Source organism: Klebsiella sp. R445 (assembly GCF_051131755.1).
GTDB lineage: Bacteria > Pseudomonadota > Gammaproteobacteria > Enterobacterales > Enterobacteriaceae > Klebsiella > Klebsiella lignicola.
Genome location: NZ_CP180446.1, coordinates 2,641,077 through 2,698,747 on the forward strand (window position 1 = coordinate 2,641,077; position 57,671 = coordinate 2,698,747).

Genomic DNA, 57,671 nt, shown 5'->3' on the forward strand with positions numbered 1-57,671 from the left:
GCCAGCATGATCGCCAGCGTAAAAACGAGAATAAAGGCATCCATCTGTGTTCCTCTATGCAGTCGGATCGACGATCAACTGGTTGAGCCCAGCATGACGATGGGACGTTGATACTGGTCGCCACGGCAGATCTTTTCGATGATGAACAGCAGCGTGATCGCCGAGCCAATCGGGAGCGGCAGGTAGTTTTCTCCGGCGGTGAGCAGCGGGAACTCCGCGACCGGTTGTTCCCACAGTTCGATACACAGTGAGGAGCCGTACCAGAGGATGAAAATACAGATGGCCATCAGGATAAGATCGGCCACGACGGAGCAGAAACGACGGGCGCTATCGCCCAGACGGTCGGTCACCATGCTGACGGCGATATGTGAACCGGCGCGGTAGCTCACCGCCGCCCCGATAAAGGTGAACGTCACCATGCACAATATGGCTATCGGTTCAGGCCATGACAGCGCGCTGTTCATCACGTAGCGCGCAAATATGCCAACCGGGATCACCGCTACCATCACCAGCAGCGCCAGCCCGGCAATCCACATAGAAATTCGATAAAGTATGTCCATTACCGATGAATAATATTCACCCATCACCATTACCTCGACTGAATAATCAATTCAGGGCGGATGGCATAATCCATCCGCCTGATGAATTACTTCACATCCTGAATTTGCTTGATCAAATCCTGATGGTCTTTACCGTACTTATCCCGCACTGATTGTGTTGCTTTATAGAAATAGTCGGTGTCAATGTCATAAAACTTAACGCCCTGCTGTTTCATGGTTTCCAGCGATTTGGTGTTATAGGCTTCCCACAGCTTGCGTTGCTCGACCTGGGCTTCTTTCGCCAGTTTGATAATTAATTCCTGATCCTCTTTCTTCAGCTTGTCCCACTTTGGTTTAGAGAACAGAAAAAGCTCAGGAATAATGAAATGCTTACTCCAGGTATAATTCTTGGCCACCGGCAGATAGTTATGCGCCACGAAGGTTGGTGGGTTATTTTCCGTGCCGTCAATCACCCCGGTTTGCATGCCGCTGAAGACCTCGCTGGTCCCCATCGCCACCGCGTTGGCCCCCATCGCTTTTAAGGTATCCAGCGCCACCGGGCTAGTCTGTACGCGGATTTTCATCCCCTTTAAATCTTCCGGTTTGGCAACCGGATCTTTGGTAATCAGGTTGCGCGTCCCGGCGTCCATCCAGCCAAGGAACACCAGCCGTGACTTGCTGTTCGCAGTCAGCCGGTCGCCAATTTCCTGGCCGATCATGCCGTCCAGTACGTGGTGCATATGGTCCTCATCGCGGAAGACATACGGCAAGGTGAAGACGTTAATCTCCGGTAAAATCGCCGCTACCGGCGCCATCGACACACGAATAATATCGATCGCGCCGAGCTGCGCCTGCTCAATCATCTGCTTTTCATCGCCCAGCACGCCGCCGGGGAACGTTTTAATATCCAGCCGTCCGTCCGTCGCGGCACTGAGTTTTTCCCCCATGTGTTTTACCGCCACGACGTTAGGATAATCAGCAGGATGAACGTCGGCCGCACGCAGCGTTTGTGCCGCGGTTATCTGCGAGGTCAGCAGGAGTCCACACCCCACGCCCAGACTTAAAAGAGTTTTTCTCAGTTTCATTTACCTTCTCCAGAGATATATAAACGCTAATAGCAAACGGTTTACAGGAACAATGACGGTCTGAATGAAAAGCAGCAGGAAGAAGCTTGTTATTGGTGATGCCAGGGCAGGTTAGCCCCTGTAACAAATTATTACGATGATTATGTTCACAAAAGAAAGAATAACAGAGAGATTTTCAGCACGCTGTTTCATTTTTGCAACGGAGGTCATTTTACGAAAAAAATAATGTCTAAAAGGGAACAATAGTTGTGATCTCTCACACCTTTATCATTTCAAAAAAAATAAAACACAACGTGTTGCGGAGATTATTTTGGCGGGAGCGAAAAGAGAAATGGCTGCCGCAGCAGCCATTATTTGAGATTATTGCCAGCCGTAGCGTCGGCTATAGAAACCTTTCACCATCTGGGTCAGCGTCATATAGCCAACCAGAATAGCAATCAGCCACGGGAAGTAGCTCAGCGGCAGCGCCTGCAGCTGTAAATAGCCCGCCAGCGGTGAGAACGGCAGCGCGATGCCCACCACCATCACCACCAGGGTCATGGCAAACAGCGGCCACGCGGCGCGGCTCTGGATAAACGGAATCCGCCGCGTACGGATCATATGCACAATCAGCGTTTGCGACAGCAGCCCCTCAATAAACCAGCCGGACTGGAACAGCGTCTGCGCTTCCGGCACGTTGGCGTGGAACACCCACCACATCAGGCAGAAGGTCAGAATATCGAAAATCGAGCTGATCGGGCCGAAGAAGACCATGAAGCGCCCCAGTTCCGCAGGGTTCCAGCGCTGCGGCTTGCGGATCTGCTCATCATCGACGTTATCAAACGGGATCGCGACTTGGGATACATCGTACAGCAGGTTCTGGATCAGTAAGTGCAGCGGCAGCATCGGCAGGAACGGCAGAAAGGCGCTCGCCACCAGCACGCTGAAGACGTTACCGAAGTTCGAACTGGCGGTCATTTTGATGTATTTCAGCATGTTAGCGAAAGTACGGCGGCCTTCGATCACCCCCTCTTCCAATACCATCAGGCTTTTTTCCAGCAGAATAATATCTGCCGCTTCCCGGGCAATATCCACCGCGCCATCCACGGAGATGCCGATATCCGCCGCGCGCAGCGCCGGAGCATCGTTGATGCCATCGCCCATAAAGCCGACCACATGCCCTTCGCGCTTCAGCAGCGTCACGATGCGCTCTTTATGCAATGGCGCAAGGCGGGCGAACAGCGTGGTGCGCTTTGCCAGCTGGGCCAGCTCGTCATCGCTCAGCGCTTCAATCTGGCTGCCGATGACCACGTCGCCGGGGTCCAGCCCCACTTCATGGCACACTTTCGCCGCGACCAGTTCGCTATCCCCGGTGAGGATTTTGACGGTAATCCCGCTGGCCTTCAGCGCTTTCAGGGCCGGCGCGGTGGTTTCTTTCGGCGGATCGAGGAAGGCGATGTAGCCTTCGAGAATCAGGTCAGACTCATCGGCCCGCTGGTAGTCGCCTTCGCGGGCCGGCAGATAGCGGGTCGCTACCGCCACCACCCGTAGCCCCTGACGGTTGAGCGTATCGGTCACGCGTTTAATGCGGCGCAGCATGCTGTCGTCCAGCGGCACGATATCGCCGTTGTAGCGCACCTGAGTCGACACATTAAGGATCTCCTGCAGCGCACCTTTGCAGATCAGCTGATGTACCCCTTCCTGCTCACTCACGACCACCGACATGCGGCGACGCTCAAAGTCGAACGGGATCTCATCCACTTTCTGCCAGCGCTCGGAAAGCTGACGCGCCGCGTCGAGTTCAACCCCTTCCAGCACCGCCGTATCGAGCAGGTTTTTCAACCCGGTCTGATAGTGGCTATTCAGCCAGGCGCTGTGCAGTACCCGCTCGCTGACCTTGCCGGAGACGTCAGTGTGGTTTTCCAGCACGATTTTGTCCTGCGTCAGGGTACCGGTTTTATCGGTACACAGGATGTCCATCGCGCCGAAATTCTGGATAGCATCGAGGTGCTTGACGATGACTTTCTGTTTCGAGAGCTTCACCGCCCCGCGCGCCAGGGTCGAGGTGACAATCATCGGCAGCATTTCCGGCGTCAGGCCGACCGCCACCGACAGCGCAAACAGCGCCGCTTCCCACCAGTCGCCCTTGGTAAAGCCGTTAATCAGCAACACCACCGGCGCCATCACCAGCATAAAGCGGATCAGCAGCATGCTGACGCGGCTGATGCCTTTCTGGAAGGCATTCGGCTCGCTCTCCTGCTCGCTAACCCGTCCGGCCAGCTGACCAAACCAGGTGTTGCCGCCGGTCGCAAAGACGATCGCCTGCGCCGTGCCGCTTACCACATTGGTGCCCATAAAGCACAGGGTGTCGCACTCCAGCGGGTTGCTTTGCTGTGGGTCGCGGCTGTGCACCACTTTTTCGACCGGCAGCGATTCACCGGTCAGCGAGGCCTGGGCGACGAACAGATCCCGCGCCTGGAGAATACGCAGGTCCGCGGGGATCATATCTCCCGCCGACAGCTTGACGATATCGCCCGGCACCAGCTGGTCGATAGGCAGCTCGCACCAGCGGCTTTCCCCCTGCTCGTTGACCACTCGCAGCACCGTCGCGGTATTGCTGACCATCGCCTTCAGGGCATCCGCCGCTTTAGTCGAGCGGGCTTCCTGAACAAAGTTGAGTAACGTGGAGATCCCCACCATCAGCGCAATCACGCCGGCGGCAAACAGATCTTCCGTTGCATAAGAGACGATCCCCAACACGGTGAGCAGCAGGTTGAAGGGGTTGCGATAGCAGGTCCACAGATGCACCCACCATGGCGACGGCTTCTGCGCCGGGATCTGGTTGTCACCGAAGCGGGCTATTTTCTCTGTAACTTCGCTAGCGTTCAGCCCTTCCGGGTGGCTGTCGAAGGCGCGCCAGAGTTCATTGTCGTCCATCGCCGCCACGTTCAGGCAGTGCTTGCCTAGCGAGTCAGGAATCGGCGTACTGGCCAGATGGCGGGCGTCCGGTAACGGGTCACGCTGAACCAGTCGGCGTGGCAAATGGCGGCTGAGCTGAGCAAACAGCTGCCGGGTCATATTTTTCAACATAAACAGTCCCTCCGCGCTCGCACAAGCGAACGCAGCACAACTGACAGGCGCAACAAAACGCTACCTGTCAGGTATTATTTTTTTATGGCAGGGACATCAAGGACGTCACTGCTTTACGCTTCCGGTAAAGCAGTGCTAAGCAGGCTTACCGGAAAAGAGAGTTACTCCATCGAGGATGAGGAGTGGGATCGGGGTCCATAAAATCTCCGGTAAGTGAGGAAAAACGGCGCAGACTATAGCGCAACCAGCGGGCAAGTTGAACCCGCTGTCACCAATAATAACCCCGCGTAACTAAACCAGACGTAAACCAGACTTTGCTCATTGCGGTTTGGTTGAGTAGCATTAGGCTCACTAAATTGGATGACCACGAGAACCCTGCATGCAAAACCGGCTGACCATTAAAGATATCGCGCGCTTAAGCGGCGTCGGGAAATCGACGGTATCCCGCGTGCTCAACAATGAAAGCGGCGTAAACGAACGCACCCGTGAACGGGTCGAAGCGGTGATGCTGCAGCATGGTTTCTCGCCTTCCCGTTCCGCCCGGGCGATGCGTGGTCAAAGCGACAAAGTGGTGGCCATTATCGTCACCCGTCTTGATTCGCTGTCGGAAAACCTGGCCGTACAGACCATGCTACCGGCCTTCTACGAGCAGGGTTTCGATCCGATTATGATGGAAAGCCAGTTCTCTCCGGCGCTGGTCGGGGAGCATCTGGGGATCCTTGCCCGCCGCAATATCGATGGCGTGGTGCTGTTTGGTTTTACCGGCATCACCGAAGAGATGCTGACGCCCTGGCGCGAATCGATGGTGCTGCTGGCGCGCGACGCGCCGGGCTTCGCCTCGGTCTGCTACGACGACAACGGCGCGGTCAACCTGCTGATGCAGCGCCTGTACGACAGCGGGCATCGCCACATCAGTTTTCTCGGGGTGCCCCATAGCGACGTCACGACCGGGCAGCGCCGCCATCAGGCCTATCTCGATTTCTGCGCGCAGCACCAGCTCACCCCGTCCGCCGCCCTGCCGGGCCTGGCGATGAAACAGGGCTACGACAATGTCGCCAGCGTGCTGACGCCGGAGACCAGCGCGCTGTTGTGCGCCACCGATACCCTCGCCCTTGGCGCCAGTAAGTATTTGCAGGAACAGCAGATTGCCCACCTGCAGGTTGCCAGCGTCGGCAGCACGCCGCTGATGAAGTTTCTTCACCCGGAGATTGTCACCGTCAACCCAGGCTACGCCGAGGCCGGGCGCCAGGCTGCCCAGCAGCTGATCGCGCAGATCGCCGGCCAGACAGAACCCCGCCAGATCGTGATTCCCGCCGCGCTTATTTGAGCCCTGAGGATGGATTTATGTGATCCTCGCTGCGTTTCGGGAACGTTCCCATTTTGAAATTCCCACGGACCCGTTAGGATTCGTCTCAGGTCATTACGCAATCTCTTCCCTCTGTTTTGAGGCCTCATAATGAGTAAAGTAAATCAGCAGGACATCGATAAATTGATCGAACTGGTGGGCGGGCGCGATAACATTGCTACCGTCAGCCACTGCATTACCCGTCTGCGCTTTGTGCTGAACAATCCGGCCATTGCCAAACCCAAAGAGATCGAACAGCTGCGCATGGTGAAGGGCTGCTTCACCAACGCCGGGCAGTTCCAGGTGGTGATTGGCACGGAAGTGGACGATTACTACAAGGCGCTACTGGCGACCACCGGCCAGGCATCTGCTGATAAAGAGCAGGCTAAACAGGCTGCGCGACAAAATATGAAGTGGCACGAGCAGCTGATCTCGCATTTTGCCGAGATCTTCTTCCCGCTGCTGCCGGCGCTGATCAGCGGCGGCCTGATCCTCGGCTTCCGTAACGTGATCGGCGATCTGCCGATGAGCAACGGGCAGACGCTGGCGCAAATGCACCCGTCGCTGCAAACCATTTATGACTTCCTGTGGCTGATTGGCGAAGCCATCTTCTTCTACCTGCCGGTCGGTATCTGCTGGTCAGCGGTGAAGAAAATGGGCGGGACGCCGATCCTCGGCATCGTGCTCGGCGTGACCCTTGTTTCTCCGCAGTTGATGAACGCCTATATGCTGGGTCAGCAGGTGCCGGAAGTGTGGAACTTCGGTCTGTTTACTATTGCGAAAGTTGGCTACCAGGCGCAGGTTATCCCGGCGCTGCTGGCAGGCCTGGCGCTGGGCTTCATCGAAACCCGCCTCAAACGCATCGTTCCTGACTACCTCTATCTGGTGGTGGTGCCGGTATGTTCGCTGATTCTGGCGGTCTTCCTTGCTCACGCCTTTATCGGCCCGTTTGGCCGCATGATCGGCGACGGCGTGGCCTTCGCAGTGCGTCACCTGATGACCGGCAGCTTTGCGCCGATTGGCGCCGCCCTGTTCGGCTTCCTGTATGCCCCGCTGGTAATTACCGGGGTCCATCAGACGACGCTGGCTATTGATATGCAGATGATTCAGAGCATGGGCGGCACCCCGGTGTGGCCGTTAATTGCCCTGTCTAACATCGCCCAGGCATCAGCGGTCGTCGGCATTATCATCGCCAGCCGTAAACAGAACGAACGTGAAATTTCGGTCCCGGCCGCTATCTCGGCCTACCTTGGGGTCACGGAACCGGCCATGTACGGGATCAACCTGAAATACCGCTTCCCGATGCTCTGCGCGATGATCGGCTCCGGCCTTGCCGGGCTGCTGTGTGGCCTGAACGGCGTGATGGCGAACGGTATCGGCGTCGGCGGGCTGCCGGGGATCCTCTCCATCCAGCCAACTTACTGGCAGGTCTTCGGGTTAGCGATGGTCATCGCGGTAGTGGTGCCGATTACGCTCACCACGATCGTCTACCAGCGTAAATTCCGCCAGGGCACCTTACAGATTGTCTGATTTTATCTTTCGGGGCGCGATAGCGCCCCTTCGTTGTAGCAGGAAAGCGATATGAATACCCTTCCCCACTGGTGGCAAAACGGCGTTATTTACCAAATTTATCCGAAGAGTTTCCAGGACACGACCGGCAGCGGCACCGGCGATCTGCGCGGAGTCACCTCGCGCCTCGACTATCTGCAAACCCTCGGCGTGGACGCTATCTGGCTGACGCCGTTCTACGTCTCACCGCAGGTGGACAACGGCTACGATGTCGCGAATTACACCGCCATCGATCCCACTTACGGCACGCTGGATGATTTCGACGAACTGGTGGCTGAGGCCAAAGTGCGCGGGATCCGCATCGTGCTGGATATGGTCCTCAACCATACCTCGACCGCACACGCCTGGTTTCGCGAATCGTTAAACAAAGAGAGCCCCTACCGCCAGTTTTACATCTGGCGCGATGGCGAGCCCACCACCCCGCCGAACAACTGGCGCTCGAAATTTGGCGGCAACGCCTGGCAGTGGCACGCCGAGAGCGGGCAGTACTATCTGCATCTGTTCGCCACGGAGCAGGCCGATCTCAACTGGGAAAACCCGGCGGTACGGGAAGAGCTCAAAAAGGTGTGCGAATTCTGGGCCGACCGCGGCGTCGACGGCCTGCGCCTTGATGTGGTTAACCTGATTTCAAAAGATCAGACCTTCCCGACGGATGACCAGGGCGACGGACGCCGTTTTTATACCGACGGCCCGCGGGTTCATGAGTTCCTGCAGGAGATGAGCCGCGATGTCTTCATCCCGCGTCAGCTGATGACGGTGGGCGAGATGTCCTCCACTTCACTGGAACATTGCCAGCAGTATGCGGCGCAGGACGGCCGCGAGCTGTCGATGACCTTTAACTTCCACCATCTGAAGGTCGATTATCCCGGCGGTGAAAAGTGGTCCCTGGCGCGTCCTGACTACGTGGCGCTCAAAGCGCTGTTCAGCCACTGGCAACAGGGGATGCACAACCGGGCATGGAATGCGCTGTTCTGGTGTAACCACGATCAGCCGCGCATCGTGTCGCGCTTCGGGGATGAAGGTGAATACCGGGTTCCGGCGGCGAAAATGCTGGCGATGGTACTGCACGGCATGCAGGGCACCCCGTATATTTATCAGGGTGAAGAGATTGGCATGACCAACCCGCACTTCTCGGACATCAACGCGTATCGCGACGTGGAAAGCCACAACATGTTTATTGAACGCTCGGCGCAGGGACAGGCGCCGGATGAGCTGCTGGCGATCCTCGCCAGTAAGTCGCGCGATAACAGCCGCACACCGATGCAGTGGGACCGCCGCGCCCAGGGCGGCTTTACCACCGGCGAGCCGTGGATTTCCCTGTGTGATAACTATCAGACCATCAATGCCGAAGCGGCGCTGGCAGACCCGGACTCCGTGTTTTACACCTACCAGCAGCTGATTACATTACGCAAGACCACACCGGTGCTGATCTGGGGCGATTATCAGGATCTCCTGGCGGAACATCCTGCGCTGTGGTGCTATCGCCGCCAGTGGCAGGGCAAAACCCTGGTCGTCGCCGCCAACCTGAGTCGCGAGTTCCAGAGCTGGCATCACCGCGAGATGGAGGGCGACTGGCAGGTGCTGATGAGCAACTACCCGGAAGCAGCCAACCGCCCTGCGGCCATGACGCTGCGTCCGTTTGAAGCCATCTGGTGGTTGCAGGAGTAACCTTTCCCCTGATTGCACGGCGCTCAACCGGGCTACGGGTGCCGTTCCCGCGGCCCGGACAGGGGCGAATCACATGACGCTGGCCGGTGCCAGCGTTTTTGCCTTCTCCCCGCCAATTTCCGCTTATTTTTTAGTCTGATAAATTTACATTCCGCGCGGGTGCCCAGCCTGCGTACTCTCGTCTTTTTACTTTGTCCTGCATCAATAAAATAGCAAACATCTTTGATGCAAATCACTACATATAGAACTTAAAATGCGTGCCGGCCCTACATATGGTATCAATCGTCTATTATGTCACCATAGCCCATCGAACTCTGGCGGTGATGGGATGTGGATAAAAAGGGCCGGAACCGGAGCAACACGGCGGCAGGTATAGCCCCAGTGACTTCGGCATACCTTCCGCCTCTGTGGATAACCTGTTCTATAAAGTATGGAGTGATCATGACACCGCATGTGATGAAACGCGATGGCTGTAAAGTGCCGTTCAAGTCAGAGCGCATTAATGAAGCAATTCTGCGTGCAGCTAAAGCAGCGGGAGTCGATGACGCAGACTATTGCGCCACCGTCGCAGAAGTCGTTAGCCAGCAAATGCAAGGCCGCGCCCAGGTTGATATCAACGAGATCCAGACCGCCGTTGAGAACCAGCTGATGGCCGGCCCGTACAAGCAACTGGCGCGTGCCTACATTGAATATCGCCATGACCGCGATAGCCAACGTGAAAAGCGCGGCCGTCTGAACCAGGAGATTCGTGGACTGGTTGAGCAGACCAACTCGGCGTTACTCAACGAGAACGCCAACAAAGACAGCAAAGTCATCCCGACCCAGCGCGACCTGCTGGCCGGTATCGTCGCCAAACATTACGCCCGTCAGCATCTGCTGCCGCACGACGTAGTCATGGCTCACGAGCGTGGCGTGATTCACTATCACGACCTCGACTATTCGCCGTTCTTCCCGATGTTCAACTGTATGCTGATCGACCTGAAAGGCATGCTGACCCACGGCTTTAAGATGGGCAACGCCGAGATCGAACCGCCGAAGTCTATCTCTACCGCCACCGCCGTCACGGCGCAGATTATTGCGCAGGTCGCCAGCCATATTTATGGCGGCACCACCATTAACCGTATTGATGAAGTGCTCGCGCCGTTCGTCACCGAGAGTTTCAATAAGCATCGTAAAATTGCCGAAGAGTGGCAGATCCCGGATGCCGAAGGTTACGCCCATTCTCGCACCGAAAAAGAGTGTTACGACGCCTTCCAGTCGCTGGAATACGAAGTGAATACCCTGCATACCGCCAATGGGCAGACGCCGTTCGTCACCTTTGGCTTTGGTCTGGGTACCAGTTGGGAATCCCGCCTGATTCAGCAGTCGATTCTGCGTAACCGTATCGCCGGCCTCGGTAAAAACCGCAAAACGGCGGTGTTCCCGAAACTGGTCTTTGCTATCCGCGACGGCCTGAACCACAAGTTCGGCGATGCCAACTATGACATCAAGCAGCTGGCGCTGGAGTGCGCAAGCAAGCGCATGTACCCGGATATCCTCAACTACGACCAGGTGGTGAAGGTGACCGGTTCGTTTAAAACCCCGATGGGCTGCCGCAGCTTCCTCGGCGAGTGGGAAAACGAAAACGGCGAAGAAGTTCACGACGGGCGTAACAACATCGGGGTAATCAGCCTCAACCTGCCGCGCATTGCCCTGGAAGCCAAAGGCGACGAAACGGCATTCTGGACACTGCTGGACGAGCGCCTGCAGCTGGCGCGTAAAGCGCTGATGACGCGTATTGCGCGCCTCGAAGGCGTCAAAGCGCGCGTGGCACCGATTCTGTATATGGAAGGGGCCTGCGGCGTGCGCCTGAAGGCCGATGACGACGTCTCTGAAATCTTCAAAAACGGTCGCGCGTCAATCTCCCTGGGCTACATTGGCATTCACGAGACCATTAACGCGCTGGCGGGCGAAACCCACATGTACGACAGCGAAGCGCTGCGTGCCAAAGGTGTTGCCATCGTGCAGCGTCTGCGTGATGCCGTGGACCAATGGAAAGACGAAACCGGATATGGGTTCAGCCTCTACAGCACACCGAGCGAAAACCTCTGCGATCGCTTCTGCCGTCTGGATACCGCCGAATTTGGCGTGATCCCGGGCGTAACGGACAAAGGCTACTACACCAACAGCTTCCACCTCGACGTCGAGAAGAAGGTAAACCCGTACGACAAGATAGACTTCGAAGCGGCTTACCCGCCAATCGCCAACGGCGGCTTCATCTGCTACGGCGAGTACCCGAATATTCAGCACAATCTGAAAGCGCTGGAAGATGTCTGGGATTACAGCTATCAGCACGTGCCGTATTACGGCACCAACACGCCGATCGACGAGTGCTACGAGTGCGGCTTTACCGGTGAGTTCGAATGTACCAGTAAAGGCTTTACCTGCCCGAAATGCGGCAACCACGACGCCGCCCGCGTGTCGGTGACCCGTCGCGTGTGCGGTTACCTCGGCAGCCCGGACGCCCGTCCATTCAACGCTGGCAAGCAGGAAGAGGTAAAACGCCGCGTCAAACACCTCGGCAACGGCCAACTCGGCTAATCTCGCCGCCGTCCCCCCGGATAGCGCCGCCAGCGGCCTGTCCGGGCTACACATCTGGGTTGGTTTTCGCTTTTCGCACAGCAATTGGCGTCAGAACCAGGCGGCAAGCGAAAGAATCCCTGGGAGCTGACATCGGTCAGCGACCGGGGTGAATGAGCGCAGCCAACGCAGTAATGGCGTTAATTGAGAAGCGAAAATGAATTATCACCAGTACTACCCCGTAGATATCGTCAACGGACCTGGAACACGCTGCACCCTGTTTGTCTCCGGCTGCGTCCATGAATGCCCCGGCTGCTACAACAAAAGCACCTGGCGGCTGAACTCCGGGCAGCCTTTCACTCAGGAAATGGAAGACCGGATCATCGCCGATCTCAACGACACTCGTATCACCCGCCAGGGCCTGTCGCTCTCCGGCGGCGATCCGCTGCACCCGCAGAACGTGCCGCACATTCTGCGGTTAGTGAAGCGCATTCACGCAGAGTGCAAAGGGAAAGACATCTGGGTCTGGACCGGCTACAAGCTGGCGGAGCTGGACGACGCGCAGATGGCGGTAGTGGGTTTGATTAACGTGCTGATCGACGGCAAGTTTGTGCAGGATTTAAAAGATCCGGCGCTGATCTGGCGCGGCAGCAGCAATCAGGTGGTTCACCACCTGCGCTGAGTTAAAAGCGGCTGACGCACTCCATCGCCACCGTTTTAAACTCGTCAAAACTGCGGGTGGTGGCAAGACGGGCCATGGCGCGTTCGCGCAGGAAGGTCACGAAAATATCATAGATCGCCATCGCCTCTTCATACTCGCTCTTACTGATCGCCAGCAAAAAGACGATATGCGCGGTTTCATCGCCCCAGGCGATGCCGTTCGGCGCAATCACGGTATAGACCACGGTTTTTTGCGCCAGCAGACCGAGGGCGTGAGGCAGCGCAATGCCGTCCCCCAGCATGGTGCTGACGATCGCTTCACGCTCAACCACCGAATCATGGAACCCGGCATCGACAAAACCTTCCTGCTGTAGCTGCTGGCACAGTTCGGCAAACAACGTCTGCTGGTCGACAGGCGCGTCGATCACCCGGAAATGAGCCTCATCGAAATACTTATTCAGCACCCAGGGGCGAGTCCGGTCCACCAGCACCAGCTTGCCTATTTGGTCCAGTTGATAATCCGTCGGGAACGGCGCAATCGTCACCACCGGCTTATCTTTTTCGCCAATCCACACGGTAGAGACCACGAAATCTTCCGCGATGCTCTCCAGTTGCTCATATTCCCGCTGCGATAGCGTGGCGGCAATCTCAAGCTGCGGATACTTCCGCTGCAAAATCGCCTCGATCATCCGCACCATCGCATTGCTGGTATCACACACCAGCAGCACCCGCGGCTGGCGCTGATAACCGATGTTGTAATGACGCTCCAGCCCTACGCCGACGTGCAGCACCAGGAAGCCAATTTCGTTTTCGCTAATGGTATAGGGAGTGTATTTACCCCAGCTGCTCACCGCCGCGAGGGTCATATCCCACGACATCGGATAGTGCTGCTTAATGTTATCGAGCAGCGGGTTAGGGATCATGATCTGATAGCGCACCCGGGTGATCATGGTCTTAATGTGGGTCAGCAGATCGGCATGCAGCTGGGCGTCGTCCAGCAGGTTGTAGTTATACTGGCTGTTGATGTAGTTCAGGATGTAGTTCACTAGCGCTTCGCCATCGTCGGCGCTGATGGTGCCCGGGTCGACTTCCTGGACCTGACGGGCGGCAAGGTGGACGCACAGCCACTCTTCTTCCGCCAGCGAGAGGGTTTTCCCCGCCTGCTGCTGCAGGACGGCGGCCAGCTCCCGTGCGGCATCCCGCACGTTCTGCGCGACATCTTCGGCGCTAAACTCGGCCAGCGGGTAGCCCTGGCTAACGCGATGGACCACTACGGCGCTGTACAGCCGGATAAAGCGCTCCCCTTCATCGGTCAGGCGAACCTGGTGGCGGGTCAGGATCTCCTGCAGCAGGCCCCCCAGCTGCTCCTGAACATCAGAATTTAACGCCTCTTCCCCCATCAGCGGGTTCAACCCGCCCTGCTGCACCTGCTGCCATAGCAGATCGGTCAGGCAGGCGCGAATCGATACTTCGCTGCCGAACAAGCGCATGCCGTGACGCGGGCGCGTCTCCAGGGCCAACTGATAGCGCTGAAAACGTTCGCGCACCTCGACCATATCGTTTTGCAGGGTCGCGCGGCTGACGAACCACTCGTCCGCCAGATCTTCAAGCTTGATAGAGAACGCCGAGGTCAAAAAGCGCACCAGCAGAAAGTTGATGCGGTCCTGGGCGGTTCGCGGAATATGTTGCGGCTTTGGCGCGCTCGCCTCCAGGGTCTGGTAGCGCGACGGATCGTCGATTTTCAGTTGATAGCCGCTGCCGCGGGTCAGGATAAATTGCGCGCCGTACTGCTCTAACAGCGCGTTAAGCGCGGTGATATCGGCGCGGACGGTACGGGTAGAAACCGACAGCCGCTGCGCCAGTTCATCCTGGGGCAGCGTTTCGTTTTGCAGCAAGGTAAACAGTTGCGCTAAACGTTGGTTGGGAAATCGCATGTCAGTTCCTTCTCTTTACGGCTCACGGTTGAGCGGAGATCACCATCTGTGATGGACTGCCTACCGGGGTGTATTCCGGGGCAAAAGTCAGTTTGCCGCTCCTGGCCGCAACGCTAAAACGGGTAATATTATCACTACGTTGGTTCATGACGTACAGCCATTGCCCCTGATTATCCAGCGTCAACGTGCGGGGGTAGTCGCCACGGGTCCAGATATCTTCCTGATGGCTCAGGCTGCCGTCGGCCAGCACGCTAAAGTGGGCAATACTGTTATGCAGACGGTTGGCGACATACAGTTGCTTCCCATCGGGGCTGAGCACCAGGCCCGCGGCGAAACTGGTGCCTTTGTACTCCTTCGGCAGCGCCGAGATCGTTTTGCCCTCACGCAGCAGCCCGCTTTTCTTGTCGAGATGATAGAAGGTCAGCGTCGAGGCTTCTTCGTTAATCAGCCACAGGCCGTCGCCCTTCGGCGTAAAGACAAAGTGACGTGGCCCGGCCCCTTCCGACGATGCGGCAATAAACGGCGGGTCGTTCGGCGTCAGGGTACCGCTGCGGTTATCGAACCGGTACTGATAGATACGATCCAGCCCCAGATCGGTGGAAAACACATATTGCCCGCCAGGATCGGCGGCGATCATATGGGCATGAGGGCCGTTATGATCGCTGATGGCGAAGCTGCCCTCGACGGCCGCTGCCGGACTTTCTGCGCCGGCGGGGCCTTCGTCCTGGTGGCTATCCACCGCCTCGCCCAGGCTGCCATCGTCTTTCACCGGCAATACCGCGACCGAGCCGCTAACGTAGTTCGCCACCAGCAGATGGCGACCGTCCGGCGTCAGCGACAGATACACCGGCCCGGCCCCCGCCGAAGAGACCTGATTGAGATCGGTCAGTTCACCATTGGATTCAACTCGCCACGCCTGCACCACCCCTTTTTCGACTTCGCTGGCGGCATACAGGGTTTTACCATCCCGCGACACGGTCAGTTGCGCAACGTTCTGCAACGAACTGACCAGCGCTTTATCACGGAGCGCGCCGGTTTTGCTGTCGACGGTAAACCGATACAGCCCCTCCCCGTTGGGATTATAGGTACCTACCCAGGCATATTGGGTTTGCGCACAGGCGCTGGTAGCCAGCAGGGAAAGTGATGCAGCAAGCAGGTGACGAGCGGTTGGCATAGCGACTCCTTGAGGGTGCAATGAGGTGTTTCCACGCGCACGTTTCGCGATCGATCGGTACGTGCGCGCGGTGAGGATAACAATCCTACTTAACGAGCGCTTTAGTCATCTCCAGCAGTTGCCGAACATCCGCCGGGCGGGTATGACCGCTTTCTTTATCAATAATAGAGCTATAAATGTGCGGGATAATTTTACTGACCCCGGCATCCAGCGCAATCTGCAGAATTTCGCTGTAGTTTTCCAGATCGATCCCGCCGGTCGGCTCCAGCCAGAAATCATGACGGGCACAGGCCTGCGCCACTGCCAGAAACTCATCGCGGTGCTTCAGGCCGCCCATCGGGAAGTATTTGATCGAGCTGCCGCCCATATCTTTTAACAGCGCGATGGCGGTTTCCAGCGGCACGATCCCCTCTGGCGCCTTGCTGCTCAGCGGACCGGTTGAGATCTTAACCATACCCGGCGTGCCGGTCGGCGAGACCAGACCGTTCACCACGGTATCATTCTGCCCCAGCAGCGCGCGGCTGGTTGCGACCCCGGTAAAGACCTGGTTCACGTGCTGCGGCTGCACCTGGCGTGAAATTTCACTGACCATCGCCGACTGGTTCGGATCTCCCGCTCCCAGCCCGACCGACAGCGCGTTATCGATAAGCTGCGCATATTCACGCATATCCGCCACCGCACTCGCCACGTCAGGATAGTTCTTAGAGAGCACACCCACCAGGACGTGACCTTCTGCCGCCTCGTAAATCTCACGTGCGTTCTCTTTGCTGCCCGCCAGGACGTTCAGGCAGACGCGGTCACGGTAAAAATTTGGGGTCAGTTTCATGCTTTTTTCTCCTTGTTCAGAACCTCGGCGATGCGACGAGCGACAATCTCCAGCTGCTGCGCGTTCACGCTGCGGACATCGGCTTCAATAATCCCTTCGTTAGCTTTGTAGCCACGGAAGTAGATAGCGTATTCACCCTGCTTTAACGCCTCCACCAGTTCGCCGGTGGCGATGCCGGTGACGGCCTCATCAAATTTAATTTCGGTACGGGCAATGTCACGCCCGGCGCTGTCCCAGACCACGCGGCCGGTCACGCCCTCGAGGGTATTGAGTTGGTCAATAAACGGCGTCATCTTAGCCACCATCTCATCACCACTCTCTTTACGCGCCGTCAGGTAGTGTTCGATGGCGCAGGTCAGGCCGAGGATCCCCTCTTTACCCACTTTCATCGCCCGGCCAATACCCGCCGACTGGCGTTTCACCCACTCGACGTACTGGGTTTTGCCCACCACCAGGCCGCTGGTTGGCCCTTCGATCGCTTTCGCGCCGCTGTAAATCACCAGGTCAGCGCCGGCGCGGTAGTAGCACTGCAGATCTTCTTCCGCGGCTGCATCGACGATCAGCGGCAGGTTATGTTTACGCGCCACCACTACCGCCTGCTCGACGCTGAGCATGCTTTTCTGTACGCAGTGGTGCGATTTAATGTACAGAATCGCCGCCGTGCGCGGAGTGATCGCCGCCGCCAGCTGGTCGGCGGAACATTCGTTGGCGTAGCCCGCTTCCACCAGCTTGCCGCCCCCCAGCGCCACCATCGAGCCGACCGGCGCGCCGAAGTTGACGTTGTGGCCTTTCGGCAGCACGATTTCATTGTTTTCGATCGATGTGACGTGCAGGTTTTCCAGCAGCCAGGCACTGTCTTTCACCAGCACCGCCGCGACCGACTGGGCAATCCCCGCTGAGGCGCAGGAGACGACGGTAGCGCCTTCCACTTCCAGCAGGTTGGCAATGTATTCGCCGGTCTTGTTCACCAGATCTTTCATTTCGAAGTAGTGATTCATGCCGCTCATCACCGCATCCACCACCTCAGGGCGCGGCGTGGAAACGCCCAACGCCGTCATGCGACCGGATGTATTAATCACTTGTTTTAAATTGTATTTATCAAAAATTGAAGGCATTTTCCGCGCTCCCTTGTTCGGTCAGATAGCCCTTGCCTGCGCGAATCGCGGCAAGCGGTACCAGAATATTGTCAGCCTGCAGGCTCTCTTTTTCCGCGTCGACCAGCAGCGTTGGCGCATGCTCGATGGTAAACAGCGTTAAATCGGCATCGAAACCGACCGCCAGCCGCCCTTTGTGGTTCAGGCGCAGCCCGTCTGCGGCCCCGGCGGTCACACAGTCAATCACCTGCGGCAGCGACATGCCGATGGCGAGAAACTTCGACATCACCAGCGCCAGCGAGCGGACCGGGCCGTCGATGCGGTTACGGCAGTAAATATCGGAGCTGATGGTGTGCGGCAGGATCCCCATCGCAATGGCCCGACGCGCCACCTCAAAGCTGAAGCTGGCAGTGCCGTGGCCGACATCGAGTCGTACGCCGCGCTGTAGCGCGCGGGTGATCGAAGCGCGCAGCTCGCCGGAAGGCGCCAGGATGCGGTTCGGTTTGCCGTTATAGCAGTGGGTGATGATGTCGCCTGCGCTCAGCAGATCGGCAATCTCATCGAGGTTCGGTGGGTTATTGCCGATATGTACCATCAGCGGCAGATCGCCGTTTTCCTGCTGAATGGTTTTCGCCCGCTCAAGCGGGGTAATACCGTTTTCGCCGACCACGCTGCTGCTCATGCGCGCTTTCAGGCCAACGATAAAATCCGGGTGGCGCTTGACCGCCTGCTGTACCGCCTCGGCATCGATGTTGGCCATATTGGCCAGTTCGTTCTGGGCAATCAGTCCGACGCGGGAGATATTGAGCAGCGCATAGACCTCGGTCGCCGCCTCGCGGGTCAGTTGATAAAAGTCATCAACATCGTCCGCGCCGGTGCTGCCGGCATCGATCACGGTGGTGACGCCGCAGGCCACGCCGACGCTATCCGGCTGGTCGTGATAAATCGGTGAGTTCGGGTAGCAGTGGACATGGGAATCAATCCAGCCGGCGCTGACGTAGTAACGACCCTGCAGCTCGATGGTTTTGTGCGATGGCGCGCTAATCTCGCCCAGCGCGGCAATTTTTCCGTCCTGGATGGCAATATCGGTCAGGGTATCGTCGACGAGGCGCGCACGGCGCAGGAGTAAATCAAACATACGTATCTCCTGTTAAGGCGGGCGCCTGAGCGCCCGTAAATATCAAAGCGCAACCGGGAAGATGGAACCTAAAATCATCGCCCCGAGGATCGCGCCGCCGGTAATCGGCTTCTGCCAGATGTAAAACAGCAGCGCCCCGAGCAGAGAACCGATGCCGATAGGAATTGAGGCGGTCATCGCGCTGAGGATAATCAACGGCCCGAGGAAGCGGCCGGAGGCGTTACCCGCGCCCATCATGACGTCGGCGCCGTAGGTCGAGTTGCTCTGGTTAACCGTGAACTTACGCGCCAGGATGATAATGTAGCCAATCGCCAGGCCGATAATCAGGCCGGTTGCCAGGGAAGCGGCGAAGTTCGCTACCGGGAAAATAATGCCCGCGCCCAGCAGCAGAGCCGGCACGCCGAGGCCGACCCCGGTCTGGATCGCCCCGCCGATATCAAGAATACCGACCAGCGAACCTTCGATGATACGAGCGAACAGGAAGCTCGCGCCAAACGCTGCCACCGCACCGTACACGCCGGTGTCGATCCCGGATTTCAGCATCGCCACGAAGGCTACTTCGTTAAACGCGCCGATACCGTAGAGGTAGTACATGTGGGTCCCGGCGAACACGCCGGAAGAGAGCAAGCCGACAAAGATCGGGAATGACCAGTCCGCGTACCAAAAACCTTTATTCTGTTCCATGCGTTATCCCCTTATTTGCCGCTCAGCGCGCTATGCAGCAGATCCAGCCAGTTCGGCACGGTCATGTGGAAGGACTCAATCATCTTCATGTCGAATCCACGGAAGAAGCCACTCAGCACGAACAGGGCGATAATGGCCGTCATCATGATTTTGGTGACGCGGTTCCAGCCGGCGTCTTCAACGCCTTTACCGATCAGAATGCCCAGTACCAGACCCGGTACGGCGTTACCCATAATCAGCTGCGCGGCGCCGCCGAAAATAGTGGCCCAGAAGCCCGATTTCTTACCGGCATCGATAGCGGCTAACCAGAAGATAACCGGCATGATGATGTTCACCAGCAGGTTGGCCGCAGGCACCAGCACTTTCACCGCCGTGACCTGGAGCGCTTCCGGTACTGCGGAGGCCGTGGAATTAAGGAATGCCACCACCACCATGCCGATGAAGCCGCAGGCAATGGCCATTTTCTTCGGATCGTGCAGAGTTTCTGCCACGTTGCGATTTTTGAGCATCAGGGCTGAGGCGCCCCAGTGCGGGATAATGCGGTGGTCAACGTCCTGGGTGAAAGCACCCGCTGCGACGGACGATGCCCAGGCGTTAAAGAAGAAGCCCAGACCAAAGGAGAAATGGGAAGCCGGATCGCCCTCACAGGAATTCAGCTCGCCCAAGGTACGAAACGCCCCCATCCCCTGCGTGGTAGGCGCATGAAACATGCGTGCCGCTCCGGCGCCCACACCGACGCCGACCAGGCCGCCGATAATGAGCGATTTTATTAAAATTATCAGGAACATAGTTTAACCCTATGATGAAATTCAGGTTTGCGTGACGAAATCCACTTGATCGACATTAATGGCCGTCACGGTGACGGTGACCTCCAGCTCCACGCTGTAGGTCCGTCGTTCACGGCGCAGAAAGAAGAACAGAAATGCTTCTTTACGCACCGCTTCACGCGCATGAACAACCTTCACATCCTGTGGCTCAATACGCAGTAAGATCTGCGGTGAGGTACCCATCACCGCTGCTTGTACATGGTTCAGGGCATCGGCAAAGGCGCGCGTTTTGCTTTCGCCTTTGCCCTTGACGCTCACCGTGGTGGTGAATTGTTCTTTCATGCTCACGCGCCGTATTTCTTTTTCCAGGCTTCTACCAGGCGCTCGCCCAGCTCTTCTTTATCCATAAAGCCGAAACCCAGTACGTTGTAGCCTTCGTTGATGGCGGTCACGCCTTCATCCACGGAACGCATGCCATATTTCGCTTTATAGCCATGCTTGTTTTGCGCGGTAATCGCCCCTGCGCCACCGCTGCCGCAGAAGGAGATGCCAAAGGTGGCATTCTCGGCTTTCATCACGTCACCCAGCTTCATATCCGCGGCAACGCCCGGAACCACCACGGCACGTGCGCCGGCTTTTTCTGCACCTGCCGCGACTTTTTGTCCTTTTCCCAGACGATCGCCGATTACGATAGTAATTTGTTCCATTTTTTACTCCTTACAGGTTGTCTTTTGCGACTTCGAAGTGGACTGACAGCAGCCAGGATTCTTCTTCTGGCAGGTTGCCAAATTCCGCGACCACTTCGCGAGCAAGCATCATTGAATCTTCTGAAATCTCTTCAAACAGGCTGGCATCCACTTCCGGCAGCGGCTCGCCGCTAATCGACCGGTGGGCCATTGCCCGGACGTGGGAAGTCAGCATCTGCTCCTGGACGGCGTTGGGGATGATATTGCGACGACTTAACAGTGCATAAACCTGCTGCAGCATCTTCTCAGCCAGCTGCTCAGTTTGCGTCGCCTGCTCCCCTACGTCGTTTATTACCGCTCCGTTATTCACTTGTGTTACCCCGTTGATGTCTCTGGGGATAAAACTAGCGCCGGGGGGCAGGAGTTTGTAGCGAGTTGTTTTCCACTTCGAAGTGGAAAGGCGGACGGAGAGCGTGATCGATTGCACAAAATTGCCCTAATCGGCGCGTTTTCGGCGAAATCACGTGATGGCTATCACAAGAAAATTCCTGCGCAACAGGCAGCGGCGGCCGGGATAACCATAAAAGAAAAAGGGAAAAGTGTGAGGTCGATGGGGTTTTACAGCAAGAGGGGTGCAGGAGGCATCGATGGATGCCTCCTGAAACAGAACTTAGCGGTACTTCTTATGGTAGGTGTTGCGGGTCGTCTTAAACTCTTCCGCGGCGGCCTGTGCCTCTTTCACCTTCCCTTCGTTCGCCAGCTTCAGCGCACCGTCGATCTGACCAATCAGAATATCCAGACCGTGGCGGTAATCGTTCATTTCGGCGCTGTCCGCGGCTTTGCCTTCCAGCTTCGGCGGCGTATCTTGCTTCGCATCAACGGCAGCTGTGCGCATTTTGGTCAGCGCGGCTTTCAGTTCGCCAGCATCGGAGGTTTTCTGCACCACCTGCAGGTTTTCTGCAAGGGTATCCATATCTTCGCCCAGGTCCGCCGCGAACGCCGACACGGAGCTCATCGCCAGCGCTGAGACAGCCAGCATTGCTAACAGTTTTTTACGCATTGCTCACTTCCTTTTTTATTATTTAAGCACAAGGAAAAGGCGCCTCATGGGCGCCCTTCTATACCCGTTCTACTTCAAGCTGCATCTTGAATGATCCGGTATATCACGCCGTTACTGCCCGGCGATTTTCATCTCTGGCAGCAGCACGGAACCACACTGGATGTTACTGCGGGTTTCGATATCGTCACCGACGGTCACGATATTACGCCACATATCTTTCAGATTTCCTGCAATGGTGATTTCACTGACCGGATACTGAATTTCACCGTTCTCAACCCAGAAACCGGACGCGCCGCGTGAATAATCACCGGTCACGCCACTGACACCCTGCCCCATCAATTCGGTAACGACAAGTCCGGTGCCCATCTCTTTAAGCAACTTTTCAAAACTCAGGCCACGGCCGTTGATCCGCCAGTTGTGGATGCCGCCCGCGTGTCCGGTGCTGGTCATGCCCAGCTTACGCGCCGAGTAGTTGGTCAGCAGCCACTGGGTCAGCACGCCATCTTTAATGATGTCGCGGCGTTCAGTCCGCACGCCTTCGCTGTCAAACGGTGTAGAGGCCAGGCCTTTCAGCAGATGTGGGTGCTCTTCAATGGTCAGCCACTCCGGCAGGATCTGCTGACCGAGAGAATCCAGCAGGAAGGTCGATTTGCGATAGACCGCGCCGCCAGCGATCGCCCCGACCAGGTGACCAAACAGCCCGGTAGCCACTTCATTGGCAAAAATCACCGGTGCTTTCATGGTCGAAAGCTTGCGCGGTGCCAGGCGCGACAGCGTCCGGCGGGCGCACTCGTCACCGACCCACTCCGGAGTCTGCAAATCTTCAATCGCGCGGCCGATGGTGTAGGCGTAATCGCGCTCCATGTCACCGTTCTCTTCGGCGATCACGCAGCTGGACAGCGAATGGCGGGTTGAGCAGTAGCTCTGCAACATGCCGTGGCTGTTGCCGAATACCTTGATACCGTAGTGGCTGTTGAAGCTGCCACCTTCGGTATTGGTGATGCGTTTGTCGGCCTGCAGCGCCACCTGTTCAGCACGAGAGGCCAGCTCAATCGCCTGATCCGGGGTCACTTCCGCCGGGTGGAACAGGTCGAGATCCGGGGCGTCAAATGCCAGCAGGGATTTATCTGCCACGCCTGCAAACGGATCCGGTGAGGTGTAGCGGGCGATATCCAGTGCCGCCTGCACCGTGCGGGCAATGGCCTGCGGGCTGAGGTCGGTGGAGGAGGCGCTGCCCTTGCGGTTCTGATGATAAACGGTGATGCCTAACGCACCATCGCTGTTAAATTCGACGTTCTCCACCTCGCCGTAGCGGGTGCTGACACTGATGCCGGTGGTTTTGCTGACGGAGACTTCCGCGCCGTCTGATTTGCCTGCCGCCAGTTCCAGCGCCGTGGTCACGGCCTCTTCCAGCGCCTTGCGCTGTTGTGCAACTTGAGAGATGACTTTCATCGCTAATGCCATAATGTAGGAAGGAGTTAATTGAAGTCTAACAGAGAACCGTTTTTCAGTGCGCGCCTTAACTGGTAACATTAGCCTCTTTTTTTAAGGAGCCTGAGATGACAAAGCAGCCCGATGACTGGCTCGACGACGTTCCCGGTGATGACGTCGAAGATGAAGACGATGAAATTATCTGGGTCAGTAAAAGTGAAATTAAACGTGACGCGGAAGAACTGAAGCGTCTTGGCGCCGAAATGGTAGAGCTTGGGAAAAACGCGCTGGATAAGATCCCGCTCGATACCGACCTGCGTGACGCCATTGAACTCGCCCAACGTATCAAGAAAGAAGGTCGCCGCCGCCAGATGCAGCTGATTGGTAAAATGCTGCGCAGCCGCGATGTCGATCCGATTCGCCAGGCGTTAGATAAGCTGAAGAACCGCCACAACCAACAGGTTGCGCTGTTCCATAAGCTGGAGATGATTCGCGACCGTCTGATTGCCGAAGGTGATGACGCGGTACCGGAAGTATTGAATCTGTGGCCTGACGCCGACCGTCAGCAGCTGCGCTCGCTGATCCGTAACGCGAACAAAGAGAAAGAAGGCAACAAGCCGCCAAAATCCGCGCGCCTGATCTTCCAGTATCTGCGTGAGCTGGCCGAAGGCGAAAGCTAATCCCTTTCCGCCACCCCGGTCACATCATGCGGCCGGGAAATGCCCTGGCATACAGGGCATCCACGGCAGGAAAGTGCAGCGCGCCGGTCGCGGTAATGTGTCGCGATATGAGCATAAGGGCATCCATTCCTGAGTCACAAAAAGAAATCTGCCCTCACAGGGAGGGCAGAGAGAGGCGCGTGTGGCGGTTATTCTGCCGCCGCCGCCTTACTTGCCAGCTTATCCAACAGCTTCTGATGAATGCCGCCGAAGCCGCCGTTGCTCATCACCAGAATGTGGTCTCCCGGATGTGCGGTTTTGACCACCATATCGGCCAGCACATCGACATCGGCGCTCCAGTGCGCCGGCTGAACGCAGGCTTCCGCCACTTCCGCAACCTGCCACGGAATATGCTGAGGTTGCAGCAGGAACACTTCATCGGCGCGCCCCAGAGACGGCGCCAGATCGTCTTTGCAGACGCCCATTTTCATGGTGTTGGAGCGCGGTTCCAGCACGGCTAGGATCCGCGCGGTGCCACCGACTTTACCGCGCAGCGCCTGCAGGGTAGCCAGAATCGCCGTCGGGTGGTGGGCAAAATCGTCATACACGGTAACGCCGTTGGCTTCACCGCGCAGCTCAAGGCGACGGCGGGCGTTGATAAAGCCACCCAGCGCCTGGGCCGCATCGGCCGGCAACACGCCAACATGACGAGCCGCGGCAATCGCCATCAGACCGTTATGCATGTTGTGTTCGCCTACCAGATCCCACTTCACTTCCCCGGCTTTCTCGCCGTCGAGCCAGACTTCCCACTGTGACGCATCGGCGTTCAGCTTCTTCGCCTGCCAGCGGCCCTGCTCGCCCACCAGCTCCTGCTCGCTCCAGCAGCCCATCGCCATGGTCTGTTTCAGATTGATATCGTTTTCCGGCAGGATAATTTTGCCCTGACCCGGCACGATGCGCACCAGATGGTGGAACTGCTTCTGGATAGCCTTCAGGTCGTCAAAGATATCCGCATGATCGAACTCAAGGTTATTGAGGATCAGCGTGCGCGGGCAGTAATGAACGAATTTGGAGCGTTTATCGAAGAAGGCGCAGTCGTACTCATCCGCTTCGATAACAAAGAACGGGCTGTCACCCAGACGGGCGGAAACCTCAAAGTTACCCGGTACGCCGCCAATCACGAAACCAGGCTTATAGCCACAGGCTTCGAGGATCCACGTTGCCATTCCGGCGGTGGTGGTTTTACCGTGGGTGCCTGCAACCGCCACAACCCAGCGATCGCGCAGGACGAAATCATGCAGCCACTGCGGGCCGGACATGTACGGAATGTTGGTTTCCAGTACCGCTTCCACGCACGGATTACCGCGCGTCATCGCGTTACCAATGATCACCAGATCCGGCCGAGGCTCCAGCTGGCTGGCATCATATCCTTGAATTAAATTGATCCCCTGGTTTTCCAGCAGGGTGCTCATTGGCGGATAGACGTTAGCATCCGACCCCGTTACCTCATGACCGAGGGAGCGAGCCAGCATGGCCAGTCCCCCCATAAACGTGCCACAGATACCTAAAATATGAATGCGCATTCGTCGTTTCCCTTTTTCATCTGGCGCACATTTTACCCATATGTATGGCATCAGAGAAATGCATTTCAGGCGATTCCGTTTTTTGCTGGCGCGATTCACCAGTGCGAACTTTTTTTATTCTTTGTTAAGATTGTTGTGTTCGTTTTACTTCACATAAACATGCAGGGAACGGGTTATGAAAACGTTAGGTGAATTTATTGTCGAAAAGCAACACGAGTTCTCCCACGCAACCGGCGAGCTTACTGCTTTGTTGTCGGCGATAAAGTTAGGCGCCAAGATCATCCACCGCGATATCAACAAGGCCGGTCTGGTCGATATCCTGGGTGCCAGCGGTGCTGAAAACGTCCAGGGTGAGGTTCAGCAAAAACTCGACCTGTTCGCCAATGAAAAATTAAAGGCCGCATTGCGAGCACGCGATATCGTGGCGGGGATCGCCTCCGAAGAAGAAGATGAAATCGTTGTCTTTGAAGGTTGTGAACACGCGAAATACGTGGTGCTCATGGACCCTCTGGATGGCTCCTCTAACATCGACGTTAACGTCTCTGTGGGGACGATCTTCTCCATCTATCGTCGCATAACCCCGGTAGGTACGCCGGTCACCGTTGAAGATTTCCTGCAGCCGGGCAGCCAGCAGGTCGCTGCCGGCTATGTGGTGTACGGCTCCTCGACCATGCTGGTCTATACGACCGGCTGCGGCGTCCACGCCTTCACCTACGACCCTTCCCTCGGCGTGTTCTGCCTCTCCCAGGAGCGCATGCGCTTCCCGGAAAAAGGCAATACTTACTCCATTAACGAAGGGAACTACATCAAGTTCCCGATGGGCGTGAAGAAGTACATCAAGTTCTGCCAGGAAGAAGACACCGGCACCCAGCGTCCGTACACCTCGCGCTATATCGGTTCACTGGTGGCGGATTTCCACCGTAACCTGCTGAAAGGTGGCATCTACCTGTACCCAAGCACCGCCAGCCACCCGGAAGGCAAGCTGCGTCTGCTGTACGAATGCAACCCGATGGCGTTCCTCGCGGAGCAAGCGGGCGGTAAAGCCAGCGACGGTAAAGAGCGCATTCTGGATATCGTCCCGACCAGCCTGCACCAGCGCCGTTCTTTCTTCGTCGGTAACGACCATATGGTTGAAGACGTCGAGAACCTCATCAAAGCGTTCCCGGACGCCTAAGCTATCCCTTCCCCTCCCGTCCGGGAGGGGAATATTCCGCTAACGATGTGCCGTCCCGCTCACCCGCGTGACCGGAGAGTTCTGGCGGTTTTCCCACAGCACCGTCAATCCGCGCTGCAGCGCGATAAAAATAAACAGCAGAATGCCGATGGCAATTTTCGTCCACCACGAGCTCAGCGTGCCGTCGAAGTTAATGTAGGTCTGAATCAGCCCCTGAATCGCCACGCCGAACAACGTCCCCAGCACCGTTCCCACGCCGCCGCTCAGCAGCGTACCGCCAATCACCACCGAGGCAATAGCATCCAGCTCCACGCCAACTCCGGCGAGCGCATAGCCGGCCTGGGTGTAGACCGAGAACACGATCCCCGCCAGCGTCGCCAGCCCGGTGGAGAGCATATAAATACGAATGGTGGTGCTCCGGGTCGAAATGCCCATCAGATTGGCCGAGGTGGCGCTGCCGCCAATGGCGTAAACCTCGTTGCCGAAGCGGGTACGGTGCGCCATAAATATCCCCGCCACCACCACCAGCAACATCAACAGCCCCATCGCACTCAGGCGTCCGCCGCCGGGGATCATCCATGCCAGGTCGGACAGCGTGTCGTAGACCGGATGGTCAATCGGGATCGACTCCTCAGACACCAGATAGCTGACGCCACGCAGAAAGAACATGCCGGCCAGGGTAATGATAAAGGCCGGAATTTTTAGCGCGTCGATCAGCAGCCCCATAAAGGCACCAAACGCGCAGCCCATCATCAGCACCAGCGGAAAAGCCAGCAGCGGGTTAATCCCCCAACTACCAATGGCTTTTGCCAGGAATACGCCGGTGAATGCGATCACCGACCCGACCGAGAGATCGATCCCGCCGGAGAGGATCACAAAGGTCATCCCGACGGCAATGATGCCAAGAAAGGCGTTATCGGTCAGGATGTTGCAGATAACCCGCGTCGAGGCAAACCCCGGAAACTGGGTCAGACAATACAGGTAGCCCAGCACGAATACGGCCAGGGTGATCATCAACGGTAAATTACGTTTTATCATGGCCGCGCACCCCTTTAAGTAAACCGATAAAGCGCGGCGACTGGACGATCAACACGCACAGTACCACCACCGCTTTGACGACCTGATTCATCTCCGGCGGGAAGCCCGATAACAGGATCCCGGTATTCATTCCCTGGATGATCAACGCGCCCACCACCGACAGCAGCAGGTTAAAGCGTCCGCCCATCAGCGATCCGCCGCCGATCACCACCGCAAGGATCGCGTCCAGCTCCAGCCATAGTCCGGCGTTATTGGCATCGGCGCCACGAATATCCGCCGCCACGATCACCCCGGCGATCGCCGCACAGATGCCGCTCAGCACATAGGCCAGCATCACGACGATCCGCGTATTCACCCCGGCGTTTTTCGCTGCCCGAATGTTGATCCCCACCGCTTCGATAAACATGCCCAGCGCCGTTTTGCGGGTGAACACCCAGAACAGCAGCAGCGTGGCGGCGGCGATCAGCACCGGGGTTGGCAAGAGCAGTAGCGAGCCGCTGCCGAGCCACGCCAGATGCGGCGAATCGAAGGTGACGATCTGCCCGGCGGTGATCAACTGCGCGACCCCGCGCCCGGCCACCATCAGGATCAGCGTCGCCACAAAGGGCTGGATCTTGAGGATCGCCACCAGAATGCCGTTCCATAGTCCCGCCAGCGCCCCTGCCGCCAGCGCGGTCAACAGCACCACCGGCAGGGCGTGCCCGGCGACGGTCATCGAGGCTGCCGTGGCGCCAGCAATCGCCATCACCGCTCCCACCGACAGGTCAATCCCGCCGGTCGCGATAACCAGCGTCATGCCGATCGCCAGCAGCGCCACCGGCGCCGCGCGGTTGAGAATATCAATGGGGCTGCCGAACAGACGCCCGTCCTGCAGCACAATCTGAAAGAAGTGCGGTGCCACAAGGCTATCCACCACCAGTACCAGCACCAGGGCGATAATTTGTGGCATGCCTTTCGGCCAATTGAAGCGCCGTTTTGGCTGGCCGGTTTGGGGAAGAGATCCTGGCATCATGGGTTACTCCTTATGCCGCAATAGCGTTCATGATCGCCGGGACGGAAAGCTCCGCCAGCGGGATCTCCGCGACCTGCTTGCGATCGCGCATAATAATCACCCGATCGGCATAGCCCACCAGCTCTTCCAGCTCCGAGGAGATCACCAGCAGCGCCAGACCATCGGCGCACAAGGTTTCAATCAGGCGAATAATCTCCGCATGCGCGCCGACATCAATGCCGCGCGTCGGTTCATCGAGGATCAGGAACTGCGGTTTGGTCAGCAGCCAGCGGGAAAGCAGCACCTTCTGCTGGTTGCCGCCGGAGAGAAACTCGATCGGCTGTTCCGCGCTGGGGGTACGGATCCCCAGCTGGCGAATAAAGCGTTCAGCAATGTCATTTTGTTCACGCCGTGGGATCGGCCGTAGCCAGCCGCGCTGAGCCTGCAGCGCCAGCACGATATTTTCCCGCACCGATGCTGCAGCAATAATGCCGTCGGTTTTACGATCTTCGGGGCAGAAACCAATCCCCAGGCACGAGGCCTGATGCGGCGAGCGCAGCCCCTGCGGTTTACCTTTGATCCACGCGTTCCCGCTGTCCGCTGGTTTAATCCCGAAGATCACTTCGGCGGTTTCGGTGCGCCCGGACCCCAGCAGCCCCGCCAGGCCGACGATTTCGCCGGGGCGAACTTCGAGGTCAAACGGCGCAATGACCCCCTTCTTGCCGTAGCCGGCAAAGGCAGCGACCGGCTTATCGCTAAGCAGAGTGCGGCCCGCGCGGTGCAACGCATCATGCTCCAGCTCGCGGCCAAGCATCATCTTCACCAGCTCAATCTGCGGCAGCTCGCGGGTTTCCCGACAGCCGACAAACCCGCCGTTGCGCAGGACGGTGATCCGGTCACTGACGGCATACACCTGGTCGAGGAAATGGGTGACGAAAATCAGGCTGACGCCGTCGTCACGCAGCTGGCGCATCAGGGTGAAGAGCATCTCCACCTCCTGGGTATCCAGACTGGCAGTGGGCTCATCAAGGATCAGCACTTTCGCCGACAGGTCAATCGCCCGACAGATAGCGACAATCTGCTGCATCGCCACCGAAAAGCGGTTCAGGGGTTCGCGCACGTCGAGGGAAAAACCGTAGGACTCCATCAGCGCGGTGGCGCGCCTTTCCATCTCTTTGCGCCGCAGCAGGCCAAAACGACGCGGTTCACGGCCGATAAACAGGTTATCCGCCACCGACATGTTCGGCAGCAGGTTCACTTCCTGATAGACCGTGCCGATCCCCAGCTGCTGGGCATGAGCGGTATTTTTCGGCGATATTTCCTGCCCTTCCAGCCAGATCGCCCCACGATCGGCGTGATAGACGCCGGTGAGGGCTTTAATCAGCGTCGATTTACCGGCCCCGTTTTCACCGAGCAGGGCCATGATTTCGCCGCGTCGCAGGTTAAAATTGACGTTATCCAGCGCTTTGACGCCGGGGAAAAACTTGCTGAGCCCTTCCGTGCGAAGGATTTCCTGATGTGATTCGCCGTTCATGATCTCCCCTCACCTTTGCCCTCTCCCGTTGGGAGGAGAGGGAGCTCAGCCGCACTTTAGCAATCGGGATAATCCCGGAGGCGGCGCTACGCGCCTGTCCGGGCTACCCGATCCGTAGACGGCGGTGAACCTGTAGCCCGGTCAGCAGAGCGCCACCGGGAACGTGGCCTGTTTATCGCTACTTAGTAGCCCATATTTTTCTTCTTCTCTAACTCTTCTTTCGCCGTGTCTGGCAGATACAGCGTCGATTTGGTAATGGTCAGCTTCTCAGGCAGCGTGCCGTCTTTCTTATATTTCTCCAGCGCATCAAACGCCGGCCCGGCCATATTTGGCGTCAGCTCGACGCTGGCATTCGCTTCGCCCGCCATCATCGCTTTATAAATATCCGGTACGCCGTCGATGGAGCCGGTCAGGATATCTTTGCCCGGTTTCAGACCCGCTTCTTTAATGGCCTGGATAGCGCCAATCACCATGTCATCGTTGTGCGCGTAGACCATGCAGATGTTCTTGCCGTTGTTCTCCGCTTTAATAAAGCTCTCCATGACCTCTTTACCTTTACTGCGGGTAAAGTCACCGGACTGCGAACGGATAATCTTGATGTTTGACGCCTTCGCTATCGCTTCGGCAAAGCCTTTCTTACGGTCGATCGCTACGCTCGCACCCACGGTGCCCTGCAGTTCGACGACGTTACACGGTTTGCCGTCGACCGTTTTCACCAACCAGTCGCCAATCAGCTGACCTTCCAGCACGTTATTGGCGGTGACGGTGGTCATGTAGAGATCTTTGTCTTTAACATCAATCGAGCGGTCGAGCAGGAACACCGGGATTTTGGCCTGTTTGGCTTCTTTCAATACCGGCTCCCAGCCGGTCGCAACCACCGGGGCGATAAAGATCGCGTCGACGCCCTGAGCAATAAAGGAGCGGACGGCTTTAATCTGGTTTTCCTGTTTTTGCTGGCCGTCGGCAATCTTCAGAGTGATACCGCGTTTCGCGGCTTCCTCTTTCGCCACGTTGGTTTCAGCGGCACGCCAGCCGGATTCAGACCCGACCTGTGAAAATCCTACGGTCAGAGGGGCAGCCATCGCCATAGACGACATAGCTGCGGAAACTGCTGTGACAAGAAGTAAGCGCTTCCACATAAAAAGATCCTCGTAGGGTAACGTTGAGTGAAATCGTCATCTGCGGACAAACTATAGACAACCCGTGATGTAACTGAATGCGTTACATCACACTTCGAAAAAGTAAATTAAATGTTAAAGAGCGGGGTTTATGGCAGCTGAGAGCGGATAAGGCTTCGCGCAAAGCGCCGCCACCGACGTACACGGAGAAATTTTTCCCATCTTGAGAAATCAAACAGATGCAATGTAAACGGTTACATTAATTTATTCAGGATGCGGCTATGTTTATGGATTTTAAGGTTGTTTTTTGCGGGAAAATTCAGACAACCGGAGGGTGCGCGGAACAAAAAGAAGCGAAGACATTCGATGTGAGTTGGCTATAATACCCGGCACTTGTTTGCCATACATTTTAAAGGAAACAGACATGAGCTTACTCAACGTACCTGCGGGTAAAGATCTGCCGGAAGATATCTACGTCGTGATCGAAATCCCGGCGAATGCAGATCCTATCAAATACGAAGTCGACAAAGAGAGCGGTGCACTGTTCGTTGACCGTTTCATGTCCACCGCGATGTTCTATCCGTGCAACTACGGCTACATCAACCATACCCTGTCCCTGGACGGTGACCCGGTAGACGTGCTGGTCCCGACGCCGTATCCGCTGGAGCCAGGCTCTGTGATCCGCTGCCGTCCGGTTGGCGTTCTGAAGATGACCGACGAATCTGGTGAAGATGCGAAACTGGTTGCTGTACCGCACACCAAGCTGAGCAAAGAGTACGATCACATCAAAGATGTGAACGACCTGCCAGAACTGCTGAAAGCCCAGATCACCCACTTCTTCGAGCACTACAAAGACCTCGAAGCGGGCAAATGGGTTAAAGTTGACGGTTGGGACAACGCTGAAGCGGCTAAAGCTGAAATCGTTGCTTCCTTCGAGCGCGCTAAGAAGTAATTCTGCCGCACTCAGGTTAGCGAAAAACACCGCCTCAGGGCGGTGTTTTTGTTTCTGCCGCGGGCCTCTTTCCCGGGTGGCGGCTAACGCCTTACCCGGGCGACAAAAAACAACGCCACCCGAAGGTGGCGTTGCCGTTGTTAATACTGGTCTCTGTCTAACCAGTTACCGCTCTCTATCAACGTAAAGCCCTCTACGGGCCGCTGATAGACATACATCCACGCACTGCCATAAGGCGTCTGGATCAAGTGACGTGCGTACTCACCGCCTTTAGTGCGTAGCGCGTCCAGTTCGGCCAGCGTTGATGCGTCAATACGATACACTTCACCATGTACTGTGCCTTCGCCCGGCACCGCGCCTGGATAGTGGCCCAGACTGTACAGCTGATAATCGTTGACACTATGATCGCCCAGCCACTGAGCGTTAGTCATCCAGTGGCTGTTGCCTTGTTTGCGTCGTAAACTGCCGTAAACAAATATTCGCATTGCTAAAACTCAAACTGATAGAGCAAATCGAGAGCCTGGTCTACGCCAGACACCGCTTCCATATATAGCTTAGGCATCAGACGGTAACGTAGAGTCAACGTCGCCAGGGAGTCAAAGATACCGACCCCATATTTTACCTGCAGACCTGGCAGTACATAGCCGCTGACTACGACCTGGGAGGAGTCACCTACCCCCTGGGTATCCAACGCCAAATTGCTTACGCCAAACGTCTCGCCGATTTTACCCACAACCTGACCACTTTGTGCAACCCCCAGGCCAACAAGCATTGATGTCATCGCTGCTCCATCACCCTGATCGCTGCTCAATCCCTGGCCACGCAGCAGGTAAGACAGCGCTTCTTGCTGCGACATGGCCGGGTCAGAGAAGATTTCTGCCTTCGGCTGGTCGGCAGAACCGGTTACCCGCACCCCGGCTATCACGTCATCTTCTGTCGCATCCGGGTTACGAATCGCTTCGATGTTCAGCAACGGCTGATCCGGCGGCCCGGAGAACAGCAGCTCGCCTTTACGCACGATCAAATCCTGGCCGTAGGCGTGGAAGCGCCCTTCCGGAATATTGATTTGCCCGTTCAGGCCCAGACCTTGTTTATCCTGGGCGACTTTCAGATCGCCGGTCAAGCGAGCTTTCAAGCCAAAGGCATCCAGGCGCACGTTGTTGCCAACATGAATCGTCAGATTGCTGTTGATCGGGATCCCGGCGCTCTGCGGCTTAATCGGCTGCAGATCGTTATTCAGCATCACTTCGTCCGAAGAGACCCCAACAGCGCTTTCCGGCACCTCGTTGACGACGATACGCGCCCACGGTACATCCACGCTGCCATCCAGACTAAACAAGCTTGGCGTGGCGGTAAAGACCACGTCAGGCGACACGTCGAGGCGCACCATCGGCGGCACGGTAATGCGGACCCGGCTGCCCTTCGCCGCAATTTGCGCTCGCCAGTTGTCAATCTGGGTCCAGTCAGCATTACCGCTCAGGCTAATCTGGCCCTGTCTGGTATTCACGGTGCCCTGCAGCGTGGAGCTGGTGCCGTTGAAGTTCATCGCCAGCTGGCTCGGCTGCATATCAAACGGCATAAAGTTACCGTCGACATCGATACCACCCAACTGCATCTGACCGAACAGCTGCGGGCTTTGCAGGTTACCACCAAGGCGCAGGTGCGCGTTAAGCTTACCTTCCGCTTTCTCTCCCCGGGAGAAGATCGGGTTAATCATCGCCAGCGAGAAGTTGTTGATATTCACATTCCCGCCGAGGTTACGCCGCCCCTGCGGATCGCTGATCTGGACCTGGCCATCCAGCTGACCGTTGTTGGTCAGGCGAATCAGCCAGCCGAGCTCCGCGCGGTTGTTATGCAGGTCGGCGGTGAGGTTCAGGGTATCAAAGGCCACCGGCAGCGGCGCGTCGTTGACCACCTGCGTTACTTTCACGTTGCGGCCGTTGAGCGTTACCTTGCCCTGCGGCAGCCCCTCTTTGGTGGTGTCCCAACTGACATCGGCATTGCCGCTAAACACGCCGCTGGCCTGGGTCGCCTCCGGCATAAACGGCTTCAGCATCGCCAGATCAAAGCGGTTCAGATTAACAACAGCCCGCCCGCTGGCTCCCGCGTCGATGGTTTGCGGTACGCACAGCTCGGCATTCGGGTTGCTCCAGCAGTGCGGCCCGATACTGATTTTTTGCTCAAGGTTGCGATAATCCAGCGCGATGTTGCGCGTCAGCGATACCGGCCCGACCGGGGTCTGGAAGCGGGTATTACTCAGCGTTCCCTTCCAGCGTTCCGCTTTGCGGTCAAAGCTTCCCGCCAGCGACAGCTGCCCGGAAACCGGCTCACCCTGGACTTTCAGCTGCAGGTCATGTTGCTTCTCGTTACCTTTGGCGTTCAGCTGCACCAGGCTGATATTGACCCCTGGCTGGCTGATACGGTCCACCCGCACATCCAGATTGCCGCCAATCTGGTCGCTGGACTTCACATCGCCCTTCACATTGACCTGCGCTATCGTCAGCTCCTGCCAGCGCAGCGCACGGGCGGTGATATCCGCCAGCAGCTGCGGCGCGTCAACGGTACCGCGAACTTTCAGCAGCCCTTTCGCCGTGCCGCCAAGGCCCGGCAGTGCATTATCCAGATTCGGTGCATCAATGGTGGCGTCGAGGTCGAGATCTTTGACCCCCAGCTCGCCCTTCACGTCGGCGCTGTTCTTACCGAGCGCCAGATGCAGACCGGGGATTTTCCACTGCATGTAGCTGTTGCCCTGCAGGGAACCGCTGACATCGACCTTATTCTGCTTCACGTTACCGGTGATTTTCAGCTCCGGAACCGACATCTGCCAGCTACCGCCGTACAGGCTGCCCTGGGTTTTGATCATCCCGTTCAGTTTTGACGGCCAGTCCGGCACCTCTTTGGCGGTGTTAATGCCGTCAAGCTTCAGCTCGCCGCGCCAGCTGATCGCCTGCTGCCAGTCCAGCAGCGCTTTCAGCTCGGTTTTCCCTTCCAGCGCCGCCACCGTCAGCTTATCGAGGTTAAGCTGCTGTTCGTTCCCTTTGGCGTTGAGGGTGATCTTCGCCGGCGGCAGCGACTGCCCCTTCACCGCGGTGCTGAACGCCATGGTGTAGTCGGTCATCTTGCCGTTAAATTTCAGCAGGACATCGTCGGCCTGGAACTGCTTCTCGCCGCTAAACGGCCAGTACAGCTGCTTGCTCTTCAGCTCCATATTCAGCGGCAGCCCGGCTTCTGCCAGCTGTGCGTCGGCACGCAGCGTCATGGCGACGGAGCCGGCTAAATCCACGGCAACGTCCAGCTTTTTACGCACCTCGCCGCCGACTTTCAGCTTCACCTTCTCGCCTTTCAGCGGGTCGATATTCAGCGTGCTGTCGAGGGTGATATCGACCGGCCAGTTATCCTGCAGCTGCGCGCTGCCCGAAGCGTTGACTTTGCCCTGATCGGAGTCGATATCCAGCGCGTCCAGCTTCATGTGCCCGTCGATACTGCTGACTTTCAGCAGCAGGCTGTAGACGGTCATGTCAGTATCGCCGGTGACCCGCAGCTGCTCGCCGCGGAACTCCTGAATATTAAGGTTCAGCGGCAGATGTACGTCGGTCATTTCCGGCAACACCGGCTTCGAGAAGAGGTCTTTCATCGTCTCGCCGAGCGGTTTTTCTTCCGGTTTAGGGTTTTCAATCTTCGGTTCAACCACCTGCTCCTGCGCCACTTTCGCCACCTTCGGCAGCGCAATCAGCAGCCCCTGTAACGAGGTCGGGGTCAGGGTCAGGTTCTTCTCCTGCCAGTTCAGGCCGGTCGAGAAGTCCCGCACCGACACGGCAGTGTTATCAATTTTGACGTTAACGTTTTGCAGCGCAATGCGGCTCAGGGTGATGGGATACGGCGTCGAGAGATTCAGCGGCCCCGTGTCTTCTTCTTCCACCGGCGCAGCAGGTGGCATTTTGCTGGTATCGATCGCCACATAGATATCGCGCAGCGACAGGTCATTCACACACAGGCTGCTATCCCACAGGCACCGAATCTTGACCGCCAGATGGAACTGCCCGGCGGTGACCGCCACGCCCGGTTGTTCAAAGCGCACGTTTTGCAGCGTCAAATCACGCCAGCCGCCGGTGACCTTGCCGATCTCCAGGCCAGGAACCCAGCGGTCCGCCGCCTTCAGCACCAGATGCAACCCGCTGGTCGTACCCACCAGGAACGCCACCGTCCCCAGCAGCAGGACCACAAAGATCAGTACTCCGAGGCTTATCTTCTTCCATAAACTCATAATTCAGGCCCCAGACCGATGTAAAACTGTAAACCGTGCTCTTCTTTGTCGCCGACCGGCGCGGCAATATCCAGCTTGATCGGGCCAACCGGTGACTGCCAGCGCACGCCGACGCCGGCGCCGGTTTTAAAATCACTCTTACGGATATCGCTCACCGCTTCGCCGCTGTCGACGAACACAGCACCCCACCATTTTCCGCTGACGTTGTATTGATACTCCAACGAGCCGGTGGCCAGCTTGGAGGCACCGATTAGCTTGCCATCGTCATCTTTTGGCGAGATCGATTTGTATTTGTAGCCGCGGATGCTGCGATCGCCCCCGGCGAAGAAGCGCAGGTCCGGCGGGACTTTGTTGAAATCATCGGCTTCAATCCAGCCGAGGTTGCCACGCACCACAAAACGGTGGCGGTCGTAGAGCGTACGGATCCACACATCCTGCGCCTGCGCGACGATGAAGTTAATATCCGAGCCCCACATGGTGTTGGAGTAGTCCACCGAATAGCGCTGAGAGTCGCCCCAGGTCGGCATCAGGCCGCCGCGCGAGCGGGTACGGTTAACCGACACCCCAGGATAGATCAGCATCGTGGTGTTGGTGACGTTGGCCTGGGTAAAGTGGTCGAGGCTCCAGCGCAGGTTGATGGCGCGCTGCCAGCCGCTGGAGAGCTCCCAGTAACGCGATACCGCCAGCGTTGAGGAGTCAGCTTTGGTGTCGTTGAGGTCCGTGCGCTTAAAGCCGCCCTGCATCAGGTAATACTGTTCAAGCGGGTTTTTTAACAGAGGGACTTTGTAGCTAAAATCGAGCTGCTGTTCCGGTGCGGAGAGGCTGAGGCTGGAGGTCAGGCTATGGCCGTAGGAGTTCATCCATGGCTTTTTCCAGGTCGCTTTGATCCGCGGCCCGACGTCCGTCGAATAACCGACCCCGGTTTCAACGGTGTTCTCTTTGCGCGGCGAGACCACGCCGTGCAACGGCAGCACTTTGGTCTTACGTGATTTATCAAACTCCGGCGCCACCACCACCGAGCTGAACCAGCCGGTAGCCGCCAGACGGCGGTTTAGCTCCGCCAGATCTTCAGAGGTGTAGTAATCCCCTTGCTTGAAGGGCACCAGGTTTTGCAGATATTCGTCGCGAATTTGCGACCCGCTGAACGTCACGTCACCAAAACGATAGCGCTCACCGCTGTTGTAGTCGATATCCCAGAACGCCTGGTGACGACCGAGCGCGATGCCAAGCTGGCTTTTATTGAATTCGCTGTCGAAGTAACCTTTACGCAGCGCAACGCGGGTCAGGGAGCTTTTGAAACCGTCATAATCGCCATGGTTAAGCACGGTGCCAATCGCCGGACGCGTATGTAGCAAATCCAGATAGTCACGGTCAGTACGCGCTCCGCCGCGCAGAATCACCTCCGTACCGCCAATGCGCACGGGTTCACCGGGTGTGACCTTTGCAATCAGCACCTGCCGGCCACTTTTCGGCGGCGGACGGAGATCGAAGTCGATGGTCGGTTCGTAGTAGCCCAGGGCTTTCAACCCTTCGCGAATGGCATCATCCACGCGCGCGCGGAATCGACGATCCGGCGTAACTTCATCGCTCTGGATCGTAGAAAGTTGAGCTCGGACGTTCTTTTCCAGCTCTCCGGACAACCCCTCAACCTGCAAACGCACGCTCGCGGCGCTAGCGACCCCGCTGACCAGCAAAAGGCTGGTGACACATAACTGGCGGATTTGTAGCACGTTTTCTCCTGAATTTCCTTGTTTCCCCCCGCAGGAAACGAAAGCGCCGTTCCACGGCTTAACAAAACCCCAACAACTTAGGGTTGAAAAAGTGACGCGAACCCAAATAATTCTTATATATGAATCTAGACGTATCGAGCGCGTTTATTGTGTAAAAAGACACGCTTCGTTACAACCTTAACCACAACTTATGTTTTTGAGAGGCCAACCGTGAGTCTATTTGATAAAACGCATCTTGTCGCCCAGGCGGATGCGCTGCCAGGACGCAACACGCCCATGCCGGTGGCAACACTCCACGCCGTAAATGGCCACTCGATGACCAATGTCCCTGACGGGATGGAGGTTGCGCTGTTCGCGATGGGCTGTTTCTGGGGCGTCGAACGCTTGTTCTGGCAGCAGCCTGGCGTTTACAGCACTGCCGCAGGCTATACCGGCGGCTACACGCCGAATCCAACCTATCGCGAAGTCTGTTCGGGTGACACCGGCCATGCCGAAGCGGTACGTATCGTTTACGATCCGCAGGTCATCAGCTACGCGCAGCTGTTGCAGGTGTTCTGGGAAAATCACGACCCGGCGCAAGGGATGCAGCAGGGTAACGACCATGGCACCCAGTACCGCTCGGCGATCTATACGCTGACTCCGGAGCAGGATCAGGCGGCCCAGGCCAGTCTGGCCAGCTTCCAGGCGGCGATGCGCGACGCCAACGATACCCGAACCATCACCACCGAAATTGCCTCAGCGAAGCCGTTTTATTATGCCGAGGACGACCACCAGCAGTACCTGCACAAAAATCCGTACGGCTACTGCGGCCTTGGCGGGATTGGCGTTTGTCTGCCTCCACAGGCCTGAAACGGTGAATCGCTAAGGTGAGTAATTAACGCTCTGGCGGCTTCACAGTAGCTTACGCTATACTACCCTGTGTTATAGCCGGTCCAGCGCCTTCGGACCGGTTTTTTATGTATGCCACATTAGCGTTATCAACTTCCCTTCCGAGGATCTGGCCCCAACGGCTAGATAAACTATGTTAAACAGTATTTTAGTAATACTTTGTCTGATTGCCGTCAGTGCATTTTTTTCGATATCGGAAATCTCGCTGGCCGCCTCACGTAAAATCAAACTCAAACTGCTGGCCGATGATGGCAATGTGAACGCGCAGCGCGTTCTCAAGATGCAGGAAAACCCTGGGATGTTTTTCACCGTCGTGCAAATTGGCCTGAACGCGGTGGCCATTCTCGGCGGTATCGTCGGCGATGCAGCATTTTCACCGGCTTTCAACAGCCTGTTAAGCCGCTACTTGTCGCCGGAACTGTCCGATCAGCTCAGCTTTATTATCTCCTTTACTCTGGTCACCAGCCTGTTCATCCTGTTTGCTGACCTGACTCCGAAACGCATCGGTATGATTGCGCCAGAAGCGGTAGCTTTGCGCATCATCAACCCGATGCGCTTCTGCCTGACGGTGTTCCGTCCTCTGGTGTGGATGTTCAACGGCATGGCCAACAATATCTTCCGCCTGTTTAAAATACCGATGGTGCGCAAGGACGATATTACTTCCGACGATATTTATGCGGTGGTCGAAGCCGGCGCGCTGGCCGGCGTGCTGCGTAAGCAGGAGCATGAGCTGATTGAGAACGTGTTCGAGCTGGAATCCCGTACCGTTCCGTCCTCCATGACCTCGCGCGAAAATATTATCTGGTTCGATCTGCACGAAGATGAGCAGAGCCTGAAGAGCAAGGTGGCGGAACATCCGCACTCCAAGTTTCTGGTCTGTAACGAAGATATCGACCATATCATCGGCTACGTTGACTCAAAAGACCTGCTCAACCGCGTGCTGGCAAACCAGAGCCTGGTGCTGACCGGCGGCGTGCAGATCCGCAATACGCTGATTGTTCCGGATACCCTGACGCTGTCAGAGGCGCTGGAAAGCTTTAAAACGGCGGGTGAAGACTTCGCGGTGATCATGAACGAATACGCGTTAGTGGTGGGGATTATTACCCTGAATGACGTCATGACCACCCTGATGGGCGATCTGGTCGGCCAGGGGCTGGAAGAGCAGATTGTCGCGCGCGACGAGAACTCATGGCTGATTGACGGCGGCACGCCGATCGACGACGTGATGCGCGTACTGGATATCGACGAGTTCCCGCAGTCCGGTAATTATGAAACCATCGGCGGCTTTATGATGTATATGCTGCGCAAGATCCCAAAACGCACCGATGCGGTGAAGTTCTCCGGCTATAAGTTCGAGGTGGTGGATATCGATAACTACCGAATCGACCAGCTGCTGGTGACGCGGATCGACAACAAACCGACGGTGCTGGTCCCGAAGCAGTCCGAATCCACGGATAGCGAAAAAGAACCCGCGTAACCCCCTTCCCTACACCAAAGGCAGAGACTCTCTCTGCCTTTTTTATTTGCTGAATGTGAAGCGGCTCACGCCACTCAGCCGATAGCAGATTTTTACTGCTCCATAGCGAAACGTTCATGACTCCCCTTTGCGCAAAAAGGTAACTTTGCTCGCGTCTCTACAATCATATTCCGGTTCTCAGGAAACGAGGGTTACCATGATAGAAGAAAATAAAAATTACTATATCAGCTGTCTGTTCTTTCTCTTTTTCTTTATTGGTTGGGGATGCTGTTATCCCTATTTATCATTATGGCTAACAGAAACCATCGGCATCAATTACACCGACGTCGGCCTGGTATATTCCTTTACCGCTATTATTGCCGTTTGCGTCCAGCCGTTATTTGGGTTTGTTTCCGATAAATTAGTCTATCGGAAGAACCTGATGTGGATGCTGGCTATTATTATTACCTTGTTCGCCCCTTACTGGATTTACGTCTTCGCGCCATTATTAAAAGTTAACGTCTTTCTCGGGGCACTGGCCGGCGGCATCTATATCGGCATGGCCTACGGTGCCGGCTGCGGAATTTGCGAAGCCTATATTGATAAGGTCAGTCGCGCCTCAGGGTTTGAATTTGGCCGTGCCAGAATGTTTGGTGGTATTGGCGCCGCTATCGGCACCTTTGCCGCCGGCAAGCTCTACGGTATCGATCAGAATATGATTTTCTGGCTGGCGAGCGGCGCCGGGGTGTGCCTGCTGGTGATCGTCTGGAAAATGCAGATTAGCCCACGTGCGCAAGGCGCAATGTCATCAGGAAAAGCCACGCCGGTTACCCTGCAGGACGCTACCTCGTTGCTGAAGATGAAAAAGTTCTGGTTCTTCGCCATCTACATGATTGGGGTCGGTGCGGTGTATGAAACCTACGACCAGCAGTTCGCCATCTATTACAGCCACTTCTTTGAGAGTAAAGCGCGCGGTGCGGAAGTCTTTGGCTATTTAACCACCGGGCAGATTTTCCTTGATGCGGTGGTGATGTTTTTTGCACCGTGGTTTGTGAATAAAATTGGCCCGAAAAACGCCCTGCTGTATTGCGGGATGATCATGAGCCTGCGCATCATTGGTTCGGCCTGGGCCGTTGGCCCGGTCTCCATCAGTCTGATTAAACTGCTCCACGGCTTTGAAAGTTCGGTATTACTGGTTGCCGCATTGAAATATATCACCGCCAACTTCAACCCACTGCTTTCCGCCACGGTTTATTTAATCGGCTTCCAGTTTTCGAAAAGCTTTAGCTCTATTTTTCTTTCCACCGGTATCGGCCATATGTACCAGAGCATGGGATTTACCAGCAGCTATATCGTACTGGGCAGCATTGCCCTGTGCTTCACCCTTATCTCGGCCATTACTCTGAACAACGCACGTATTTTTGCTCCGCAACCGGCGCCCGCTCATTAATTCAAGGAGGTAACCTGCATGTCGACATTATTTTATGGCGTGGCTTATTACGACGAATATATGCCAGAGGATCGTCTGGCGAAAGATATCGCCTTAATGCGTGAAACGGGGATTAACGTCGTGCGCATCGCCGAGTCCACCTGGAGCACCCTGGAGCCTCAGGAAGGTGTTTTCAACTTCTACCATATCGACCGGGTGCTGGATGCAATGCACCAGGCCGGCATTGCGGTGATTATCGGCACGCCCACCTATGCGGTCCCGGCCTGGCTGGCGGCTAAACATCCGGACATTATGGTCACCACCGTCGAGGGGCAGCAGAAATATGGCCCGCGGCAAATTATGGATATCGTCAACCCGACCTTCCGGCGCTATGCCGAAAACATTATCCGTACCCTGATGGCGCATGTTCAGCATCACCCGGCTATTATCGGCTGGCAGCTGGATAACGAAACCAAACACTACGATAATATCGGTCGCTATATGCAGGAAGGGTTCGTGCGCAACCTGCAGGAACAGTATTCTGACCTCGACCAGCTGAATCACGATTTTGGCCTGAACTACTGGAGCAACCGTATCGACAGCTGGCAGGATTTCCCGCCGGTTGAGAACACCATCAACGCCAGCCTCGCCTGCGCCTTCTCGCGTTATCAGCGTCAGCAGGTAACGGAGTACCTGGCCTGGCAGGCAGAGATCGTGCGCGAGTATGCGCAGCCGCAGCAGTTTGTCACCCATAACTTCGATTTTGAATGGCGGGGCTACTCTTATGGCGTTCAGCCGCGGGTCGATCACTTCGCCGCCGCGCAGGCGCTGGATATTGCCGGGGTCGATATCTATCACCCTAGCCAGCAACACCTCACCGGGCGGGAAATCGCCTTTGGCGGTGCCATCACCCGTTCGCTGAAGCAAGGGCAAAATTACTTCGTGCTGGAGACGCAGGCACAGGGATTTGCCCAGTGGACGCCGTTCCCGGGCCAGCTCCGGCTGCAGGCCTTCAGTCATGTTGCCTCCGGCGCAACCATGGTCTCCTACTGGCACTGGCATTCGATCCACAATTCGTTTGAGACCTACTGGAAAGGGTTGTTAAGCCACGATTTTTCACGTAACCCTACCTGGCAGGAAGCCACCACTATCGGCGCTGATTTTGCCCGTCTGGCCCCGCAGTTGGCCGACCTGCGGGCGGAAAACGACGTCGCCCTGCTGGTCAGCAACGACGCGATGGACGCTCTGAATCAGTTCCGGCCCGGTGATGCCCAGGGCAATGTCTATAACGATATTTTCCGCCGCTTCCATGATGCGCTGTACGACCATAACGTCAGTCTCGACATCATCCACGATGTCAACGAGGAGACCTCGCGCTACCGCACGTTGATTATTCCGGGTCTTTACGCTGCCGGTGATGGCCTGTTGACCCGTATCAATCGCTATATTGCCCAGGGCGGTAGAGCGTTGATTGGCTTTAAATCAGGCTTTAGTGATGAAAACGTCAAGGTGCGTCACAGCACGCAGCCGGGGATTTTGCACCAGGCCTGCGGCGTCAGCTACAGCCAGTTCACCCTCCCGGAAGAGACCACCGTGGCGTCGTGCTGCGCACAGCTTGATTGCAGCGAGCACAATCAGGCAGAACTGTGGATGGAGCTGCTGACCCCGGAGGCCAACACCCGCACGCTGCTGCGTTATCAGCACCCCGCATGGGGTGAGTATGCCGCCGCCACTGATGCGGACTATGGTCAGGGCCGCGCCATCTACGTGGGCTTCCTGCCGCACAAGAGGCTCATCAGCCAGCTGTTTGATTTACTCACCGCCGACCAGACGCTGCATTCGCGTACGTCGGCATACCGCTATCCGCTGGTGGTCAGAAAGATGCGCAATCGCGACGGCAACATCGTGAATTTTCTGTTCAACTACTCTGCCGACCCGCTGGATGTCATCAGCGAGACCGCCGGGGAAAATGCCCTGAGCGGCGAGAGCGTTCACGTCGGCCAGCCGTTGCGTCTCAAGGCCTGGGAATTTAGTATCATCGAAAGTTAAACGCATCGCGGCGCTCAGACGAGGAAACAATGGAACTGGATATCAATGAGCTATTGAATTTCTCGCCGTTGATGAAGACCTTTACCTTCAACGCCTGGGTTGTCGCGGGCTTTACGCCCATCACCCGCGGTTCAACGCTGGATTACTACATTAACCGCCCGCAGGGGATGAAAGGCTACATTATTAATTTCACCCTGCGCGGCCAGGCCCGCGCCAAAGCCGGTGACGGCTCCTTGCTGTGTCGCGAGAACGATATGCTGCTCTTTCCGCCCGGCGTTCCACATCATTACGGACGGGATGAACACAGCGATCACTGGGACCATCTGTGGATCTACTTTATCCCTCGCCCCTACTGGATAGACTGGCTGAAATGGGACCAGACGACCCATAATATTGGCAAAACCACGATTACCGACCCCGAACAACAGCAAAATCTGCGCGATCTGTTCTATGAGGTCATTCGCCACCATTCTGCCAGCGCCCCGCTGTCGGAAGCGCTGGCCATGAATGCGTTGGAACGCCTGATCCTCAACTGTTTTCAGCTTCAGCCCATCAGCAATCGCCACGCTCACGACCCGAGGATTAACGCCGTCTGTGCATATCTCAACGAGCACATTGCCCAGGAAGTAAAAATTGAGACACTGGCAGCGATGGTCTTCATCTCGCCGTCAAGGCTGGCCCACTTGTTCAAAAATGAACTCGGGCAGACGGTGTACGCCTGGCGCGAGGCGCAACGCATTAACCGGGCAAAATGGCTGATTCAGAGTACTTCGCTGCCGTTAAACAAAATTGCGCTGTCGGTCGGCTACGCAGACCCGGTCTATTTCACCCGGATTTTCCGCAAACATAACGGCATCCCGCCGGGCGAATACCGTAAACGTTATGCGATGATGAAGGACTAGAAACATCAACGGCTCCCGTGGGGAGCCGTCTTTTTTTACCGCGTATAACCTAAATAATTCGAGTTGCAGGAAGGCGACGACGCCAGAGAATCCCCAGCAGCTTACTGAAGTAAGTGACTGGGGTGAGCGAGGAAAGTCAACGCCCATGCAACTTGAAGTACAACGGGTATAGCTACATCGTTTTTCAGGTTACGCCATCTCGGTCTGCAAACGCAGGACCTGACGATTAACCTCAGACATCACAGACAAATGCTGCTTGTCCTTGACCTTCGGGATAAGGATTTTTCCCTTATCAAACTCAAAAGCGCCAACATCCTTGATGTATAACCGTCCGCGGAACAGGATCTTCACGTACTTCGCCACTTGCAGCGGATTGTAGCGTTGGAAAATTTTCATTGTTGTCTCCTGCCAGGGTTACGCTCTTGTGGTGCCACACTTAGCCCACGATTCTGGAGCGCAAATTTAATGCCCTAAAACTATAGTTCAGAACCTTTGTAATACCCAGCATGCATAAGTTTATTTACCTTTTGATGACAATAATTAAGAACTATCGTTTCAAACATACGTAGAAATGAGTATAAGTGGCCGATTTTCTTCGAATATGTGCGTTAACACGCAAACTGGCCTTCTGATTGCGTGTCACACCGGTAAATCGCACTTATGCTTAAAGCCAGACCAAGTGGTCGGATCACCTGCATATAATAAGGACCCATCATGACCCTACGTACATTTCTGGCGGCTTCCTGCCTCCTGTTCCCGCTGATTGCGTCAGCGCATAACTTTGTTGATGGCCAGCGCGTCGCGCCGGTTGGCATTGCCGACCGGGGAGAATTAATGCTGGATAATGATAAGTTTAGCTACAAAAACTGGAATAGCTCGCAGCTGGCAGGAAAAGTTCGCGTGGTGCAACACATCGCCGGGCGCACCTCGGCGAAAGAGAAAAACGCCACATTGATCGAGGCGATCAAGGCGGCGAAATTCCCGCACGATCGCTACCAGACCACCACCATCGTCAATACCGATGACGCCATCCCAGGCTCCGGTATGTTCGTGCGCAGCAGCATTGAGAGCAACAAACAGCTCTACCCCTGGTCACAGTTTATTGTCGACAGCAACGGCCTGGCCCGCAAAGCCTGGCAGCTGCATGAAGAGAGTTCAGCCATTGTCGTGCTGGATAGCGAGGGCCGCGTGCAGTGGGCCAAAGATGGCGCACTCACCCAGGATGAAGTGCAGCAGGTGGTCGCGCTGCTGCACAAGCTGCTTAGTAAATAGAAACCCGGAAGCCGGGGTTGAGGAACGACTCACGCGGCGTGTAGTCCAGAGTACGCCCTTGCCAGTCGTGAACGTGCGCCCCGGCAGCAACCGCGACCGCATGACCAGCTGCGGTGTCCCAGGTGCTGGTCGGCCCGAAGCGCGGATAAAGCTGGGCCTGACCTTCCGCCACCAGGCAAAACTTCAGGGATGAGCCAATAGACGTGGTTTGATGTTCGCCGAGCTGCTCCAGGTACTCCTGCAGCTCCGGGTCGTTGCCGTGAGAGCGGCTGATGACCACCAGCGGCGGTCGGCCATCACGCACCTGAATTTGCTTGCGCCGGCCGCATTCATCTTTCCAGGCTTTGCCGTTTTCTGCGCAGTACAGCACCTTCATCACCGGGGCATAGACCACGCCAAGCACCGGTTTACCGTTCTCAATCAGCGCAATATTGACGGTGAACTCACCGTTACGTTTGATAAATTCTTTGGTGCCATCCAGCGGATCCACCAGCCAGTAACGCTGCCAGTGTTGACGGATCTCCCAGCCGGGCGGGTCTTCCTCAGACAGCACCGGGATCTCCGGCGTCAGCGCCAGCAGGCCGCTCATAATCACGCTGTGAGCCGCGAGATCCGCCGCGGTAACCGGAGAATCATCTTTCTTGCTGGTCACGTCCATCGGTTGCTTCCCATCATAGACGTCCATGATGGCATCACCTGCACGCCGTGCAAGCTCACATACTTGTTCTAACATTCTCCACCTCGTCTGGTTACAGTGGCGTTAACTCGTTGTTTTAGTTATATCGCATCGGTGCGAGTTCCGCTATCTGTGATAGTAATGGCGGTTTCATAGTGCAAATTTCGGCATGATTCACACTACTGTAAGCAACAGAACGTACATACATTTTCTACTGTGCCATTGCTCATGAAAAGGATGCCTCTGATGATGAAGTTTAGCGTAACGTTACTGGCCACGCTGGTCGCGGCCAGCGTGAACGCCGCCACCGTCGATTTGCGGATCATGGAAACCACCGATCTGCACAGCAATATGATGGATTTCGATTATTACAAAGACGCCGCCACCGAAAAGTTTGGTCTGGTTCGCACCGCCACGCTTATCGAAAAAGCCCGCCAGGAGGTCAAAAACAGCGTGCTGGTCGATAACGGCGACGTTATCCAGGGAAGCCCGCTGGGCGACTATATGGCAGCAAAAGGGCTCAACAAAGGCGATGTTCATCCGGTCTATAAGGCGATGAATACCCTGGATTACACGGTGGGCAACCTCGGCAATCACGAATTCAACTACGGCCTCGATTTCCTGCACAAGGCGCTGGCCGGGGCAACGTTCCCCTACGTGAACGCCAACATTATCGATAGCAAAACCGGCCAGCCAATGTTCACGCCGTACCTGATCAAAGAGACCCAGGTTCAGGACAGCGATGGCAAAACCCAGACGCTACGCATCGGCTATATCGGCTTTGTGCCGCCGCAAATTATGACCTGGGATAAAGCCAATCTCAGCGGTAAAGTCACCGTCAACGACATCACCGAAACCGCGCGGAAATACGTGCCGGAAATGCGTGAAAAAGGCGCCGATGTGGTGGTGGTCATTGCCCACTCGGGGCTCTCCGCCGATCCGTATCAGGCGATGGCGGAAAACTCGGTGTACTACTTAAGCCAGGTGCCCGGCGTGGATGCCATTATGTTCGGCCACGCGCATGCGGTATTCCCGGGGAAAGATTTCGCCAGCATTAAGGGTGCGGATATCGAAAAAGGCACGCTGAACGGCATTCCCGCCGTGATGCCCGGTATGTGGGGCGACCACCTGGGTATCGTCGATTTGGTGCTGAATAACGATGCTGGCCACTGGCAGGTCGCGCAGGCCAAAGCTGAAGCGCGCCCGATCTATGACGCGGTGGCGAAGAAATCGCTGGCGGCAGAAGACGCGAAGCTGGTGCAGGTGCTCAAAGCCGATCACGATGCAACCCGTGAGTTCGTCAGCAAACCCATCGGCCAGTCTGCCGATAACATGTACAGCTACCTGGCGCTGGTGCAGGATGACCCCACCGTGCAGGTGGTAAACATGGCGCAGAAGGCCTATGTCGAACACTATATTCAGGGCGATCCGGATCTGGCGAAACTGCCGGTGCTCTCCGCCGCCGCGCCGTTTAAAGTCGGCGGTCGTAAGAACGACCCGGCCAGCTTCGTCGAAGTCGAAAAGGGCCAGCTCACCTTCCGTAACGCCGCCGACCTGTACCTCTACCCCAATACGCTGGTGGTAATGAAAGTCAGCGGCAAAGAGGTCAAAGAGTGGCTGGAATGTTCCGCCGGACAGTTCAATCGCATCGACCTGACCAGCAGCAAGCCGCAGTCATTAATCAACTGGGACGGTTTCCGCACCTATAACTTTGATGTGATTGACGGCGTGAACTACCAGATTGATGTCAGCCAGCCGGCGCGCTACGACGGCGAATGCCAGATGGTTAACCCGCAGGCGGAACGCATTAAGGATCTTACCTTTAACGGTAAACCTGTCGACCTGACGGCCACATTCCTCGTCGCCACCAATAACTATCGCGCCTACGGCGGCAAGTTTGCCGGTACCGGCGATAGCCATATTGCGTTTGCTTCCCCTGACGAAAACCGCTCGGTACTGGCAGCATGGATCGGCGCCGAATCAAAAAAATCCGGTGCCATTCACCCGTCTGCCGATAATAACTGGCGCCTGGCGCCGCTTCACGGCACGGTGCCGTTGGACATTCGCTTTGAGACCTCGCCGGGTGAGAAAGCAGCGGCGTTTATCAAAGAGAAGGCGCAGTATCCGATGCACCAGGTTGCCACCGACGATATCGGCTTTGCCATTTACCAGCTGGATCTGGGTCAGTCGAAACCTTAAGCCTCGGCCACCTGCTCGTGGTTCGCCAGAACCGCGGGCAGGTTCAGCTCGATCCAGTCGGCCAGCGCCGCCACCTTCTCGCTCACCTGCTCGCCAAGCGAGGTCAGGCTATACTCGACGTGTGGCGGCACCACCGGTCTGGAGAGCCGATTGATAAAGCCATCCTGCTCCAGCGCCTGCAGCGATTGCGCCAGCATTTTTTCACTCACGCCGCCCATCTTACGACGCAGCTCGCTAAAACGATGGGTACCGCCACGTAACGCCACCAGAATTAAGACTCCCCAGCGGCTGGTCACATGTTTAAGCACGTCGCGTGACGGGCACTGCTCGGCAAACAGGTTACCGTCGCGCAGCTGTTCACTCAGAGTGGGATTCAGGTTCTTCATACTTACCTTTTTGTACGTACTTACTAAAAGTTAGCTAAGGTGTTAGCTTACCACAACTGCTACTGAACACGAAGGAGAAGACCCATGTTCGCAATTACCGGCGCTACCGGCCAGCTTGGCCATCTGGTACTACAGAATCTGTTACAGACCACCGCGGCCAGCCAGATTGTGGCCATTGTGCGTAACCCGGCGAAAGCCGATTCCCTGAGCCAACAGGGCGTGGTGGTTCGCCAGGCCGACTACACCGACGAAGCCGCATTTACCGCCGCCCTGCAGGGGGTGGAGAAGCTGCTGCTGATCTCTTCCAATGAAATCGGCCAGCGCACGCCGCAGCACCGTAACGTCATTAATGCCGCTAAAGCGGCCGGCGTGAAATTCATTGCCTACACCAGCCTGCTGCACGCGGATACCTCTCCGCTGGGCCTGCACGTTGAGCATGTGGAGACCGAGAAATTACTCGCCGACTCCGGTATCCCTTACGCACTGCTGCGCAACGGCTGGTACACCGAGAACTATCTCGCCAGCGCCCCGCCGGCACTGGAGCACGGCGTCTTTATCGGTGCTGCCGGTGAAGGGAAAATTGCCACGGCAACTCGCGCCGATTATGCCTTAGCGGCAGCGCGCGTGCTCGCCGAAGAGGGCCACGCCGGGAAAGTGTATGAGCTGGCCGGCGATAGCGCCTGGACCCTGAGCGAACTGGCCGCAGAGCTGAGCAAGCAAAGCGGTAAAAACGTGGTCTATCAGAATCTGAGTGAAGCCGATTTTGCGGCGGCGCTGAAGAGCGTTGGCCTGCCGGCCGGACTGGCGGAGATGCTCGCCGATTCGGACAGCGGCGCCGAAAAAGGCGGCCTGTTTGACGACAGCCATACCCTGAGCACGCTGATTGGCCGTCCGACGACTTCGCTGGCGGAAAGCATCAGCACCATTCTGTAACCGTTGCAAAAAGGTTAATTTTTGTAGCATCCCGGCGGGTCATCCCCAATAATAACAGGAGATCCGTCGGGAGTGACTCAATGCAGGGCGTACCGGAACAGTTCAACGATGAGAGAGACAGCGCGCGCTTTCGCCATCTGGCGCAGGTGCCCGGCGTTGAGCTGTATCATGCCCATATTTCCCGCTACGCCTTCGAACCCCATACCCACGAAGCCTTCGGTATTGGCGCGATAGAGCTGGGCGCCGAGCGCTTTCGCTATCGCGGCAGCCAGTATGTCGCCCCGGTAAACTCCATCGTCACCATGAACCCGGATGAACTGCACACCGGTGAAGCGGCGACCGCCGACGGCTGGCGCTACAGAATGGTCTATCTGGAGCCTGACAAGCTGGAGGAGATCACCGGCGTACGCCACTGGTGGTTTAGCGAGGTGGTGCGCCAGGATCCCCGGCGCTCGCAGCAGCTGTGCCAGCTGATTTATGGCTTATGGCACACCGATGACCCGCTGGCCCAGCAGGGACTGTTGCTGGACCTGATCGATACCTTCCGCCCGCTGGCCCATCACGCGCCGGTGCTGGCTGAAGCCTCCCACCGCTTCGAGCGGGTGCGCGACTATCTGCACGACAACTATATGCACGCCGTCTCGCTGGATGAGCTGGCACAGGTTGCCGCCCTGAGCCCGTACCATTTTCAGCGCCAGTTTAAGGCCCACTTCCACGTCACGCCGCATCAGATGCTGATGGCCATTCGCCTGTGGCGAGCCAAAGCCTTCCTCACCCACGGCATGCCCGCCGCCGAAGTGGCCGCCGCCGCTGGCCTGACCGATCAGTCGCACCTGACCCGCGCCTTTACCCGCCGCTACGGCATCACCCCGGTACGCTATCAAAAGCAGGTCGCCCGGCGCTAATGCGCAACCTCATACAATATTTCCGCTCCACCCTCTTCTACACTTTATGCCAACTGAAACGAGTGCGGATGATGTGATGATTAGCGGTGTGTTGTATGCCCTGTTGGCAGGGCTGATGTGGGGACTGATCTTTGTCGGCCCGGTGCTGATCCCGGAATACCCGGCGGTACTGCAATCGATGGGACGCTATCTGGCGCTGGGGCTGATTGCGCTGCCGCTGGCCTGGCTGGGTCGCGCGCGACTGCGTCAGCTGTCGGGACGGGACTGGTGGACGGCGCTGGGCCTGACCATGATGGGTAATCTTATCTATTACGTCTGCCTTGCCAGCGCCATCCAGCGCACCGGCGCGCCGGTATCGACCATGATTATCGGCACGCTGCCGGTGGTGCTGCCGGTGATGGCAAACCTGCTCTATAGCCAGCGTGATGGCAAACTGCCGTGGCGACGCCTGTTTCCGGCGCTCTCCTGCATTGCCATCGGCCTGGTGTGTGTCAATATCGCCGAACTTCGCCAGGGCCTGCCCAACTTCAGCGTCTGGCGCTATGGATCCGGCATTGGGCTGGCGTTGATCTCCGTGGCCTGCTGGGCGTGGTACGCCTTACGTAATGCCCGCTGGCTGCGGGAAAATCCGGACAAGCATCCGATGATGTGGGCGACGGCGCAGGCGCTGGTAACCTTACCGGTTTCGCTGGCGGGCTATCTGGTTGCCTGTGGGTGGTTGCAGGCTCAACAGGCCGACTTCCCGCTTCCCTTCGGCCCGCGACCGGTGCTTTTCGTGACGCTGATGCTGGCCATTGCCGTGCTCTGCTCGTGGGTGGGTGCCTTGTGCTGGAACATCGCCAGCCAGAAGCTTCCCACGGTGATCCTCGGGCCGCTGATCGTCTTCGAAACGCTGGCCGGCCTGCTGTATACCTTCCTGCTGCGGCAAAGCATGCCGCCGCTGCTGACCCTGAGCGGCATTCTGCTGCTGGTGATCGGCGTGGTCTACGCGGTGCGCTCCCGACCACAAAAATTGCAGGTGCTGGAGCCGGTCTGCGGGCATAAAAAATAGCCTGGTATCCTAAAGGGGTATTCCTTTATCTATAAGGTGCATTTAATATGCATCTTATATTTTTAAAGACGAGGTATCCGCTATGGCTTTTCGTGACCAACCTTTAGGCGAACTGGCGCTGACTATCCCGCGCGCCTCCGCGTTATTCCGTAAATATGACATGGACTACTGCTGCGGCGGCAAGCAGACGCTGGATCGTGCGGCAACGCGCAAAGACCTGGACGTCGCGGTGATTGAAGCCGAGCTGGCGCAGCTGGCGGAAACGCCGGTAGAGCGCGACTGGCGTGTCGTACCATATGCGGAAATCATCGACCACATTATCGTGCGTTACCACGACCGCCACCGCGAGCAGCTGCCGGAGCTGATCCTCCAGGCCACCAAAGTTGAGCGCGTGCATGCCGACAAACCCAACGTGCCCGTCGGCCTGACAAAATACCTGACCATGCTGCACCAGGAGCTCTCCAGCCACATGATGAAAGAGGAGCAGATCCTGTTCCCGATGATTAAGCAAGGCATGGGGACGCAAGCCGCAGGGCCTGTCAGCGTCATGGAAAGCGAACACGACGAAGCGGGTGAGCTGCTGGAGGTGATTAAGCACGTCACCAACAATGTGACGCCGCCGCCGGAAGCCTGCACCACCTGGAAAGCGATGTACAACGGCATTAATGAACTGATTGACGATCTGATGGAACACATCAGCCTGGAGAACAACGTGCTGTTCCCGCGCGCCCTCGCCGGAAACTAACAAAAAAGGCGCCCGCAGGCGCCCTCGACAGTGTCAGTCTTATTGGCCACCGCAGTGGCCTTTTTTTATGCCCGTATCCCTACGAGCCGTTGCAAGCAACGTTAAACATCTCTGCCGAAGATTTTTTATTTCGTCAGACGCTTCTTACCGGCAAAGAACCAACCCACCGCCAGCAGAACGAACCACAGCGGCGTCACAATCAGCGCTTCACGAGTGTCCGTTTCCAGCGTCAGCAGTACCAGAACGAAGACGAAGAAGGCCATACAAACCCAGCACATCAGTTTGCCCAGCGGCATCTTGTATTTCGACTGCTCATGCAGCTGTGGACGCTTTTTGCGGTAGACCAGATAGGAGCACAGGATAATGGTCCAGACGAACATAAACAGGATCGCCGACACTGTGGTAATCATGGTGAACGCAGCAATCACGCTCGGGTTAACCATCAGCATCACCACACCGCCCAGCAGGCACATGCAGGAGAAGGTCAGCCCTTTCGCCGGTACCGCACGCTTCGACAGTTTGGCAAACATCGACGGCGCCTGACCATCCTGCGCCAGACCGAACAGCATACGGCTGGTCGAGAACACGCCGCTGTTGGCCGAAGAAGCGGCCGATGTCAGCACCACAAAGTTAATCAGGCTGGCAGCAGCCGGCAGGCCCACCAGCACAAACAGCTCGACGAACGGGCTCTTGCTCGGCACCACAGAGCTCCACGGCGTCACCGACATAATCACGATCAGCGCGAAGACGTAGAACATGATGATACGCAGCGGGATAGAGTTAATCGCGCGCGGCAGAGATTTCTCCGGATCTTTGGTTTCCGCAGCGGTGGTGCCCACCAGCTCAATACCGACGAACGCAAAGACCGCGATCTGGAAGCCGGCAAAGAACCCGCTGATGCCTTTCGGGAACCAGCCGCCGTCATTCCACAGATGGGCAAACGACGCTTCGACACCGGTCGGCGATTTGAAATGCATCATCACCATCACCAGGCCGACAACAATCAGCCCCACGATAGCGACAATTTTGATCATCGCGAACCAGAACTCCATTTCACCGAACATTTTCACGGTGGCCAGGTTAAGGCTCAGCAGCAGCAGGATAACCGCCAGCGAAGCCACCCAGTCGGACAGCCCGGGGAACCAGAACTGGGCGTAGGCGGTAATGGCCACCACATCGGCCATCCCGGTTACGACCCAACAGAACCAATAGGTCCAGCCGGTAAAATACCCTGCCCACGGCCCCAGGAGGTCGGCGGCAAAATCGCTGAACGATTTATATTCGAGGTTCGACAGCAGTAATTCGCCCATGGCACGCATAACGAAAAACAGCATAAAGCCGATGATCATATAAACAAAAATGATGGATGGGCCGGCAAGACTGATGGTTTTGCCGGAGCCCATAAACAGCCCGGTACCAATGGCACCACCGATAGCAATAAGCTGGATATGTCGATTCGTGAGATTTCGCCGTAGCGATTGTTCAGTCGGAGCCTGCTCTGCGGCAGCGACTTTAACCTGATCTACCATGTGATTTTCTTCCTGTTGTACCTGTCTGTGTTGTTCAGGCTCTGATGGCCCGTCATTCGCTATTGCCCTGAAAATGGGCTTATCGATATTAGGTAAGAATCGGAGGGATGAATACTATGATTTAGATATAATGTTAAATATATGTTTAAAGTGAGTGTTATATCACTCCTGTCACGCGAAACAGTTCACAAAAATACACCTAAAACGCGACTGCGCAATATAAACCACCAGCAAACTCTCAACTTAAGTTTTTTACGCTATTTTTAGTCGCTTCCTCCCCCAAACGGGAGAGGAAGCCCCTGCTGTTTAGATAATATCCAGCAGTTCAACTTCAAAAATCAGGGTGCTGAACGGAGGAATGGAAGCACCAGCACCGCGCTCGCCATAGGCCAGGTTGTGCGGAATAGTCAGTTCCCATTTGGAACCGACCGGCATCAGGGTCAGCGCTTCAATCCAGCCGCCGATAACGCCGGTTACCGGGAATTCAGCCGGCTCGCCGCGCGCCACAGAGCTGTCAAACACGGTACCGTCGATCAGTTTACCGGTGTAATGCACGCGTACGCGGTCGGTACGTGCCGGGATCGTGCCTTCGCCCTGGGTCAGAACGCGGAACTGCAGACCGGATTCGGTACTGTTCACACCTTCACGCTCGCGGTTTTCGTCGAGGTATTTCTGGCCATCAGCCGCCATTTCCTGGAAACGTTCGCGACGCACGGCATCAGCACGTTCGTGGATTTCACGCAGCGCGCGGTGAACGGCTTCCACCGGCACCTGCGGCTGATTGCCTTCCAGCGCATCAGCAATGCCGGCAACCAGTGCTTCCGGCAGCAGCCCCTGCAGGCCAGATTCGCTCAGCTGTTGTCCAACCTGCAAGCCGATACCATAACTTGCCTGTGCTTCAATCGTGTCAAAAGTCGGGGTTGCCATCTTTGTTCCTTTGTTGGGTGAGAGTTTCATACTCCACGGCTTCATGCGACAGCAGCGGAAAAAGCCGGAATAGATGCCCTGGATAATTCGAGTGCAGCCAACGCGCCTGCAACCTGAAGTATGACGGGTATAAAGTGGTGGGAAGCATATCAGCCATAGCACGACGGGTAAAACTTTGTCGCGGAGGTGATGACAAATCTAAGGGAAACAGAAACAATAGGAGATATCAGGTTAACCTCACGAAACATATCTTTGTCTCGGCCATCAGGAAGTTAGCCATCTATACTCTACGGAGCAGGATAAAAATATGCGGAGCAGGAGGAAAGCCATGCCCGGGCGCTTTGATATCACACCTACCCTGGCGAAGATCTGGCACGCCCCGGATCATATTCGCATCATGGATCCGCTGCCGCCAATGCATCGTCGGGGCATTATTGCCGGCGCGTTGCTGGTGATTATCGGCATACTGCTGCCTTCAGAGGATAGCAGCAGCCCAATGCAAAATAGCCGTGAAGCCAGTATCGACCTGCAATCACAGTCCCAGCCGCAGTCGGCCCAGCAGGGCATGCCGCTGCCGCCTATTACCAACACGCCTACGGTCAATGATGCCGACCAAATGGCCCCGGTGGCGCCTGAGCCTGTTCAGGATGAGCCGATGGACCAGGGCCAGAGTCAAAGCCAGGCCTACTCTCAGCCACAGCAGCAACAGCAACAGCAACAACAGCAGCAATCCGCGCCGGGAATTGAGCAACAGTGGCGCACCTACCGCATCGAAGCCGGTAAAACACTGGCTCAGCTATTCCGTGACCATAATCTTCCGCCGACTGACGTCTACGCCATGGCCCAGGTCGAAGGCGCGGGTAAGCCGTTAAGTTCGCTGCAAACCGGGCAGACGGTGCAGATTCGCCAGAATGCCAGCGGCGTGGTGACGGGTCTGACGATTGATACCGGCAGCGGGCAGCAGGTGCTATTCACCCGCCAGGCGAATGGCAGCTTTATCCGCGCACGATAACGCGCGCTAAAGCATGTGGTATAGCCGGGTGTGTCACCCGGCCTGCCTGGATTTTTTGACGCGCGGCGTCCCTTCTCTGTTTACCCACCGAATCCCGACACAAACCAGCACCAGCGCAATCACATATTTGATCTCAAAGATGTTCTCACCGAGGAAAATCGCTGACAGCACGGTTCCGGCAACCGGGATAACAAAGTTAAACGGCGCAATCATACTTACGCGATTGTGCTTGAGTAATACGCTCCACACCGCAAAAGCCACCGATGAGAGTAGCGTCAGATAGGCGAGTACCAGCAGCGCCGTGGTGCTGTGGATAACCAGCTCGCCACCGGTGAAGTAACCCCCAACCAGCAGCACCAGACCGCCAAACGCCAGCTGCCAGCCGGTCATCACCGTGGGATCGACCGTTTGCGAAATACGCTTTCCGTAGAGTGTCGCCGCCGACAGAATAAACGCCGCCAGTACCACAAAACCGTCCCCCTGCCAGACAAAGCTAAAATCACTCAGCGAATGGCTAAAGTTCACCAGCATCACGCCGGTAAAGCCGAGAATACAGCCGATGGCTTTGTTGTAGCTCAGTTTGTCGTTCTGATAGATAAAGTGCGCCAGCAAGACGCTAAAGAAGGTCCCGGTAGCGTTCATGATTGAACCCTTCACGCCGGTGGTAAACGCCAGCCCGATGTAGAAGAAAATGTACTGCAGGGAGGTTTGCGTTACGCCAAGTATCGCCAGCTGTGCGCATTGCCGGGGATTCAGGCGCGCAACCGGTTTTCGTTGTGCCAGGGCAAAGAGCAGCAACAGCAGCCCGGCAAACAGGAAACGGTAGCCCGCGAAGACCAGTTTTGACGGCACATCATCGGTGGCGATATGAAACAGTTCATAGCCGCTTTTTATTGCCGGATAAGAGCTTCCCCATAATAAACAACACAGGGTTGCACAGGCGTAAGCCACTTTCTTACGGGAAAAAACTGAGGGGGCATC

The 57,671-nt window shown here is 56.7% G+C and carries 51 protein-coding genes (2 of these 51 cut by a window edge); 20 read left to right on the forward strand and 31 right to left on the reverse strand.

What is annotated here, in order from left to right; genetic code table 11:
* From ACMYSN_RS12345 to mgtL, 5 genes are all read right to left on the reverse strand, one after another.
* Nucleotides 1–44, reverse strand: partial view of a TRAP transporter large permease gene (locus ACMYSN_RS12345; protein WP_123757909.1) — the start only. It extends 1,243 nt beyond the left edge of the window; the window shows 44 of its 1,287 coding nt (coding positions 1–44); it begins with the start codon at nt 42–44; its stop codon lies off the left edge, out of view.
* A 30-nt stretch (nt 45–74) separates the two neighbouring features.
* Complete coding sequence (locus ACMYSN_RS12350; RefSeq protein WP_123757908.1) at nt 75–584, reverse strand: TRAP transporter small permease; 510 nt, start codon at nt 582–584, stop codon at nt 75–77.
* Between the two features lie 62 nt (nt 585–646).
* Nucleotides 647–1,624 (reverse strand): TRAP transporter substrate-binding protein, encoded by a 978-nt coding sequence (locus ACMYSN_RS12355; protein ID WP_462498167.1) that lies wholly within the window; start codon nt 1,622–1,624, stop codon nt 647–649.
* 360 nt (nt 1,625–1,984) lie between these two features.
* Nucleotides 1,985–4,693, reverse strand: a complete 2,709-nt coding sequence (gene mgtA, locus ACMYSN_RS12360) for a magnesium-translocating P-type ATPase (RefSeq protein ID WP_462498168.1) — start codon at nt 4,691–4,693, stop codon at nt 1,985–1,987.
* 145 nt (nt 4,694–4,838) lie between these two features.
* The gene (mgtL, locus tag ACMYSN_RS12365) at nt 4,839–4,892 is read right to left on the reverse strand and encodes a mgtA regulatory leader peptide MgtL (protein ID WP_227540168.1); all 54 of its coding nucleotides are present in this window, start codon (nt 4,890–4,892) and stop codon (nt 4,839–4,841) included.
* 180 nt (nt 4,893–5,072) lie between these two features.
* Between mgtL and treR the strand changes: the two genes are divergently transcribed.
* The 5 genes from treR (at nt 5,073) to nrdG (ending at nt 12,516) form a co-directional block, all read left to right on the forward strand.
* Nucleotides 5,073–6,020 carry a trehalose operon repressor TreR gene (gene treR / locus ACMYSN_RS12370; protein ID WP_462498169.1) on the forward strand — a complete coding sequence of 316 codons (948 nt, stop codon included), beginning with the start codon at nt 5,073–5,075 and terminating at the stop codon, nt 6,018–6,020.
* Between the two features lie 129 nt (nt 6,021–6,149).
* A complete protein-coding gene (treB, locus tag ACMYSN_RS12375) occupies nt 6,150–7,568 on the forward strand; it encodes a PTS trehalose transporter subunit IIBC (RefSeq protein ID WP_123757904.1) in 1,419 nt (472 codons plus the stop codon).
* Nucleotides 7,569–7,619: 51 nt separating this feature from the next.
* Nucleotides 7,620–9,275: an alpha,alpha-phosphotrehalase gene (gene treC, locus ACMYSN_RS12380; RefSeq protein ID WP_462495062.1), complete on the forward strand. Its 1,656-nt coding sequence runs from the start codon at nt 7,620–7,622 to the stop codon at nt 9,273–9,275.
* A gap of 441 nt (nt 9,276–9,716) precedes the next feature.
* Nucleotides 9,717–11,855 carry an anaerobic ribonucleoside-triphosphate reductase gene (gene nrdD / locus ACMYSN_RS12385; RefSeq protein ID WP_462495063.1) on the forward strand — a complete coding sequence of 713 codons (2,139 nt, stop codon included), beginning with the start codon at nt 9,717–9,719 and terminating at the stop codon, nt 11,853–11,855.
* Nucleotides 11,856–12,051: 196 nt separating this feature from the next.
* Nucleotides 12,052–12,516, forward strand: a complete 465-nt coding sequence (nrdG, locus tag ACMYSN_RS12390; protein WP_462495064.1) for an anaerobic ribonucleoside-triphosphate reductase-activating protein — start codon at nt 12,052–12,054, stop codon at nt 12,514–12,516.
* Between the two features lies 1 nt (nt 12,517).
* Here nrdG and ACMYSN_RS12395 read toward each other — a convergent pair whose 3' ends face one another.
* The 12 genes from ACMYSN_RS12395 to pmbA all read right to left on the reverse strand — a co-directional run bounded on the left by ACMYSN_RS12395 (nt 12,518) and on the right by pmbA (nt 23,321).
* Nucleotides 12,518–14,428 carry a BglG family transcription antiterminator gene (locus tag ACMYSN_RS12395; RefSeq protein WP_462495065.1) on the reverse strand — a complete coding sequence of 637 codons (1,911 nt, stop codon included), beginning with the start codon at nt 14,426–14,428 and terminating at the stop codon, nt 12,518–12,520.
* A 22-nt stretch (nt 14,429–14,450) separates the two neighbouring features.
* Complete coding sequence (locus tag ACMYSN_RS12400) at nt 14,451–15,602, reverse strand: lactonase family protein (RefSeq protein ID WP_462495066.1); 1,152 nt, start codon at nt 15,600–15,602, stop codon at nt 14,451–14,453.
* Nucleotides 15,603–15,687: 85 nt separating this feature from the next.
* Nucleotides 15,688–16,428: a KDGP aldolase family protein gene (gene dagF / locus ACMYSN_RS12405; protein ID WP_462495067.1), complete on the reverse strand. Its 741-nt coding sequence runs from the start codon at nt 16,426–16,428 to the stop codon at nt 15,688–15,690.
* Entirely contained in the window at nt 16,425–17,543 is a 1,119-nt protein-coding gene (locus ACMYSN_RS12410; RefSeq protein WP_462495068.1) for a DgaE family pyridoxal phosphate-dependent ammonia lyase, read from the reverse strand. Before ACMYSN_RS12410 ends, dagF begins: the two co-directional genes overlap by 4 nt.
* Nucleotides 17,527–18,660 (reverse strand): amidohydrolase family protein, encoded by a 1,134-nt coding sequence (locus ACMYSN_RS12415; protein ID WP_462495069.1) that lies wholly within the window; start codon nt 18,658–18,660, stop codon nt 17,527–17,529. Before ACMYSN_RS12415 ends, ACMYSN_RS12410 begins: the two co-directional genes overlap by 17 nt.
* A gap of 42 nt (nt 18,661–18,702) precedes the next feature.
* Nucleotides 18,703–19,344, reverse strand: a complete 642-nt coding sequence (locus tag ACMYSN_RS12420; RefSeq protein WP_123757895.1) for a DUF4310 family protein — start codon at nt 19,342–19,344, stop codon at nt 18,703–18,705.
* Nucleotides 19,345–19,355: 11 nt separating this feature from the next.
* Nucleotides 19,356–20,132, reverse strand: coding sequence for a DUF4311 domain-containing protein (locus ACMYSN_RS12425; protein ID WP_123757894.1), 777 nt, complete (start codon nt 20,130–20,132; stop codon nt 19,356–19,358).
* Nucleotides 20,133–20,153: 21 nt separating this feature from the next.
* Nucleotides 20,154–20,453, reverse strand: a complete 300-nt coding sequence (locus ACMYSN_RS12430) for a DUF4312 family protein (RefSeq protein WP_123757893.1) — start codon at nt 20,451–20,453, stop codon at nt 20,154–20,156.
* A 2-nt stretch (nt 20,454–20,455) separates the two neighbouring features.
* Complete coding sequence (locus ACMYSN_RS12435; protein ID WP_123757892.1) at nt 20,456–20,818, reverse strand: SFCGS family glycine-rich protein; 363 nt, start codon at nt 20,816–20,818, stop codon at nt 20,456–20,458.
* Nucleotides 20,819–20,828: 10 nt separating this feature from the next.
* Complete coding sequence (locus ACMYSN_RS12440) at nt 20,829–21,167, reverse strand: glycine dehydrogenase (protein ID WP_434586608.1); 339 nt, start codon at nt 21,165–21,167, stop codon at nt 20,829–20,831.
* Between the two features lie 300 nt (nt 21,168–21,467).
* Nucleotides 21,468–21,857 carry a cytochrome b562 gene (gene cybC, locus ACMYSN_RS12445; protein ID WP_123757890.1) on the reverse strand — a complete coding sequence of 130 codons (390 nt, stop codon included), beginning with the start codon at nt 21,855–21,857 and terminating at the stop codon, nt 21,468–21,470.
* A 111-nt stretch (nt 21,858–21,968) separates the two neighbouring features.
* The gene (pmbA, locus tag ACMYSN_RS12450; RefSeq protein WP_434586610.1) at nt 21,969–23,321 is read right to left on the reverse strand and encodes a metalloprotease PmbA; all 1,353 of its coding nucleotides are present in this window, start codon (nt 23,319–23,321) and stop codon (nt 21,969–21,971) included.
* Nucleotides 23,322–23,416: 95 nt separating this feature from the next.
* Between pmbA and yjgA the strand changes: the two genes are divergently transcribed.
* Nucleotides 23,417–23,968 (forward strand): DarP family protein, encoded by a 552-nt coding sequence (gene yjgA, locus ACMYSN_RS12455; RefSeq protein WP_462495070.1) that lies wholly within the window; start codon nt 23,417–23,419, stop codon nt 23,966–23,968.
* Nucleotides 23,969–24,156: 188 nt separating this feature from the next.
* Here yjgA and mpl read toward each other — a convergent pair whose 3' ends face one another.
* Nucleotides 24,157–25,530 (reverse strand): UDP-N-acetylmuramate:L-alanyl-gamma-D-glutamyl-meso-diaminopimelate ligase, encoded by a 1,374-nt coding sequence (mpl, locus tag ACMYSN_RS12460; protein ID WP_462495071.1) that lies wholly within the window; start codon nt 25,528–25,530, stop codon nt 24,157–24,159.
* 175 nt (nt 25,531–25,705) lie between these two features.
* On the opposite strand from mpl, the gene fbp reads away from it, so the two are divergent.
* A complete protein-coding gene (gene fbp, locus ACMYSN_RS12465; protein ID WP_123757885.1) occupies nt 25,706–26,704 on the forward strand; it encodes a class 1 fructose-bisphosphatase in 999 nt (332 codons plus the stop codon).
* Nucleotides 26,705–26,743: 39 nt separating this feature from the next.
* On the opposite strand, the gene yjfF is transcribed toward fbp, so the two are convergent.
* From yjfF to ytfQ, 4 genes are all read right to left on the reverse strand, one after another.
* On the reverse strand, nt 26,744–27,742 hold the full coding sequence (gene yjfF, locus ACMYSN_RS12470) for a sugar ABC transporter permease (protein ID WP_462495072.1): 999 nt from the start codon (nt 27,740–27,742) through the stop codon (nt 26,744–26,746).
* Nucleotides 27,729–28,754, reverse strand: a complete 1,026-nt coding sequence (gene ytfT / locus ACMYSN_RS12475; protein WP_462495073.1) for an ABC transporter permease — start codon at nt 28,752–28,754, stop codon at nt 27,729–27,731. The genes yjfF and ytfT overlap by 14 nt, the downstream gene beginning before the upstream one ends.
* Nucleotides 28,755–28,764: 10 nt before the next feature.
* Nucleotides 28,765–30,267 (reverse strand): galactofuranose ABC transporter, ATP-binding protein YtfR, encoded by a 1,503-nt coding sequence (gene ytfR, locus ACMYSN_RS12480; protein ID WP_123757882.1) that lies wholly within the window; start codon nt 30,265–30,267, stop codon nt 28,765–28,767.
* A 182-nt stretch (nt 30,268–30,449) separates the two neighbouring features.
* Nucleotides 30,450–31,406 carry a galactofuranose ABC transporter, galactofuranose-binding protein YtfQ gene (ytfQ, locus tag ACMYSN_RS12485; protein WP_123757881.1) on the reverse strand — a complete coding sequence of 319 codons (957 nt, stop codon included), beginning with the start codon at nt 31,404–31,406 and terminating at the stop codon, nt 30,450–30,452.
* Between the two features lie 403 nt (nt 31,407–31,809).
* Here ytfQ and ppa point away from each other — a divergent pair, with 403 nt between their 5' ends.
* Nucleotides 31,810–32,337, forward strand: a complete 528-nt coding sequence (ppa, locus tag ACMYSN_RS12490) for an inorganic diphosphatase (RefSeq protein ID WP_004098041.1) — start codon at nt 31,810–31,812, stop codon at nt 32,335–32,337.
* 140 nt (nt 32,338–32,477) lie between these two features.
* Here the strand turns inward: ppa and ACMYSN_RS12495 are convergent, their stop codons facing one another.
* Genes ACMYSN_RS12495 through tamA form a run of 3 tightly spaced genes read right to left on the reverse strand, consistent with a single transcriptional unit; the run spans nt 32,478 to nt 38,331 of the window.
* Nucleotides 32,478–32,822: a gamma-glutamylcyclotransferase family protein gene (locus ACMYSN_RS12495; RefSeq protein WP_123757879.1), complete on the reverse strand. Its 345-nt coding sequence runs from the start codon at nt 32,820–32,822 to the stop codon at nt 32,478–32,480.
* Between the two features lie 2 nt (nt 32,823–32,824).
* Entirely contained in the window at nt 32,825–36,601 is a 3,777-nt protein-coding gene (gene tamB / locus ACMYSN_RS12500) for a translocation/assembly module TamB domain-containing protein (protein ID WP_462495074.1), read from the reverse strand.
* Nucleotides 36,598–38,331, reverse strand: a complete 1,734-nt coding sequence (tamA, locus tag ACMYSN_RS12505; RefSeq protein WP_462495075.1) for an autotransporter assembly complex protein TamA — start codon at nt 38,329–38,331, stop codon at nt 36,598–36,600. The genes tamB and tamA overlap by 4 nt, the downstream gene beginning before the upstream one ends.
* A 210-nt stretch (nt 38,332–38,541) precedes the next feature.
* Here tamA and msrA point away from each other — a divergent pair, with 210 nt between their 5' ends.
* The 5 genes from msrA (at nt 38,542) to araC (ending at nt 45,055) form a co-directional block, all read left to right on the forward strand.
* Nucleotides 38,542–39,180 (forward strand): peptide-methionine (S)-S-oxide reductase, encoded by a 639-nt coding sequence (msrA, locus tag ACMYSN_RS12510; protein WP_462495076.1) that lies wholly within the window; start codon nt 38,542–38,544, stop codon nt 39,178–39,180.
* 172 nt (nt 39,181–39,352) lie between these two features.
* Nucleotides 39,353–40,696 (forward strand): hemolysin family protein, encoded by a 1,344-nt coding sequence (gene paeA / locus ACMYSN_RS12515; RefSeq protein WP_462495077.1) that lies wholly within the window; start codon nt 39,353–39,355, stop codon nt 40,694–40,696.
* A 196-nt stretch (nt 40,697–40,892) separates the two neighbouring features.
* On the forward strand, nt 40,893–42,125 hold the full coding sequence (locus ACMYSN_RS12520) for an oligosaccharide MFS transporter (RefSeq protein ID WP_462495078.1): 1,233 nt from the start codon (nt 40,893–40,895) through the stop codon (nt 42,123–42,125).
* An 18-nt stretch (nt 42,126–42,143) separates the two neighbouring features.
* Nucleotides 42,144–44,153, forward strand: a complete 2,010-nt coding sequence (locus ACMYSN_RS12525) for a beta-galactosidase (RefSeq protein WP_462495079.1) — start codon at nt 42,144–42,146, stop codon at nt 44,151–44,153.
* A gap of 29 nt (nt 44,154–44,182) precedes the next feature.
* On the forward strand, nt 44,183–45,055 hold the full coding sequence (araC, locus tag ACMYSN_RS12530; protein ID WP_462495080.1) for a DNA-binding transcriptional regulator AraC: 873 nt from the start codon (nt 44,183–44,185) through the stop codon (nt 45,053–45,055).
* A 189-nt stretch (nt 45,056–45,244) separates the two neighbouring features.
* Here the strand turns inward: araC and ACMYSN_RS12535 are convergent, their stop codons facing one another.
* A complete protein-coding gene (locus tag ACMYSN_RS12535) occupies nt 45,245–45,451 on the reverse strand; it encodes a DUF1107 domain-containing protein (RefSeq protein WP_004857160.1) in 207 nt (68 codons plus the stop codon).
* A 318-nt stretch (nt 45,452–45,769) separates the two neighbouring features.
* Between ACMYSN_RS12535 and ACMYSN_RS12540 the strand changes: the two genes are divergently transcribed.
* Nucleotides 45,770–46,327: a YtfJ family protein gene (locus ACMYSN_RS12540; RefSeq protein ID WP_462495081.1), complete on the forward strand. Its 558-nt coding sequence runs from the start codon at nt 45,770–45,772 to the stop codon at nt 46,325–46,327.
* Here ACMYSN_RS12540 and cysQ read toward each other — a convergent pair.
* Nucleotides 46,317–47,060, reverse strand: a complete 744-nt coding sequence (gene cysQ, locus ACMYSN_RS12545) for a 3'(2'),5'-bisphosphate nucleotidase CysQ (protein ID WP_462495082.1) — start codon at nt 47,058–47,060, stop codon at nt 46,317–46,319. The genes ACMYSN_RS12540 and cysQ overlap by 11 nt on opposite strands.
* A 189-nt stretch (nt 47,061–47,249) precedes the next feature.
* Here cysQ and ACMYSN_RS12550 point away from each other — a divergent pair, with 189 nt between their 5' ends.
* A complete protein-coding gene (locus ACMYSN_RS12550) occupies nt 47,250–49,202 on the forward strand; it encodes a 2',3'-cyclic-nucleotide 2'-phosphodiesterase/3'-nucleotidase (RefSeq protein WP_462495083.1) in 1,953 nt (650 codons plus the stop codon).
* On the opposite strand, the gene ACMYSN_RS12555 is transcribed toward ACMYSN_RS12550, so the two are convergent.
* Nucleotides 49,199–49,588, reverse strand: a complete 390-nt coding sequence (locus ACMYSN_RS12555; RefSeq protein ID WP_462495084.1) for a winged helix-turn-helix transcriptional regulator — start codon at nt 49,586–49,588, stop codon at nt 49,199–49,201. The two genes, ACMYSN_RS12550 and ACMYSN_RS12555, sit on opposite strands and share 4 nt — an antisense overlap.
* Before the next feature lie 84 nt (nt 49,589–49,672).
* On the opposite strand from ACMYSN_RS12555, the gene ACMYSN_RS12560 reads away from it, so the two are divergent.
* The 4 genes from ACMYSN_RS12560 to ytfE all read left to right on the forward strand — a co-directional run bounded on the left by ACMYSN_RS12560 (nt 49,673) and on the right by ytfE (nt 53,222).
* The gene (locus ACMYSN_RS12560; protein WP_462495085.1) at nt 49,673–50,521 is read left to right on the forward strand and encodes an SDR family oxidoreductase; all 849 of its coding nucleotides are present in this window, start codon (nt 49,673–49,675) and stop codon (nt 50,519–50,521) included.
* Between the two features lie 80 nt (nt 50,522–50,601).
* Nucleotides 50,602–51,426, forward strand: a complete 825-nt coding sequence (locus ACMYSN_RS12565) for an AraC family transcriptional regulator (RefSeq protein ID WP_123757866.1) — start codon at nt 50,602–50,604, stop codon at nt 51,424–51,426.
* A gap of 76 nt (nt 51,427–51,502) precedes the next feature.
* Nucleotides 51,503–52,477, forward strand: a complete 975-nt coding sequence (locus ACMYSN_RS12570) for a DMT family transporter (RefSeq protein WP_174509884.1) — start codon at nt 51,503–51,505, stop codon at nt 52,475–52,477.
* Between the two features lie 82 nt (nt 52,478–52,559).
* On the forward strand, nt 52,560–53,222 hold the full coding sequence (gene ytfE, locus ACMYSN_RS12575) for an iron-sulfur cluster repair protein YtfE (RefSeq protein WP_123757864.1): 663 nt from the start codon (nt 52,560–52,562) through the stop codon (nt 53,220–53,222).
* Between the two features lie 125 nt (nt 53,223–53,347).
* On the opposite strand, the gene cycA is transcribed toward ytfE, so the two are convergent.
* Entirely contained in the window at nt 53,348–54,751 is a 1,404-nt protein-coding gene (cycA, locus tag ACMYSN_RS12580) for a D-serine/D-alanine/glycine transporter (RefSeq protein ID WP_462495086.1), read from the reverse strand.
* Nucleotides 54,752–55,057: 306 nt separating this feature from the next.
* Nucleotides 55,058–55,678, reverse strand: coding sequence for a peptidylprolyl isomerase (gene fklB, locus ACMYSN_RS12585; protein WP_462495087.1), 621 nt, complete (start codon nt 55,676–55,678; stop codon nt 55,058–55,060).
* A 328-nt stretch (nt 55,679–56,006) separates the two neighbouring features.
* Here fklB and ACMYSN_RS12590 point away from each other — a divergent pair, with 328 nt between their 5' ends.
* Nucleotides 56,007–56,690, forward strand: coding sequence for a LysM-like peptidoglycan-binding domain-containing protein (locus tag ACMYSN_RS12590; protein WP_462495088.1), 684 nt, complete (start codon nt 56,007–56,009; stop codon nt 56,688–56,690).
* A gap of 33 nt (nt 56,691–56,723) precedes the next feature.
* Here ACMYSN_RS12590 and ACMYSN_RS12595 read toward each other — a convergent pair whose 3' ends face one another.
* A protein-coding gene (locus tag ACMYSN_RS12595) for a DMT family transporter (RefSeq protein ID WP_123757860.1) crosses the window boundary here: on the reverse strand, nt 56,724–57,671 show its 3' portion. 3 nt of this gene lie beyond the right edge of the window; 948 of the gene's 951 nt are visible here — the last part of the coding sequence; its start codon lies off the right edge, out of view; it ends in the stop codon at nt 56,724–56,726.

Coding starts and splice junctions, on each gene's coding strand:
- ACMYSN_RS12495 (WP_123757879.1), bottom strand. CDS start 32,822: ATGCGAATATTTGTTTACGGCAGTTTACGACGCAAACAAGGCAACAGC.
- ppa (WP_004098041.1), top strand. CDS start 31,810: ATGAGCTTACTCAACGTACCTGCGGGTAAAGATCTGCCGGAAGATATC.
- ACMYSN_RS12435 (WP_123757892.1), bottom strand. CDS start 20,818: ATGGAACAAATTACTATCGTAATCGGCGATCGTCTGGGAAAAGGACAA.
- araC (WP_462495080.1), top strand. CDS start 44,183: ATGGAACTGGATATCAATGAGCTATTGAATTTCTCGCCGTTGATGAAG.
- fbp (WP_123757885.1), top strand. CDS start 25,706: ATGAAAACGTTAGGTGAATTTATTGTCGAAAAGCAACACGAGTTCTCC.
- ACMYSN_RS12430 (WP_123757893.1), bottom strand. CDS start 20,453: ATGAAAGAACAATTCACCACCACGGTGAGCGTCAAGGGCAAAGGCGAA.
- treR (WP_462498169.1), top strand. CDS start 5,073: ATGCAAAACCGGCTGACCATTAAAGATATCGCGCGCTTAAGCGGCGTC.
- cycA (WP_462495086.1), bottom strand. CDS start 54,751: ATGGTAGATCAGGTTAAAGTCGCTGCCGCAGAGCAGGCTCCGACTGAA.
- ACMYSN_RS12415 (WP_462495069.1), bottom strand. CDS start 18,660: ATGTTTGATTTACTCCTGCGCCGTGCGCGCCTCGTCGACGATACCCTG.
- ACMYSN_RS12395 (WP_462495065.1), bottom strand. CDS start 14,428: ATGCGATTTCCCAACCAACGTTTAGCGCAACTGTTTACCTTGCTGCAA.
- tamB (WP_462495074.1), bottom strand. CDS start 36,601: ATGAGTTTATGGAAGAAGATAAGCCTCGGAGTACTGATCTTTGTGGTC.
- ACMYSN_RS12355 (WP_462498167.1), bottom strand. CDS start 1,624: ATGAAACTGAGAAAAACTCTTTTAAGTCTGGGCGTGGGGTGTGGACTC.
- ACMYSN_RS12425 (WP_123757894.1), bottom strand. CDS start 20,132: ATGTTCCTGATAATTTTAATAAAATCGCTCATTATCGGCGGCCTGGTC.
- ytfR (WP_123757882.1), bottom strand. CDS start 30,267: ATGAACGGCGAATCACATCAGGAAATCCTTCGCACGGAAGGGCTCAGC.
- fklB (WP_462495087.1), bottom strand. CDS start 55,678: ATGGCAACCCCGACTTTTGACACGATTGAAGCACAGGCAAGTTATGGT.
- yjgA (WP_462495070.1), top strand. CDS start 23,417: ATGACAAAGCAGCCCGATGACTGGCTCGACGACGTTCCCGGTGATGAC.
- ACMYSN_RS12400 (WP_462495066.1), bottom strand. CDS start 15,602: ATGCCAACCGCTCGTCACCTGCTTGCTGCATCACTTTCCCTGCTGGCT.
- ACMYSN_RS12520 (WP_462495078.1), top strand. CDS start 40,893: ATGATAGAAGAAAATAAAAATTACTATATCAGCTGTCTGTTCTTTCTC.
- ACMYSN_RS12350 (WP_123757908.1), bottom strand. CDS start 584: ATGGGTGAATATTATTCATCGGTAATGGACATACTTTATCGAATTTCT.
- dagF (WP_462495067.1), bottom strand. CDS start 16,428: ATGAAACTGACCCCAAATTTTTACCGTGACCGCGTCTGCCTGAACGTC.
- ACMYSN_RS12420 (WP_123757895.1), bottom strand. CDS start 19,344: ATGGAACAGAATAAAGGTTTTTGGTACGCGGACTGGTCATTCCCGATC.
- ytfE (WP_123757864.1), top strand. CDS start 52,560: ATGGCTTTTCGTGACCAACCTTTAGGCGAACTGGCGCTGACTATCCCG.
- ACMYSN_RS12410 (WP_462495068.1), bottom strand. CDS start 17,543: ATGCCTTCAATTTTTGATAAATACAATTTAAAACAAGTGATTAATACA.
- ACMYSN_RS12550 (WP_462495083.1), top strand. CDS start 47,250: ATGATGAAGTTTAGCGTAACGTTACTGGCCACGCTGGTCGCGGCCAGC.
- cysQ (WP_462495082.1), bottom strand. CDS start 47,060: ATGTTAGAACAAGTATGTGAGCTTGCACGGCGTGCAGGTGATGCCATC.
- treB (WP_123757904.1), top strand. CDS start 6,150: ATGAGTAAAGTAAATCAGCAGGACATCGATAAATTGATCGAACTGGTG.
- pmbA (WP_434586610.1), bottom strand. CDS start 23,321: ATGGCATTAGCGATGAAAGTCATCTCTCAAGTTGCACAACAGCGCAAG.
- nrdD (WP_462495063.1), top strand. CDS start 9,717: ATGACACCGCATGTGATGAAACGCGATGGCTGTAAAGTGCCGTTCAAG.
- ACMYSN_RS12560 (WP_462495085.1), top strand. CDS start 49,673: ATGTTCGCAATTACCGGCGCTACCGGCCAGCTTGGCCATCTGGTACTA.
- ACMYSN_RS12525 (WP_462495079.1), top strand. CDS start 42,144: ATGTCGACATTATTTTATGGCGTGGCTTATTACGACGAATATATGCCA.
- ACMYSN_RS12555 (WP_462495084.1), bottom strand. CDS start 49,588: ATGAAGAACCTGAATCCCACTCTGAGTGAACAGCTGCGCGACGGTAAC.
- paeA (WP_462495077.1), top strand. CDS start 39,353: ATGTTAAACAGTATTTTAGTAATACTTTGTCTGATTGCCGTCAGTGCA.
- treC (WP_462495062.1), top strand. CDS start 7,620: ATGAATACCCTTCCCCACTGGTGGCAAAACGGCGTTATTTACCAAATT.
- ACMYSN_RS12565 (WP_123757866.1), top strand. CDS start 50,602: ATGCAGGGCGTACCGGAACAGTTCAACGATGAGAGAGACAGCGCGCGC.
- ACMYSN_RS12590 (WP_462495088.1), top strand. CDS start 56,007: ATGCCCGGGCGCTTTGATATCACACCTACCCTGGCGAAGATCTGGCAC.
- ACMYSN_RS12570 (WP_174509884.1), top strand. CDS start 51,503: ATGATTAGCGGTGTGTTGTATGCCCTGTTGGCAGGGCTGATGTGGGGA.
- mpl (WP_462495071.1), bottom strand. CDS start 25,530: ATGCGCATTCATATTTTAGGTATCTGTGGCACGTTTATGGGGGGACTG.
- mgtA (WP_462498168.1), bottom strand. CDS start 4,693: ATGTTGAAAAATATGACCCGGCAGCTGTTTGCTCAGCTCAGCCGCCAT.
- cybC (WP_123757890.1), bottom strand. CDS start 21,857: ATGCGTAAAAAACTGTTAGCAATGCTGGCTGTCTCAGCGCTGGCGATG.
- nrdG (WP_462495064.1), top strand. CDS start 12,052: ATGAATTATCACCAGTACTACCCCGTAGATATCGTCAACGGACCTGGA.
- ytfQ (WP_123757881.1), bottom strand. CDS start 31,406: ATGTGGAAGCGCTTACTTCTTGTCACAGCAGTTTCCGCAGCTATGTCG.
- ytfT (WP_462495073.1), bottom strand. CDS start 28,754: ATGATGCCAGGATCTCTTCCCCAAACCGGCCAGCCAAAACGGCGCTTC.
- ACMYSN_RS12540 (WP_462495081.1), top strand. CDS start 45,770: ATGACCCTACGTACATTTCTGGCGGCTTCCTGCCTCCTGTTCCCGCTG.
- yjfF (WP_462495072.1), bottom strand. CDS start 27,742: ATGATAAAACGTAATTTACCGTTGATGATCACCCTGGCCGTATTCGTG.
- ACMYSN_RS12535 (WP_004857160.1), bottom strand. CDS start 45,451: ATGAAAATTTTCCAACGCTACAATCCGCTGCAAGTGGCGAAGTACGTG.